The sequence below is a fragment of the Sphingopyxis sp. genome (genome assembly GCF_965279755.1).
In the GTDB taxonomy this organism is placed as follows: domain Bacteria; phylum Pseudomonadota; class Alphaproteobacteria; order Sphingomonadales; family Sphingomonadaceae; genus Sphingopyxis.
Window position 1 is genome coordinate 565546 of the sequence record NZ_OZ257261.1, and the last position, 56572, is coordinate 622117.

The window sequence follows — 56572 nt, forward strand, 5'->3', positions numbered from 1 at the left end:
CAGTCGCATGCTCTACCAACTGAGCTACCCGGGCACGCGCGTCGCAAGACCGGTCGGCCTGCTAGCGAGCGGCGGCTATAGGCAGGGTGTTTCCTCCTGTCCAGAGCCTTTGTTGCGCTAAATTTGCGCGTCAGTCGCCGCCAAATCGGTCGTCGTCGGTGCCGCCGTCGGGCCCTTCGTGCGCCGGCATGCGATAGCCCTCGTCGAACCATTGGTTCAGATCACGGTCGCGGCAGCCGCGGCTGCAGAAGGGGCGGAATTCCTGCACGCGCGGCTTGCCGCAAAGCGGACATTTCGCGTCTTTACTGGGCATGGCCCGGTCCTTTCGCTTGAGCGTCGCGGATAATTTCGACAGGCCTGCCCGTGCGTTTTTGCAGCAAAGCGATCCAGTCGGGATACGCGGCGACATGGTCAGCAACGGCTGGCCGCGTGACGAGTTGCAGCGGCCCCGCGCCAACCGCCCGCTCGGCCTGCCGGAGCAGCAGCGCCGCGTCGGTAGCGACCGGATCGAATCGCACCTGCTCGATCAGCGACGGCCGCTCGCGGCGCCGGATGATCTGGAGGAAGCCGAAGCCGTTGACCGCAGTGCGCTCGAACGGCGGCGGAAGAAGCTCGTCAACCAGCGCGTCGATCGACAGCCGTTCGGCGCGGCCCGGCAGCGAGGGAAAGTCGATTCCGATCGATCCGCCAATGTCGCAGCATCGGATAACGTCGATAGCCGCCGCAGCGCCCGCCTTTGCCAGGTCCAGCGCATCCCCCTCGCCGTCGATATCGATCAGCGTCATTGCGGGCGTTGTGTCGACCCACAGCGCGCCACCGCCGAAAGGCCAATGCCCGGTGCGGACATGGTCGATCAGTTCGGACCAGCCCGCGTCTTCGAGCCGGTCGGGGCCGGTCGGCGCGAGTTCGGCGACGGGCAATCCGCTCGCGGCGACCCGCGCCCGCAAATCGGCACCATCCGCAAGCGGCACATCGGTGATCCGCGCGCGCGCCGGCTTGTCTCGCCCGCGTTCGCGCAGTGCCATGCGGACGATCTCGACAGTCAGCCTTGCGCCGATAGAGGTTCCCGGCGGCACGGATGCGAGCGTCGCCAGCGGCTCGCCCGGCAGATCAAGGCGCACCAACGCATTTTTCCCGGCCTCGACGAGGCGCGCGGTGACGACGGCCTCGACACGCGGCCCTTCACCATCGCGCTCGATCCGCGCCTGTATGATGCGGCCGTCCTCGACGAGCGCCGCGCGGCATTCGCCGATCCCGGCCTCGTAAAGCCATTCAGCCAAGCGGCACCCCGGCGCCGCTCAAAAGCGCGCGCGTCTCGAACAATGGCAGGCCGACGACGTTCGAATGGCTGCCCGACAGGAACCGCACGAAGACTTCGGCCTTGCCCTGGATCGCATAGCCGCCCGCCTTGCCCATTCCCTCGCCGCTCGCGACATACCAGTCGATCTCTGCGGCGCTGAGCGGCTTGAAGGCGACGATCGTGTCGGCGACGCGTACGCGCGGCCTGCCATCGGCGCCCACAACGCAAACGCCCGAATAGACGTGGTGGCGGCGGCCCGACAGAAGCCCGAGCATGCGGCGCAGATCGGCCTCGTCGACGGGCTTTTCGAGAATGCGGCGTCCGACCGCGACGGTCGTATCCCCAGCGAGAACGACCTCGTCCGCCGCCCGTTCGACCGCAAGCGCCTTGCCCTCGGCCAGCCGCGCGACATAGGCGCGCGGCAGCTCGCCTTTCAGCGGCGTTTCGTCGATTTCAGGGGCAGCGACCCGCGACGGCGTCAGGCCGATCCGCGCCAGCAATTCGCGCCGGCGCGGCGATGTCGAAGCGAGAACCAGCACGGGAGATACCGCGCCGGTCACTTGAAGCGATAGGTGATCCGACCCTTGGTCAGGTCATAGGGGGTGAGCTCGACGAGCACTTCGTCGCCCACCAGAACGCGGATGCGGTTCTTGCGCATCTTGCCGGCCGTGTGGCCCAAAATCTCGTGGTCGTTTTCCAGCTTCACGCGGAACATCGCGTTGGGGAGCAGTTCGACCACCTGGCCGCGCATTTCGAGAAGTTCTTCTTTCGCCATCAATCCTCAGGTGTTCAATATATCGGGATGCGCGCCCATAACGCCTATTCTTCCGAATTGAAAGCAATCTGTAACGCGCGGTTCAGGACACGAGTTTGATCTTGCGCGCGATGCGCCAGCCGACGGTTTTCGCCCAGGCATAGCTCGGCCAGCGCGGCGGCATCGCCGGGTCAAGCCCCATGCGGCGAAGCGCGGCGTTCGCGGCGTGCGCTTCGGACTCGCGGTAGCTCCATTCGCTGCGCCAGGTAATCGACAGCGAGATCGAGGGCGCATCGCCGTTCGCGACGAAATGCGGCGCCATGACGGGCATCAACACCGCATCGCCGGGGCCGAGCGGCACTTGCTGCGCGCCTTCGCGGTATGTGTCCTCCCACGGCAGATTGCGGTGCCCGCCGGTGTGATAGCGTTCATGCTCGCGGCGATGCGCGAAACGCTCGTCGCCTGCGGGCCAGACATTCATCACCTTGGTCCCGCGAAGCTGGAGCAGGATATTATGCTCGGGATCGAAGTGGAACGGGGTGATCGACCCCGGCGACGAGATGAAGACGAAGCCCTGCGGCGTCAGCATCGCGCCCGTCTGCGGCTCGACGACCGATTCCAGCTCGCCGAGCAGGCGCATCAGCAGATCGCGATACGCGGGCACACTCTCGATATTCTTGAGCACCGCCCAGCTGCGGTTGGTGTCGATCGTGCGGATGGTCTCGCCGATCGACAGGCCGTTCGAGGGCACATCCTCGGGCTTGATCCCGATCGGCACATCGCCGGGATTATATTCGACCTGGCTTGCGGGCAGATTTTCGCCGAGCGTCGCGAGCGCTTCGAGCGACAGCAGCGGATGATCGGGAAGCCGGTGGTGCAGCAGCCCCGCCTGCGCCGGATAGAGCGCCGCCATCCGCGCGAGCGTCTCGGCCGGAAACACGGGCTGATCGATGCCTTGGTGGGCCGTCATGATGCAGGCTGGTCCTCATGTTTGGCGCGCGCCGGCTGTTTCCAGCGTCGCCAGATCTTTTCCGCCTTGGCCAGCGCCTTGAAGCGCAGCCTGTCCGATCCGCGCGCCAGCGGCACATTGACCCAGACGAGATGGCGCCGTTCGCGCCAGACGCTGTCGATCATCGGATGCCCCGGCGCGGCGCAGCTATCGACCCAGTCGATACGCGGATCGTCCAATATGTCGAGGTTCGCCTGTTGCAGCAGCACCCCGGGCGAGAAGCGGGCATAATCCTCGTCGAACGCGGTCTTGAACGAAAAGCCGCCGGGCGGACAGAGGAAATTGATCAGCATCGCCAGCGGCCTGTCGTTCAGCGAAAGCACCCGCATATCGAGCTTACCGGCCGCGGCCGCACCGGTGACGATGGCGCGAAACCACGCTTCGGTATCGCCATGGCTGGCAAGCGCCGAGCCGGCCTGCCCCTTCCAGCCGCGCGCCTCGAGATCAAGGAAAGCGTCGATCCACCGCTCGACGGCATCGTCCGCCTGCCAGCGGCGGAAGGACACGCGCCCCTCCTCGGCGAGCCGGTTCGCCTGACGGCGCAGTTCCTTGCGCTTCTTGGCGCGCACCGCCTCGTCCCAATAGGCTTCGGGCGAGAGCGCGCTTTCGAGCAGCGCGCGCTCCTCGCGGTGGACGGCCTCGGCCGCGCCACCGCGCAGGCGCGCGACCTCGACCAGCGCGCGGTGCAGCGGCCCATCCTCGGTCAGTCGCGGGACGTGAACCAGCGTATGCGCCCAGTTCGCCGCATCGCACCAGCCGAGCAGGATCGACCAGAAAAGCTGCTCCATCCCGGCCCGTACCAGCGGCGCGCCGTGAAACTGATTGGGATGCGCCCAGCCGGTCACATGGCGCAGCGGCAGGCGGCCATATTTCGCCGCCGCGGCAAGCGGCATCACGCCGATCAGCGGCCCATCGCTGTCGGCCTGCACCATGACCAGCCGCGCCTGCCGTTCGGGATCGAGCAGATGCAGCGCCGATTGCAGGCACCAGCGCTCGGCGAAGGGATTGGGTTCGCTCGCCTCATGCGCCAGCCCGTCCCACGCCGCCGCAAGCTCGTCGGACAGCGCGAGCGGATCGGCGACGCGCACGGTAAGCGGCGCGGCGTCGGCGGCGTTCAGCGGAAAGGCGGGATGGACCGTCATCGGCAGCGAGCCTAGCAGCGAAGCGTTAAGAGGGCGTGGCTTTTCCAGTCGTTGCATCCCGCACGCGGGTGCGAAACACTCAAATCCCGAACAGCTTCGCCAGCGATTTTTCGAGCATGAAGAATTGCCAGATCAGTCGGCCATGATCGCGGCGGCCCGACTGGTGCGCCGCGACGATGCGTTCGATCTCGGCCATGTCGAACCAGCCCGACCGCGCGAGCGTCGACGACGTCGCGAGTGCCTTTGCCTGTTCGACCAGCGGCCCGCGAAACCAGTGCGACACCGGCGTCACAAAGCCCATCTTGGGGCGATAGAGAATATCGTGCGGCAGATAGCGTTCCATCGCCTTCTTGAGGATCGCCTTGCCCGTCCCGCCCTGCACGCGCATCGATGCCGGCAGGCTCGCGGCAAATTCGACGAGGCGATAGTCGAGCAGAGGCTCGCGCGCCTCAAGGCTGACCGCCATGCTCATCCGGTCGGTCTTGGTCAGGATATCGCCGGGCAGCCAGATCTTGAGGTCGGCATATTGCGCGCGGTCGAGCGGCTCGACCGCCGGCGCCTCGGCAATCGCCTTCCAGTAGCGCGCCTCGCCGATATGATCGCCAAGCGCGTGGACGGCCGCGTCGTTGAACAGCCGCGCGCGCTGCGCGGGGCCGGTCACGCCGACCGCCTCAGCATAGCCTTCCGCCCCGCTCTTCGACAGGCTCGCGAGCGTCGCGCGCGCGCGCAGCGGCCGTGGCGCCCAGTCCATCTGCGGCCAGACGCGCGACATCGGGCCGAACAATCCCTTGCGCAGGAAGCCCGGGATCATCCCGCGCAGCCTTTCTTCCTGGTGCTGAAACACGAGCCGGCGATAGCCCGCGAACGCCTCGTCGGCGCCATCGCCCGACAGCGCCACGGTTACGTCTTCGCGCGCGAGTTCGCAGACACGATAGGTCGGCAAAGCGCTCGCGTCGGCGAAAGGCTCGTCGAACATGTCGGCGATCTTGTCGATCAGCGCGAAATCGCCTGCCGCGACCGTGCGGGTGCGGTGATCGGTCGCGAACCGCTCGGCAATCTGCTGGGCGTAAGCGGTTTCGTCTAGCGCCGCCTGGTCGAAGCCGATCGTGCAGGTCTTGACCGCCTTGGCGCTCGCCTCGGCCATCAGGGCAACGACGGCGCTGCTGTCGACCCCGCCCGACAGGAAGGCGCCGAGCGGGACGTCCGAGACCATGCGGTCGGTCACCGCCGCACGCATCAGATGGACGAGATGCTCTGCCGCCTCGCCTTCGCTCGCGCGGACGCGCTTCGAGAAATCGGGCGCCCACCAGCGCGTCGGCGCCGGAACCGGTTTCCCGCGTTCGAGGAGCAGATAATGACCCGCCGGCAGTTTCTCGACGCCGGCGACGATGCAATTATCGTCGGGGACATAGCCGAGCGCGAGGAAATCCTCGACCGCCGTCAGATTGGCTTCCTGCCGCAGCAGCGGGTGACGGAGCAGCCCCTTCAGTTCGGACGCAAAAGCAATCGAGCCATCCGACAGGCGCGCATGGTGGAGCGGCTTCACCCCCAGCCGGTCGCGCGCGAGGAACAGGCATCCACGCATATGGTCGTGGATCGCAAAGGCGAACATGCCATTGAGCCGCGACAGGCATTCGACGCCCCACTGGCGCCAGGCCGCGATGATGACCTCGGTATCACCGCTGGTGCGGAAGCGGTGGCCGCGATCCTCGAGTTCGGTACGCAGCTCGCGGAAATTATAGATTTCGCCATTGTAGGTGATCGTGACGGCTTCGTCGTCACTCGCCATCGGCTGCGGACTGCCCGCGATATCGATGATCGACAGGCGAAGATGGCCGAGGCCGACGCCGGGGGCGATCCAGTCGCCCGATCCGTCGGGGCCGCGATGGCTCATCGGATGCAGCATCGCGCGGACGCGCGAAGGATCGACCGGCTTTGCCGTCTCGATATGATAAATGCCCGCGATCCCACACATATAGAAAGGGCTCTTAACGCGTTTCGAGCGCGCGGTCAGCCATCGCTTGCGCTCCACCCGACGCGGAAACGAAATCGGTGATCGCATCGCGGCCGCCGCGACCCTCTTCAGCCGACACGATCAGCGATAGCGCGCGCGGATCGCCGCCCAGTAATCGCGCCTTCAGACCCGCGAGTTTCGCAGCGCGCGGACTGCCGGTGGCACGGCCATCGACGACATACCAGGTCGCCGCATCGCGCAGCACGGGGCCGGGATGCAGCAGCCGGTCGCTCTTCGCCCCGTCGACGGGATCCAGCGCCGCGCTCCATGCCCATTTGCTGTCGGGATCGACCGCGCCTTGGCCGAAGGCAACCACCTCGCGTCCCTCGGCCTGCCGGACATAACCGCCGATCGCGACGGTAACGCGGCGCCCCTTCGCATCGGCAAAATGGCGCACGAGCCGCTGGTCGGCACCATCGAAGCGCGGCATCCACGCCATCTGCTCCGATGAGGCAGCAGCCCAACCCGCGGGGATCGCAATCGCCATGGTCTGGGGCAGCGACGCCGAGCGGCCACCGATCAACCAGCCCCAGGCGGCGAAGAGCAGCGGCAGCGCAAGCGCCGCAGGAAGCACGGCCTTCGCGGGTCCGGTAGAGCGCGGCGTCCCGTCGAGGCCCGTCACATTGACCGCGACGTCATTCGCGGGCCGGTCGAACCAGCGCCGCGCGACGAGCATCACGAGCAGGATGACGAGGCCGAAGAAGATCCAGCCATAGAAGACATGATCGATCCCGCCCGCGCGCTCGATCCCCCAGATTTCGGCGGCGACCATCGTGCCATAGGCACGCAGCGCGTTGGCGAGCACGGTCGTCGCAAGCGCCGCCGAGACGAAGACGATCCGCCGCGTCCAACTGCGAAAGCAGAGATGCGCCGCGAACACCGAATAGGCGAGCATCGCGATCAGGAAATTGACCCCCGAGCAAGCCTCCGCCACCTCGAAGAAGCCGGCGCGCGTGGTGATGAACACCCCCTCGATCTCGGCAGGAATCCCCGACAAATGGAGCAGGACAATGCTGATCTTCGCGGTCAGCGTCTGGAGCAGCGGCACCAGTTCCTCGCCGAACGGCACGAGCAGCAGCGCATAGCCGAGCGGGAACAGCAGCCCGCGTACCAGCTTTTCCCCAAGCGTCACCGCGACCGCACCCTGCAGCATCAGGACGAGCCCGAGCTGACGGAACAGCCCCACGCCTGCGGCCTCGCCGACAAGCCAGACGAAGGCCGCACCTGCCATCCAGATCAGCGCCGGCCACCACCAGACCGGCATCAGCGGTTTCAGCAGCGTGGTCCGCTGCGACACCAGCCAGCCGATCATCGGCACCATCAGCAGACAGTGGGTGAAGGTCGAGCTGTGCCACCAGATACCGGCCATGTCGGCGGCATCGGCATGGAAGATTGCGAGGATCGCCAGCGAAAGGCCCGCCAGCGCGGAAAGATGCTTCTGCCAGCGGGTCATGCGTCGAGCCCGAGCAGGCCGACGAGCGGCGCGAGGCGCGCGTCCCAGCCGTAGCGTGCGATCATGCGTTCGCGCGCCGCCTTGCCCATTGCGGCGGCGGCATCGCGGTCGTCGAACAGGCGCGCCACCGATGTCGCCATCGCTTCGGCGCTGTCGGCGACGAGCAGATGGTCACCCGGCACCGCATCGATCCCTGTCGCGGCCGCAGCGCTGGCGACCACCGGCCGCGCCATTGCCATCGCTTCGAGCAACTTGTTCTGCACCCCGCGCGCCAGCAGCAGCGGCGCGACCACCGCGTCTGCTGCCGCGAGCCAGGGCCGGACGTCGGGCACTTCGCCGGTGACTGTCACGCCGGGCAAGGCCCCGAGCGCGCGCACCTCCTCGGTCGGCGCGCGGCCGACGATCGCGAAACGCGCAGCGGGATGGCTCTTGCGGATCAGGGGGAAGATATCGGCGACGAACCAGTGCACCGCGTCGATGTTCGGGCGATAGTCCATCTGGCCGGTGAACACCGCGAGCGGGCCTTCGCCCTCACCCGCCGTGTCCAGTTCCAGCGCGGGATCGAAGCGATCGGTGTCGATCCCATTTTCGACCGCGAAGACGATATCGCCGCCAAGGCCGCTCCGCTCGCGAAACAGCGCCGCCTCGGCTTCGCTGACAAACAGGCTGGCATCGACCTTGCGCGCCACATCGGCCTCGAACGCCTCAAGCTTTTTCGCCTCACGCGTATGAACCCAATTCAGCGGCTGGCGCTTGTCCTGTTCGGCATAGGTCGCAAACTTGGCGGAATCGACGTCGACAAAATCCATGATCACCGGACCATCGAACCGCGCGGGCAAATATTGCGCCATCTGGCCCGAGAAGGCGACGATGTGAGTGACTGTGCCGAGCGCGAGCAACGCGTCGATATGCTCTGCCAGCGCGGCATTGCGGAACAGCTGGTTCGAGACCGGACCGCCGCCCAGCACAGCCCGCGCGAGCGCAGACAGCCGCGACACACCGCGAACCTCGATCGCCAGGCTCTTGCAAAGCGGGGCCATTTTGGCGCGCGCCGCCGCGGCATCGGCGGCATTGTCGGCAAGCGCCGCGACATGCACCGGCGCGAGCTTTGCCAGTGCCTCGAACATATGCCAGCTGCGAATGCGGTCACCGCGATCCGGCGGCCATGGTGCGCGGTGCACCAGAAACAATATCTCGGCCATCACCCGAGCCCGCGCGCGATCAGCGGTCCGATGCGGTTCGCCGCCCACAGCGGCAGCTTTTTCCAGAGGTCGACCTGCAGCCGGTATTTGGCGCTGTTCGGATTGGTGTCACGCGGGGTTTCTCCCGGCGCGAGCCAGCGCGCATAGACCAGAGGCTGCGGCTCGAACCCCCAGTTCTTCTTGTACGCGAAAGGCCCCGTCCCGACCTTCGAGCGGCCGAAATCGAAGCGCGTGCAGCCCTTCGTGCGGGCATGGAGCATCAGCGCGAAATACATGCGCTCATTGGCGCGCAACTTGCGCGCATCGGCGGTACCGCCGCCCCAATAGGGCATGACCGTGCCGCGCCAGTAGAGGCTGAGCACGCTCGAAACCGCCTGCCCGCCATCGCGCACGGTCAATATGTCAGCGTCGTCGCCAAAGGCGTCGAGCACCGCATCGAACAGCGCCTTCGGGAAGACCGGCGTGCCGAGATTGCGGACGCTGGTCGCATAGATGCGATAATGGTCGCGCCGTTCGGCGGCATCGCGGCCCGTCGTAACGGTCAGATCGCTGTCGAGCGCCTTTCTTACTTCGGCGCGCTGCTTGCGCGGAACTGCGAGCAGTTCGGCCTCATCGTCGGCAGCAAGGCCGCGTGCGAAGCCGGCATAGACCCCCTCCTCGCGGCGCCAGCCGTCGCCGTCGGGTTGCGGACCGCCGCGCAATTCGACCGACGGGACGCCCAGCGATGCGGCGAGCGCGGCCGCCGCATCGGCAAGCGCCGCTGCCGCAACCTCATCGTTCGCGAGCAGCCCGCCATCGACCGCAAAACCGCTGGCCACGAGCGCCTGCCCGAACAGCAGCGAGCGGATAAGATGCAGCGGCAGCAGACCGGCGATCGCGCCCGACGCATCGCGCGCGGCCAGCACATGGCATGTGTGTCCGGTCGCTTTGGTAATCGCCTCGCACCAGGCACGGCTATGGAACGGGGTCGCGTCGGCATGGCCCGCGACATAGGCATCCCAGACCGCGACATCGTTCAGCGGCGCGACGGAAAGCCCCGGCGTCACCGGATGGACCGGCGCATTCACGCGGCGGCGCGCCATGACACCGCGCGCTGCTGTTGCGCGGGCAACAGCGCGTCGGCGCGCGTCCATTCGAAATCGGCAAGCAATTTCTTCAGCTTTCCGGCCATCGCCGACAGGCCGCTATAGTGGCGGACCTTCGAACGCAGCGGCGCATCGGCGACGCGCGGCTGGCCGGGGTCGATCTCCCACGGATGGAAGTAGAGGATCGCCGGATGCCCCTCTTCATTCATTCGCGCGATCGCCCAGCGCGTGAAGCCATAGGGCAGCAAGCGCATGAAGCCGCCCCCGCCCGCCGCGAGCGTGCGGCCCGCGATGCGCGCGGTCGTGACCGGCCATTCGACAAGCTCGCTGTCGGCGAGCGGACGCCATGCGTGGCGCGGGCTCTGCGGCCAGCCATAATGATCGTGGACGACCGGCGCGACGCTCGACGAATAGGCATAGCCCTGTTCGGCGAGTACCGCATGCGCCCATGGAGTGCGCGTATCGACCGAAAAGCTCGGCGCGCGATAGCCGCGCACGGGGGTGCCGCCCAGATCCTCGAGGATGGCCTGCGTTTTCCTGAGGTCCGCGGCGAATTCGTCGGCGGTCAGGGTGAAGACGCGCTTGTGGTCATAGCCGTGGCTTGCCAGTTCATGGCCGGCATCGACAATGCGTTTGATCAGCGCCGGATAGCGCTCGGCAACCCAGCCCAGCGTGAAAAAAGTGCCCTTGGCGTTCGCATCGGCAAAGAGTTGCAACACCGCATCGCAGTTCGCCTCGACCCGGCATTCGAGCGCGGGCCAGTCGGCGCGGTCGATCGTGCGCTCAAAGGCGCCGACCTGGAACCAGTCCTCGACGTCGACCGACAGGCCGTTCTGCATCTTTCCTCACCTTCATCAGCACATTAGCCGATGATGTTCAGCGCGTCACGCGGCCCATACCTGCGATTTCGCGGGGTTGGGCGAATTTTCGGGATCGCGTTCGACCCACTCGATCAGCAGATCGAGCACGCGGCGAAGCGCGGCATCCTGTTCGACCAGACGCGCCTCGAGGCTGGCGATCTGCTCCTTGAGGGCATCGATCTGTGCTTCGTCGACCGCGGGCTGCGGTGGAACAAGCGCCAGTCGATCCTCGTTCGCAGGTTCGGCAGCGACGGGCTCGGCCGGCGGCGCGGCGAAGGGCGGGCGATCGCCCTGTACCGGCGCGGGCCATTCGGGTGTCGAGACCGCCGCGGCGTGCGCAACCACATCCTCGACCGGCAGCGGCGCAAGGCTCGCTTCGTCGATGCCGCGATCGGATTCTACCTCGGCAATCACATTGCGGACATGCTGCGCCGAAATGCGGTGCAATTCCTCGACCGCGCCGAACAGCAGCAGGCGGCTGACCAGCACGTTGAGCTTGCGCGGCACGCCATCGCTATAGTCGAAGATCAGCTCGAACGCTTCGGGCGCGAAGCTCGGATTACCCGTCCAGCCGACCTTTTTCAGGCGGTGGAGAATATAAGGTTCGACCTCCTCGGGCTCCATCGGATCGAGGTGGTGCGTCGCAATCACGCGCTGGCGCAACTGTTCGAGTGTCGGCGAGTGAAACAGCGTCTGGCGGAACTCGGGCTGGCCGAGCAGGAAAATCTGCAGCAGCGAATGGTCGCCAAGCTGGAAATTCGACAGCATGCGCAGCTCTTCGAGCGCCGAGATCGCGAGATTCTGGCCTTCGTCGACGATCAGCAGCGTCCGGCGCCCGGCGCGCGCCTGTTCGCGCAGATATTGCTCAATCGCGCGCAGAAGCTCGGCCTTGCTCTGCCCTTCCCATTCGATCCCGAACTGTTCGGCGACGAGGCGGAGCAGGTCGTCGCCCTCGACCTGCGTCGACACCAGCTTGACCGCGGTCAGGCGGCTGGGATCGATCGTGTTCATCAGATGGCCGACAAGCGTCGTCTTGCCCGCGCCGACGTCGCCGGTGATGACGATGAAGCCCTCACCCTGCGCCAGGCCATAGCCGAGGTACGACATTGCCTTCCGGTGCGTGCCGCTCTCGAAATAGAAAGCCGGGTCGGGCGTCAGCTGGAACGGACGGCCGGTGAAACCATAATATTGATCGTACATCGAAAATCCCCGATCAGAAGTTGTAACGCAGTCCCACCAAGGCTGAACCGATAAGCTGGCTGTTGAAGCCGTCCTGATCGAAGGCGTTGAGCGATGCTGCCGCCGTCCCCGTCAGGCTGCGCCAGAAGCGCCGCGAGTAAGAAGCCGAAAGTCCCGCCGACTGGACGTCGCCGGCGCCCGGCGAGCCATTGTCGAAATAGTTGAGATATCCGGCAAGGCTGATGTCCGAATCCGCATCGAGCTGGCGCCCGGCGGTCAGGAACAGATAATAGCTCTCGTCGGTGATGCCATTGAGATTGGCGATCGCCGAGCCGCGCGGCACCAGCAGGCGACGCCGATCATAACCGACCCCGACGCCATAGGTCCAGCGCCCGTACTGCGAGGTCATGATCGCCTGAATACCGCGGTTGCGATACTGGAAGGCGTTGGCGTTACCGAGCTGGTTGTTGAGGCAGCCGCCGCTCGCTTCGCCGAACACGCAGGTGTTGACGTCGCCGCTCAGCGGATTGCGCGTCGGGTCGAACTGCGTCGGCAGCGCCGACAGTCCGCTCGACATGCCGCGACCAAGGCTCGACAGCCCGTCATAGACGCCGACCTGGAACAGCGTTGCATGGTCGGGACGATAGGTGAAGCTGCCCGTGTAGATCGTGTCGCCATAGCGGCGCCCGACCTTCGCGGTCAGCGAGGTGCGGCGGCTCGGCTGCCACATCACGCCGGCGTCCCAGATCAGCCCGTCGGTGTCGAACGACAGCTGGCGCGGCTGCGACTTGTCGGTGACATAGCGGCCTGCCGCATCTCGTACCGGAACGCCATTGCCGTCGAGCACCGGATCGCGCTGACCGATCTCGATATCTTCATAGCCGACCCCGCCGAGCAGCGCGAGGGTCGGACCGATCGGCACCGTGACGTCAGCGCGGGCATATTTGCCCTCGAACCGCTGGTCGAGCTGGTTTGTGTCTTCGCGTTCATAGCCGCCCGAAACCTGCCAACCGAAGGGCAGGTCGCCGGGCCGCTGGCCAATGCTGGCCCAGGCGACATGGTTGGTCGAGCTCTCGAAGAGATTCTGCTGCCGCGCGCCCGGCGCGAGCACGGGCGCGGTGTCGACGTCGACCTTGGTATAGCCGAAGCGATACCCCGCGCCGACGTCGAACCCGCCAAGACGCTGCGTCAGCGTCGGCCCCGCGTAAACCGAATAGAGATTGGCGACATTGTTGCTGTTGCCGAGGAACAACCCGCTGTCGGCGCCCTGCCCGTCGGCGCGCGTGCGCGTCGCAAGCGCGCCTGCTTCGAGGTTCAGGCCGCGCGATACTTCCACCCGGCCGCGGGCAAGGCCGCTGACGATGTCGGCATCGTCGGTCCCCGACCAGCCGAAACGATGTTCATAGCGCAGCGTGCCGGCCAGTTCGGCGCGGCGCGTCACGATCGCGGCGTCGACCCCGGCAGCAACGGTTGTGTATGTCAGGACATCACCGCCATTCTTGAGATCGGCGGACAGAACCTGGCCAACCTCCAGATAGGGCGTCACGCTGACCTGACGCTTCTTCTGCTGGCTCTGGCCGCGCTTGGCCTGACGATCGGTGCCGCTTTCCGAAGCGGGCGCGCTGCCCGCAGCGGGCGCATCGCCCGACCCGGAACCGGGATCGCCAGAAAATTGTGCATGAGCGCTCGTCGCCGTTCCGGCGAGCAGCAGCGCAGCAAGCGCCGCCCCACGGCGCAGGCTGAAGTTGGTGCGCATCACGACGCGCCTCCTTGTCCATAATAGGTTCCGAAGCGGCGACCGCCGGGCGAGAATTTCACGCCGTTGAGCAGCAGCTGGATGTGCGGGCAGGCGCCCATGAGCCCGATCGCGTCGCGGAGCGCGCTTTCGAGCGTTTCGTCGGCGCGCACCACCATGATGAGCTGGCCGACATGCCCCGCGAGCACCGCCGCCGGCGAGGCAGCGAGAACGGGGGGCGAATCGAGAATGACGATGCGGCCCGGCGCACCCGCCTCGAGCTGCGCGAGCAGGGTTTCGGTGCGTGCCGAAGCGAGCAGTTCGGTATCGTGCATATGCTGCGTGCCTGCGGGCATCACCTTCAGTCCCGGAATGTCGGTCTGGATCAGGCAATCGCCGAGCGGCAGATGCGGATCGGCGAGCGCGTCCATCAAGCCGGGACCGTTTTCGAGCCCCAGCGCTTCGAGCACGCTCGGCTTGGCAATGTCGGCGTCGATCAGCAGCACGTCATGGTCGGTCTCGACCGCAAGGCTGAGCGCCAGATTGACCGCCGAGAAGGTCTTGCCCTCGCCCGGATTGGCCGATGCGATCAACACGCGGTGTCCGCGCGGCACGACCGGACGGTTCGAGGTGCCCGCAAAATTGCGAATGATCTCGCGCTTCACGATGCGATATTCTTCGGCGATGCCCGAAACGGGCGCACCGGGAACGACCATACCGCGCGCAGCGAGGCGTTCGCGATCGATCGTGCCCTGACGGCTCGGGACGACAGCAGGGGCGGCCTTGGCGATATCCTTGCGCGGCGAGGCCTTGGGCGCTGGTGCGGGTTCGACAGCGGGCGCTGCCTCGACCACGGGTTCGGGCGGCAGCACTTCGGCATGCGGCGTCTCGGCGGCGGGCGCGTCCTTCGCTTTGGCCTTTTTCGGCTTGGCTTCGGGCTCGGGCGGCAGTTTGGAGACGTCGATCGTCGCCGCATTCTTCGCGGGATCGAGGCCGAACATGTCGGCCGCGCGTTCGAGCAGCGAGGGCGGGCGCTTTACGGGGCGTTGGTCGTTCATGTCATCTTCCCCGTTCACGCGACCATGCCGCGCTGGACGAATTCGGCGATCAGCAGCAGCGCATAGAGCCCCACCAAAGCCGCCGCACCGCCGCCAAGCCAGACGAGGCGCTTGCGACGCTCGATATGACGGTCGGGCGTCACGACTTCGGTGATCGAGCCGATCACCGGCAGCCCGCTCGCACGTTCGAGCTTCGATGCGGTGGCATAGCTGGTGCGGACCTGGCTGAGACCGAACGCCGCGCCGATGCCGCCGCCGATCCCGGCGAGCAGGACGAGCGTCAGGAACAGCGGCCGGTTCGGCGCCGCCGGGCTCGTCGGCTTCGACGGGGGATCGAGCAATTCGATCTTGATCGCGTCGGTTTCGGTCTGCACCTCGCCGCGCAGACGCACCTGTTCGCGCTGCGCGAGCAGCTTGTCATACTGCGTCTTCAGCGCGGTATATTCGCCGTTGATCCGGTCATATTCGGCCGCGATGCCGGGGTTCTGGATCTGCTGCGACGTGATCTTCGCGATATCGCCCATCAACTGCGACTTGCGCGCCGACAGCGCGCTGACGGTCGCCTGACGTTCGGCGCGCATCGCGGCGAGCGAGGCATAGGCCGGGTTCTGCACACCGCCACCACCGCCGCCAGTGCCTTCGCGATCGGCGATCGCCTTCAGCGACGCGATCTGGCTCTTGAGCGCAATCACGTCGGGATGTGCGTCGGTCAGACCGCGCGCGCGCATCGACGACAGTTCATTCTGTGCCCCCGCCAGTTGCTGGCGCGCAACGCCGCCGCCGACACCGCCACCACCGCCCGCGACGGTCGCCGGGGTCGAGGAAAGCTGGCCGTTCGCCGCCGCAAGCTGCGCCTGCGCCGAAACAAGCTGCGAATCGATCTGGCTGAGCTCGGCGCGCGCTGCATCGACGCGCTGCGCCGGCGAGCCGCTGCCGCCCGGGATCAGGCCGATATTCTGGGCCTCGAACGCGCCGCGGCGTGCCTCGACTTCACGCAGCGCCTTTTCGCGGTCAGCGATCTGGGCTTCGAGAAACTTCAGACCTTCGCGCGCATTCATCCGGCCGCCGCGCAGCTGATCATCGCGGAACACGGTGATCAGGCTGTCGAGCACGCCCGAGGCAAGCTTGGCATTGTCGGCGTCCGACAGGCTGCCAACCCCGACCGCCGAGGTGATTTCAAAGATATTCTGCTGCTGCGGCACGACCTTGATGTTCTTTTGCAGCATCGCGACCGCGCTGGCTTTCTCGCGCTCGCCGGCGTCGGCGCCGATCAGCCCGGTGGTCAGCGCGACCTTTTCAAGGTTGCGCGCGCTGGTCAGCGTTTCGCGAATCTGGTCGATCTGCTGGCCGCCCGAATAGGAGCCGCCGCCCGCATCGTCGGGCAGTATCTGGTTGGCGTCGACAAGCAGGCGCGCGCGGCTGTCATAGCGGTTCGGGATCGACGCGACCGCCAGCCAGCCGAGGATGCAAATGCCCCAGGCGACCGCGAGCACCAGCCAGCGCCGCGACCAGACGCTGTGCACCGCCACCCGGAATTCGTCATAAAGGCCGTTCATCGTCTGCTTTCAATCCTTGGCAATGGGCATCCGCTCGCGTCCGAAACGCGTCAGAACATGCTTTCGGGGATGATGATGACGTCGCCCGGCTGAAGCCGCACGTTCGCCTTGATATCGCCGCGCTTGATGAGGTCGTTCAGCCGCAGGCCGAATTCCTGCTGCTTGCCCGTGCCCTTGTCGAAACGGACGAGGCGTGCCTTGTTGCCCGCCGCATATTCGCCAAGACCGCCGACGGCGATCATCGCGTCGAGGACGGTCATATTGGCGCGGAACGGGATCGATGCCGGCTTTTCGGTCGCGCCGACGACACGCACCTGCTGCGAGAAGGTGCTGTTGAAGCTGGTGACGATCACGCTGACGATCGGATCATTGATATATTGGCTGAGCTGCAGCTTGATGTCCTGCTGCAGCATCGTCGGCGTCTTGCCGACCGCGGGCATGTCGGTGATCAGCGGCGTCGTGATGCGGCCGTCGGGGCGCACCTGAACCTTGCCGCCAAGCTCGGGATTGCGCCACACGAAGATCTGGAGCTCGTCGAGCGGCCCGATGATATATTCCTCGCCCGGTCCTTCCTGGTTCTGGACAAAGTTCGCGCTCGGCAGCTGCGGCGCAGGGCCGCCGCCGGAACCGACACAGCCCGTCAGCGCGGTCGCGGCAATGCCCGAGATGAGCGCGGCCTTGGCGGTGCGAAGCGAGGGGAAGGACGTCATGTTCAAATCACCTTTCGAGCGGCCCGGTTGTTCGCGCGGTTCCGGAATCACCGCGCAGACAGCCTTTGGGTCAGGGTCAGCCATTGCTCGAAAAGGGTGAACATACCGTTAGTCTTGGGATAAGTTCGCACCGCGCTTGTCGAACCTTGTGCCGATCCGGCACAGAAATTAACCCTGATGGGCCGTCAGACGAGCATTTCCCGGGCCGGGCCCTGCCCGAGGAAGGCTGACGGACTCGCCGTCGCGCCATAGGCGCCCGCCTGAAAAATCGCAACAAGATCACCCACATCGGCACGCGGAAGTGCGACTTGATCGCCCAGCCGGTCGAGTGGGGTGCAAAGGCAGCCGACGACGGTGACGGTCTCCGCAGGCTCGGCGCCGAAGCGGCCGGCGATCGCAATCGGATAGTTGCGGCGGATCACGGTGCCGAAATTGCCGCTGGCGGCGAGCTGGTGGTGGAGGCCGCCGTCAGTGACGAGGAAGGTCTCGCCATGGCTGGTCTTGCGGTCGACGACGCGGCTCAGATAGACCCCGGCCTCGGCCACCAGCCAGCGGCCGAGTTCCATCGCAAAGCGGCTTTCGGCGAGGATCGGATCGCGCGCCGCGAGCGTTTCGCCCAATGCAGCCCCGACCGCCTTGGCATCGACCGCGGTGTCGCCAGGGAAATAGGGCACCCCCATCCCGCCGCCCAGATTGACGAGCGGCGGCGCGCTGCCGATCTCGTTCGCCAGCCGCGCCGCGAGCGCCACGGTCTGCGCCTGCGTTTCGGTAATCGCGGCGGCATCAAGTGCCTGCGATCCTGCAAAAATATGGAAGCCCTGCCAGTCGGCGCCCATCGCGAGCAAGCGGCGGACGAGCTCCGGAACCTCGCTGGCGTCGACCCCGAAGGGCTTGGCGCCGCCGCCCATCTTCATCCCCGATCCCTTGAGATCGAAGTCGGGATTCACCCGAACCGCAAGGCGCGGTGTGATCCCCGTCCGCGCCGCGATCGCGAGCGCGCGCGTCGCCTCGCCGGCGGATTCGAGATTGAGCGTTGCTCCGGCGCGGATTGCGGCTTCGAGCTCGCGGTCACGCTTGCCGGGACCGGCGAAGCTAATATGTTCGGCCGCCATCCCGCTCGCTAGCGCGGCCTTCAATTCGCCGCCCGAGGCGACGTCGAGCCCATCGACCTGCCCCGCCATATGGGCGAGCAGCGGCGCATAGGGGTTCGCCTTCATCGCATAATGAAGCTGGACCTCCGGGGGCATCGCGGCGCGCCATTCGGCGACGCGCGCGGTCAGCATCGCGCTGTCATAGACGAACAGCGGCGTGTCGCCCGCCGCCTCGACCAACGCATCGGCGCGCATGTCGCCGACCAGCAGCATGCGACTGTCGTCGGCGACGAAACCGGGCGGGACCGGACCGTGGGGCTTCATGCCGTCACCTTCCAATCCGCCGCGATCGCCACGCGGTCGAGCTTGCCATTGGGATTGCGCGGCAAGGCATCGCGCCACTCGATCGCCTGCGGCTGCATGAAATTGGGCAGATTCTGTTTGAGATACGCCGCGAGCCCGTCCTCGTCGCGCGCCCCCTTGCCGCGCACGATCAACACGATCGCCGCGCCGAGCCGCGGGTCGGGAACGCCGAAAGCGACCGCTTCGAAAACCAGCCCCGACGCGACCGCAACATCCTCGACCTCGGTCGGACTGACGCGGTTGCCTGCGGTCTTGATCATCGCATCGTCGCGCCCGACGAACGTGAGAAGCCCGTCCTTGTCGCGCCGCACCGTATCGCCCGACCAGACGGCGGTGCCGCCATAGCGCGAGGCGGCGGGTGCGGGTTTGAAACGCTGCGCCGTCCGCTCCGCATCGCGCCAATAGCCTTTGGCGACGAGCGGCCCGGCGTGGACGAGTTCGCCCGGCTCGTCGTCATCGGCGACGCTGCCGTCCGGACGGCAGACGAGAATTTCGGCGTGCGGGATTGCGCGGCCCATCGAGGTCGGATGGGCGGCGACGAGCCCGGGGTCGAGATACGTCGACCGGAAAGCCTCGGTCAGCCCGTACATCGGATAGATGTCGGCTTGCGGAAAGGTCGTCCGCATCGCATCGATCAGCGACGGCGTCAGTGCGCCGCCGCTGTTGGTCAGGCGCCGCAGCAGTGCCGCGGTTTCGGCAGGCCAGTCGCTCTCGACGAGTTGCACCCAGAGCGGGGGTACCCCGGCGAGCGTCGTGATGCCGTGCCGCGCGACCGCCTTCACGACGTCGCGCGCGGTCAGATAGTCAAGCGGCGCAACGGCGGCGCCCGCATGCCAGGTCGAGAGAAGCTGGTTTTGCCCATAATCGAAACTGAGCGGCAGAATGCCGAGCACGCAGTCGGCGGGAGCGAGCTTCAGATAGGAGGCGACACTTTCGGCGCCCAGCCACAGGTTCGCATGGCTGAGCATCACCCCCTTGGGGCGCCCGGTCGAACCGCTGGTGTAAAGGATCGCGGCGAGATCGTCGGGCTCGGCGATCGATAGCGGCAGGCCCTGCCCGCCAGAATCAATGACTTCCTCGGCGACTTTCAGATCCTGAAACACGCATTCGTCCGGCAGGCCGTCGCCGAGCGTGTCCGCGCGCGCCGCATTGGTGACGAGCAGCCTCGCCCCGCTGTCGGTCAGAATATGCCGTACCTGCGGGGCCTTCAGCAACGGATTGACCGGCACATGGATCAGCCCCGCGCGCGCCGCGGCGAGCGGCATCAGACAGGCGAAGCGCGTCTTTGCGCTCCAGCTCGCGACGCGTTCGCCCGGCCCGCCGGCCTGATCGAGCAGCCACGACGCAAGCCGCCCGACCCCGGCATCGAGGTCGGCATAGGTCGTGACCCGGTCGCCGATCAGCAGGGCAGCCGCATCCGCGGCGCCAAACTGGACGAGATGGTCGATCGGACGCGACGGCGGATTTTGTAGAGCGGTCATCGGCTGTTAGGAGAGTGGTGATAGAGCGCCACGCTATGCATGGGAACGGTGAAGATCACGCTAATGATGATGCGGCGAAGGCCGCAGGCTTTGCGTCGCCCTTCGACCGGGCCGAGTGGTTCGACCTGCTGGCGGCGCATGGCTTTGCCGGACGGGGCCGGGTCGATGCGCGGGGAACAGCCCACGAAACGGGCGCCCTCCTCCCGCTTCGTATCGAAACGCCCGACCATCTTGCGGGCCTGACGAACTGGTACAGCTTCGCCATCCGGCCGCTCTACACCGGGCCGAACCATGGCGCCGCGCTCACGGGCCTGTTCCGCAATCTCCGCAAGCAAGCCGCTCGGCTGACGCTCTACCCCGTTCGCGACGAGGAGCAGGAGGCCATTTCCGCCGCGCTCCGATCTGCCGGCTGGTGGGTCAAGGCGGCGCCCGCGGGCGATCGTCACTGGCTCGACCTTGCCGACATGGACCATGATGCCTGGTGGGCGAGCCGCCCCGGCGCGCTGCGCAATACGGTGCAGCGCAAGGCGAAGAAGGGCATTGTCGACATCCAGCTGCTGACCGAATTCGATCCGGGCAGCTGGGCCGCCTATGAACAGATTTATGCCGCGAGCTGGAAGCCCGAGGAAGGCCACCCCGCCCTGCTCCGCGCCCTTGCCGAGAGCGAAAGCGCGCGCGGCACCTTCCGCATGGGAATCGCGCGGATCGAGGGTGTTCCGGTCGCCGCGCAATTTTGGACCGTCGAAGACGGCACCGCCTTCATCCACAAGCTCGCGCATGTCGAGGACAGCCTGAAGGCCTCACCGGGCACGCTGCTATCGGCGGCGCTTTTTCGCCATGTCATCGAGATCGATCGTGTGAGCCGCATCGATTTCGGTACCGGCAACGACGCCTACAAGCTCGACTGGATGAACCGGCACGACCCGCTGTGGCGTATCGAGGCTTTCAATCCGTCGCGCGTCGCGGCATGGGGGCCGGCATTCAAGGCCTTTGCCCATTCCATGCTCAGGAAAGATCCATGACCGATATCGCCCCCAAGGCATCCGGCGTCGATGCCACCCTCCGCGCCCTGCTCGCCGACGTCCTTGGCCTTGGCGAAGAACGCGCGGCCGCGCTGACCGACGACAGCGGCCTGTTCGGAGAATTGCCCGAATTCGACTCGATGGCGGTCGCAACGGTGCTGACCGAGATGGAAGACCGTCTCGGCATCATCATCGACGATGACGAGATCGACGGCGAAATCTTTGAAACCTATGGCAACCTGCTCGCCTTTTCGCAGCGCAAAGTGACCGACTGATCCGGATCGATGCGCCCATGACCGAACATCGACTGCGCATCGACCCCGCGGGCATACCCCGCGCCACCATATTGATCGTCCCGCCGCTGTTCGATGAAGCGAACCGGCTGCGCCGCACGCTGGTTCTAGCGATGCGATCGCTTGCTACGGACGGATTTGCGGCGGTGCTGCCCGACCTGCCCGGCCAGAATGAAAGCCTTGTCGCGCTGGACACGGTCGATCTGGAGCGCTGGCAGAATGCGCTCGCGGAGGTGGCGGCAAGCCTCGACGGCCAGGTCGTCATCGCCTCGATCCGCGGCGGAGCGCTGATCGACCATCGCGCCAAGGCGGCCGCTTGGTGGCGTCTCGCGCCCGTCGGCGGCGCTTCCTTGCTCCGCACGATGATGCGCGCACGGGTGACCGCAGACCGCGAGGCCGGCATCGACGTCTCGCTCGACACGTTGCACGAAGCCGCCAGATTCGCGCCGCTGCTGCTCGCTGGCAATGCGCTCTCGCCGGCGATGGTGGCGCAGCTTGGCAGCGCCGAGGCGCAGCCCGTCGAGCCGCTGCGCAGCGCCGCGCTTGGTGCCGACGGCATCACAGGAACGCCGCTTTGGCTTCGCGCCGAGCCCGGCGAAGACGCCGCGATGGCGCGTGCGGTGGCCGCCGACATTATCGCATGGAGCCAGACATGCGGCATCAGCTGAGCTTTGCCTGCGAGGGCGCGGTGCTCGCCGCGAGCCTCGACGAAGCCGAGGGCACAACCGGCCTGCTGATCGTGTCGGGCGGCCACGAGGTTCGCAGCGGCGCGCATCGGGGCATGGCGATGCTGGCACAACGCGTCGCCGAGGCAGGCCATCCGGTGTTCCGTTTCGACCGGCGCGGGATCGGCGACAGCGATGGCCCCAATGGCAGCTACACGAGCAGCGGCCCCGACATCGCCGCCGCGATCGCCGCCTTCCGCAAGGCGGCACCGCAGGTCACGCGCATCATCGCCTTCGGCAATTGCGACGCGGCGAGCGCGCTGTTGTTGCACCAGCCGCTTGCGCTCGACGCCCTGATCATCGCCAATCCGTGGACCTATGAAGACAGCGAAGAGGAAGCCGGCGAACCCGCGCTGCCGCCCGCTTCGGCGATCCGCGCGCGCTATCTGTCGCGGTTGAAAGATCCAAAGAGCTTGCTGCGCCTGCTGAAGGGCGAGATAAACATCGGGAAAGTGTTTCGCGGCCTGTCGGCACTGAAGCAGACGCCACGTCCGCCCACACCAGACAGCCTCGCCGACCGGCTCGACAGCATCATCGCCGAGCTGGCCTGCCCCGCGACGATCCTGCTCGCGACCGGCGACCGCACCGCGCAAGCCTTTATGGACGCCCTCGCGCCATCGCTCGCCTATATCGAGGCGAATCCATCGACCGTCCGGATTGAAAAGCTCGCCAGCCCGTCGCACAGCTTCGCCGGCGGTGACGCGGACTGGCTCTATCAGCGTATCATTACGGCGCTTACCGCTTAAGCATCCACCATCGCGTGATATTCGGCTTCAGCGAGGAAGCGTTCGGCGTCGAGCGCGGCCATGCAACCCATGCCCGCTGCGGTCACTGCCTGGCGATACACCTTGTCGGTAACGTCGCCCGCGGCGAAAACGCCCGGGATTGAGGTCAGCGACGTGCCGGGCGTCACCTGCAGATAGCCGTCGTCATCGAGCGGCAGCTTGCCCTTGAACAGCTCGGTCGAGGGGCTGTGGCCGATCGCGACGAAGCCGCCGTCGGTCGGCTCGTGGCTCGCCGCGCCCGTGACGGTGTCGATCAGGTCCACGCCGACGAGCCCTGAAACGCCCTCGCCCGCGACGAAACGGTCGACGCGCTTGTTCCAGAGCACCTTGATCTTGGGATTCGCGTGCAGACGGTCCTGCAGGATCTTTTCGGCGCGAAGATGATCGCGGCGGTGGATCAATGTCACATCGTTGCTATGGTTGGTGAGGTAGAGCGCTTCCTCGACCGCGGTGTTGCCGCCGCCGATCACGACGACCTTCTTGCCGCGATAGAAGAAGCCGTCGCACGTGGCGCAGGCCGACACGCCCTTGCCGCCCAGTTCTTGCTCGCCCTCGACGCCCAGCCATTTCGCCTGTGCGCCGGTCGCGATCACCAGAGTTTCGGCCAGATAGATGTCGCCGCCGTCGCCGGTCAGCTTGAACGGCCGCTGCGAGACGTCGACGTCGACGATCGTGTCCCAGATCATGCTCGTACCGACATGCGTCGCCTGCGCGGTCATCTGTTCCATCAGCCACGGGCCCTGAACCACTTCGGCAAAGCCGGGGTAATTTTCGACGTCGGTGGTGATGGTGAGCTGGCCTCCGGGCTGGAGCCCCTGCACGACGATCGGCTTCATCCCCGCGCGCGCCGCGTAAATGGCGGCCGACAGGCCGGCGGGACCGGAGCCGAGGATGAGCATCTTGGTATGGTGCGTGGCGGGCATGAGCGTCTTTCTGATCCTGTGCTGGATCGCACAGATGGGTGTTGCCAACCGCGCTAGCAAGGCTCACCTTCCGCGCCAAGGGGAGTCGGACATATGGCGAGCTGGTGGGAACGGCATGGAGTGCCACGGCTGATCAAATGCGCCTGCTCGCAGGGGCAGATCATGAAGGCACGCAGCAAGGTCGTACCGCACGCCGCGGGCGATGTTCTGGAGCTTGGCTGCGGCGGCGGCATCAACATGGAATTCTATGATCCCGCACGGATCAAGAGCTTCACGGGGCTCGACCCCTCACCCGAACTGCTCGCGATGAGCCGCGCGGCGACCGCCGAACGCGGGATGGAGGCCGATATCCAGGGCGGCGTCGGCGAGGCGATGCCGTTCGAGAGCGGGCGCTTCGACACCGTGGTGACGACTTTCACCCTCTGCTCGGTCGCGGATCAGGCTGCGGTGCTGGGCGAAATCCGCCGTGTGCTGAAGCCCGGCGGGACGGCCTTGTTCCTCGAACATGGCGGCGCGCCCGACGCGGGCGTCGCGAAATGGCAGCGGCGGATCGAGCCGCTGTGGAAGCGTATCGGCGGCAATTGCCACCTCACGCGCCCAATCGGCGAGGCCTATGAGCGCGCCGGCTTTGCGGTGGAGCGGCAGGGCGCGATGTATATGCCCAAGACCCCGCGGCCATTCGGCTGGGTCGAATATGGAGCTGCGCGCGCCACGGCCTGAAGGGAGGATAGCGGGATGGTTCGTATCTGGCTTGTCATACTCTCCGCGATTTTCCTTTTCACGCCGACGGGCGCCGAAGCGCGGAAGGTCGCGCTGATCATCGGCAACAGCGACTATGCGAACACCAGCCGCCTGACCAACCCCGCGAACGACATCAAGCTGGTCGCGGCGGCGGCGCGGCAAGCGGGGTTCGACGATGTCACCGTCGCCGCCGACCTCGCGGTCAACGAGTTCCAGAAGGCGCTGCGCGACTTTCGCGACAAGGCGGAGGGCGCCGAGGTCGCGATGGTCTATTATGCCGGGCACGGGATCGAGGCGCAGGGCAAGAATTGGCTGATCCCGACCGACGCGCAGCTCAAATCCGATCTCGACCTGCCCTATGAGGCTATCAACCTCGACCGGATGATGGAAGCGGTGTCGGGCGCGCAAGTCCGCATGGTGATCCTCGATTCGTGCCGCAACAATCCGTTCGGCCGCACATGGAAGTCGGGAACGCGCGCGGTGGTGAACGGGCTGGCGGGGGTCGAGGCCGACGATGTGCTCGTCATCTATGCCGCGGGTCCGGGGCAGACCGCCGCCGACGGCATCGGGGCTAACTCGCCCTTCGCAACCTCGCTCGCAAAGCGCCTCCCGCAACCCGACCTGCCGGTGCAATTGCTGGGCGGTGCGATCCGTGACGATGTCCTGACGGCGACGGCGGGGCAGCAACGGCCATTCGTCAGCGCCAGCATCACCGGCACGCCCGTTTATCTGGTCCCGCGACCGGGCGCGACCAACCGGCCGGCGATGGAAGAGTTGCTGTGGAAAGGCGCGGTGGCCGACAACAGCATCGACGCGTTCAAATCCTATCTCGCCGAATTTCCGACGGGCCGATACGCGGTGCAAGCCAGCGATAGCGTCGCACGGCTGACCAAAGACCCGAAGGCGGCGCCTTCACCCGTATTGGCCGCCGCCATCGCAAGACCGGCCGGCCCCAGATATATCCTTTCGAACGTCCGCGTCGATTGCGTGAAGCTGACCGGACGGCTGGGGCTCGGCCTGCCCGACCAGCTTTTCCTGCGCTTCAACACCGGTGAGCGCTTCCCCGAAGGCAAGAGCGAGATCTTCTCGATCAAGAAGGGCGAAAGCTGGGTCGTCGACCGAACTTTCTCCTTCGACCAGCCCGTGAGCTTCCAGCTTCGCGAATTCGACGACATCGGCGGCAGCGACCATATCGGCACCGTAGACCTCGGCAGCGAGCCGGGAACTTTCACCAAGACGCTCAATGGAGACGCGAGCGATTATCGGGTGACGTACACGCTGACGGTGGGGTGACGGTTTTCGACCGATTGCGGACGTTCACCGATTAGCTATATTTCCTGAATGAAGCGCGCCGCCCTATTTCTTATCGTTGGGATTGCCGCCCCGCTGCTCGTCTCCTGCTCACCTCCCCCTATTGAGATAGTGATACGCAAAGAGGGCGGCGGGACGCGGGCTGATCTGACTCAAGACTGGGGAGTATTTTTTTCCAATAGGAAGCCGCCCTGCGTGGAATCTGCGGCCCTTTATCGTGACGGAGACGCTTCCGAGAAGGCAGTGTGGGAAGTCAGGGTCGAGAAATCCGTTTGGTGCAGAGATTTGGGAACTGTGGTGGTGGGCCAAACTCCGCGCGGCTTCGACGAAGTGACCGCGCTGCCTCCCGGTTCCGCTGGCGAGTACATACTGGTAATCCGTGGCGAGAAAATCGGAGAAGCCGCGCTTAGTCTGGATTAGAGCTGCAGGTCAGCTTCCCGCCCCGTTCTCGCCGTTCGCCCCGATCTGGATGCAATGACGGGTATCGACCGATTGCGGACGTTCCAAAATGCATTAGACAACGCGTATGCACAAATTCGTCCTGATCGGCGCGCTTCTGTCTTCTTCGTGCAGCCCAACGCCGAGCAAAAATCTCGACTGCCTAAAACTTGCCGCCCCTCAGGCTGTCATCGACCGCTGCTTGGGGGGCGATATTAATGGCACTTATATTGGGGATGAGAAGTGCTATCCATTTTCTGCGGATCGCCAATATGCGGGCATTTTAGTTACGGGCTTTGAATGGTCCATTTTCTATCCTGGTGCACGATCGTACGAAGAAACTCAGACGCTAGAGCCGATGTATTGGCTTGAGGACCGCCCAAGCGCCTTTGCTGCGGAAGAAATCAACAGAGCGAAATGCACGAGTGACTGCGCATACGAGGTGAGCTTTGTAGGTCGAGAATCAACCTGCCGGGCCGGTTTCGGACATCTGGGTCAGTATCCGAAAATGATCATCGCGATCCGCGAAGGGCAGATGAAGCAAATCGATCTACATTAAGACTGGTGTCTGCTTCCCACCCCTAAGCAGACGTCAAAAAAGGCCTTTCCTACAATATCCGGCTATGCCAGCGTCGATCCCGGCTCTTTCCCTCGGTTGATAAAAGCGGTTGTCGCCGGGTTTGCGAGAGCTGCCACGGTCAGAATCTTGATGTGTCCGGCCCGCGGCAAAAGCTGATCGGGCGACCGCACAGGGCTGAACTTTCCTGAACTTTGGAATAAGGAAACGCCCGCTCGCGATCCCAAGCCGGAAAGATGGCTATCTCCGCTATTCCTTCTCCCCAACCTCTCTCAGCCCATGCCCCACACTAACCCGTTCGTCGAAGACGAAGCAGCTGCCGTGCCAGCGGGTGTCGGCCTCGGGCACCTGTTCCAGATAGGCGAGGATGCCGCCTTTCAGATGAACGACGTCCTCGACGCCTTCGCTGCGCAGGAAAGCCGTCGATTTCTCACAGCGGATGCCGCCGGTGCAGAACATCGCGATGCGCTTGCCCGCGAACTCGGCGGCATGATCGCGCCACCAACCGGGAAAGTCGCCGAAGCTTTTGGTGTGTGGGTTGAGCGCGCCGGCGAAGCTGCCATAGCCGACCTCGAAATCGTTGCGCGTGTCGATCACCACCGTATCCGGATCGTCGACGAGCGCATTCCAGTCGGCGGGGTCAATATAAGGCGCCGCGTTGCGTGCGGGGTCGAGCCCCGGCACCTTCATCGTCACAATTTCCTTCTTCAGCCGCACTTTCAACCGCTGGAACGGCATGTCAGCGGCGGTCGAATATTTGACGTCGAGGTCGGCGCAATCGGGAAGCGCGCGGATATGCGCCAAGACTGCGGCGATACCATCCGCCGGGCCCGCGATCGTCCCGTTGACCCCTTCGCGCGCGAGGAGCAGCGTGCCCTTCACGCCCCGCTCCGCGCAAAGGTCGAGCAAGGGCTGTCGCAGCACGACGGGATCGTCGAACGGCGCAAAGCGATAGAGGGCGGCAACGGTGAAGGTCATCGCGGCGCCATGTAGGCGCGATCGGCGCTCAGCGAAAGGGATCGCTCCGCGCGGTCGCATAATGCGCCATTGCCATCGTGGTCCATTGCGCGTTGACGCGGATGCAGGTCGGGAAGACACTGGCGTCGGTCACCAGCACATTGGTTGTCCCGTGCACGCGGCATTCGGGATCGACGACGCCATATTGCGGGTCTTCATTGATGCCGTTGCCCCCATGCGGATGGCTGCTCGACAGGGTGACGTCGTCGGATTCGCGGATCGCATCCTCGAAGAATGCGTCGATATCCATGCCCGGCGTGATCGTCTGTCCGCGGGTGAGCGCCGGATAGCATTCAAGCGCGCCGGCGGCGAAATGCACCTTGGTCAGCGTCGCCATCGCGCGGCGCAGCACCGGCAGATCGTCGTCGACGTCGAGCTTGAACTCGAGCTTCCCGTCCTTCACCCGCCCGCGCCGGTCGGCGGGGAACAGGATGCCCGCCGAATGGACGCGGCCGAAATTCTGCATCCGCTCCGCATGCTCGCCGAACCAGCCGGGCATCAGCGACGCCATCGCCATCGGCGGCTGGAAATGGCTTTCGAGCAGATAGTCGCCGCAGTCGACATAGCTCGCCATCTGATCCTCGTCCCACGCATCGCCGCCGACACCCGGCGGCATCAGCGCGACGACGGGCGAGGCAATATTGAGCGACACCTGATAGCCGGTGCCATCGATGTCGCTGCGCGCGAGCAGTTTCGTCGAGGCGATCGTGCCGCCCGCAACGACCACGCCGACGCGGGCGCGTACGAGCGCCTTCGTCCCGTCGGGCAGGATCAGCTTCACCGCCTCGGCCTCGCGTCGTCCGTCGATCGCGGTCTGCCAGACGATCCTGTCGGCTTTCGTCCCCGGCAGGATGCGCGCGCCTTCGCGGCAGGCGTCGGGCAGATAGGTCTGCGCCATCCCCATCCGCCGGCCATAGGCGCAGCCCGCGTTGCAATAGCCGCAATAGGCGCAGGCGGTCGGCGTGTTCGGCGGCCCGAAATTCTTCGCAAACCAGTCGGCGATCGCGCGGCCGTCCTTCGGATCACCCGTGGTCGGCGCATAGGCGTTCCAGCCGTTGATCAGGTGCGGGCCGTTATGCCGCCCGCTGCGCGGTTCGATCCGGTCGATGCCGAGCCGCAGCTTGATCGCGTCATAGCTCTTGTGGAAGTCGACCTTGTCGACCGGCGCGCCGATGCTGTTCCATTTGGCGAGCACGTCGACCGCGTCAGGGTGCGTGCGGCCGTCTTCGTTGACGCGCAGGCAGATGCCGTTGTTGATCGTTGACGAGCCACCGACGCAGCGCCCCTGAAACACCACGAAATCGCGGTTGGTCGAGGTCTGGAGCGCGCCATGCTTGAACAGGTTCGCGACCATATCGAGTTCATGATGGTTGATCCGCGGCGAGGGATAGAAAGGCCCCGCCTCGACGATCAGCACCTTATACCCGTGATCGTGCGCCATGTGATACGCCGCGACCGCGCCGCCCGCGCCCGATCCGACGACGATCACATCATATTCGTCGTCGAGGCTCGCGGCATTCAGGATGTGCGCCGGATCGATCTCGCGCCCGTCGATGCGCTGGATCGGCATCTCGCCCGCGCCGCGTGCGCGGAATTTGGGGAGCGTGAAACCGATCTGCCGGTGCACCGGGTTCGCGGCGTTCGCGTCCTGATCGCCGGGCTCGAGCCCCGCCTGCCAATGACCATAATAGCAGCCGTAGATAAGGCCGCGCAGCCGCGCCATATCCTGGAACAGGTCGATCTGGCTGTTCTGCAGCCGGTCCGCGATCCGTTCGGCGCGGGTTGCAACACTGACCGCCGCGAACATCGGGCCGAGCACGATCTCGGTTGCCGTCAGCGACAGGCGAATCTCGTCGAGCTTGGTTCCCCCGACCTTGGCAAACAGATCGACGACATGCGCGACGACCTGATCGGGCGTAATCGCCATATCGGCATCGTGAAACAGCGCCTCGGTCAGCGCCTTCAGAAATTTGAGCTGCCCGAAATTAAACGGTGCCGCCATCGCCCTGCCCCTTTGCATTCCCCGCTGCGTAAATGCGGACCTGTAAGCCCGAAAAGCAAGGCGGTATTGTACCGGAGCGGCAGCTAAACGAGTCCGTTGAATATATCGCACCGCCACGCCGCACGATCCGTATCGTCGCGGGACGATGCCAGATAGCGCCCCCATGCGAGCGCTTCATGCGCGACGATGCCGAGTTCCCATACGCAAAAGGTCGGCCGTACGACCCCAGCTGCATCCGGATAGGCGGGATCGAACGGCGCGAAAGCGGCCATGTCGCCATGGCGATACCAGACCGCTTCCCACAGCTCGTTCGCGCCGCGCCACACCGACACCAGCAGGAAATAGAAATCGGCGCCGCAGCGATGGAGAAGCACGAACCCGCAATCGCCGGGTTCGACGGTCGTCCCGGCGTGCGTTGCGAACCACGCCTCGCCCAGCGCCGCGACCTCGTCCGGAACCGGGGCGTCGGCGGCGGTCAGGTGATAATATTTGAACTCTGCCTCGCCCGCCTCGCGCAGCCCGGAAAAGACGGCCTGCTTGGCATAGTGGCGATAATCAGCGCCGACGGATTTCGACATGGAGGACCCCTTTATGTTCCCTCTATGTTCTAGCCGCCCAAGCACCGATTGCCAGCGAATAATGCCGTGGCTAGCAGCCGTATTTCTCCGCCAGCGCGTTGCTGATCCCGCTGACTGCGGAATATTTGAGCCGAACGATTTTCGCGCGCCAGTATGCGAGCACGACATTGCGCACCGCGATCGCCTTGATCCCCTCGGGCAGACAGATCTTGCTATCGATCATGTCGGTATCGCCAAAGAATTTGACCATGTCATGCGCGCCCATGATGAAATAGTCGCAATTGTCGAGATCGGCCGTGTTGCTCGACACGCACAGGTCATAGACCTGCTGGCCGGTCTTGAAGACACCGCTCGACGGCGTGGTGTCCTGCGCCGAAACCGGCGCGATGGCCATCGTGGCAAATGCCGCGAACGAAAGCGTGATTTTCCTGATCATATGATCCCCCAGATGATCGACCCCGGACGCGTCCTATCGCGCCGTAAAGACGAGCGCTAGGACGCAGGCGTCTGTTGCAGCGCCGCCAGCCAGAAAAAGGCAAGATCGGCGTACCGGCCGGCCGACGGGTCCGCCGCCGCCGACCGGAATGCGGCCTCCGCCTCCGCACGTTGGCCGACGAGAAGCCGCGACGATCCGATCCGGACCCCCGCGCTGCCCGACGGCGGCAGCGCCGCTTTCAGCTTTTTCGCAATCGCGCGATCGACCTCAGCGAATATGTCGCGCGTCGGGGAGGTGCCAGCGTCGAGCAGCCCGCGCTTTACCCCTTCGTCCAGCACCGCCTTCGCTTCCACCGGCTCTCCCGACTGGCGGAGCAACTGCGCCATGCGCTGATATTCAGCCGCCTGCTGCAAAACGCCGACATGGCGCATCAGGCGAAGGATATCGATCTCGAGCCCTTCGTCCACCGTGCCAAGCTGGCGATAGACGACCAGCGCGATCCGCCAATTCCCGGCCGTCGGATAGCTCCCGACCAGCGCGCGCGCCGCCGCGATACCGGGTTCGACCAGATTGCCCTGCTGCGCGATGCTCAGCCGTTGGCGATACCATATTTCGGACGGTTGCTGGCCCAATGCCGCGCGCGCTGCAATTGCGCGGTCGAGCAGTTCCATCGCTCCCGGCGTATCGTTCTGCGCCAGCCGGACCTGCGCCAGATTGGCGAGCGAGTCGGGGTCGCCCGGCGTCAGCTCGGCCAATTGCGACCAGAGCCTTCCCGCCATGCCGAAGTCGCCGGCGCGATAGGCAATCTGCCCGCGAACGCCGAGATAGCCGGGCAACCGTTCGGAGCGCGTCATCGGACTCGTAATCAGCACGTCGAGCGCCTTGGCGCGCATCGCATCGTCCCGGCGCTGGTTACCAAGCTCGAGTTCATAGAGGGCCAGCACGTGGCGCGCGTCGCGGGTGCTAGCGACGCGGCGTGCCTCTTCGAGCGCGCGATCCTGACGCGCTGCCTGTCCCCCTCCGCGGACGAGGCCGCCGAGTTCCGACAGCGCCTTCATTTCCTGAGACGAGAGCGAGAGCCGCGCGCCGCCGATTTCCATCACACTGCCCGGCGGCTCCCACGCCGCAGCCGCGAACGGCATGGCGAGCGAAAACAGCGTCGCGGCCGCGATAGAGGTGAACCGGGCAGAATCCATCAGCATTCGGCCTTTCGCCGGCAAAGCACCCACGAACTCTCGTTCGCGGGACGCCCCGGAATAGTCCTGCCCGCCAATGTTCACAACGGCTTATCGGCTATCCCCTGACGATGCCGTTGCCTGCGCCGCAAAGGCACGAAGCGGACAGCGTCACGCCGCCGCCTTCTTTTCCTGCCGGTATTTGTGGAGCAGCGGCTCGGTATAACCCGACGGCTGGGTCACGCCTTCGAAGATCAGCGCGCGCGCCGCCCGATACGCAATCCCGTCGGGCGCCAGCTTCTCGTACAGTGGATCGCCCGCATTCTGCGCATCGACCTTCACCGCCATACGCGCCAGCGCGGCATCGACCTGCGCCTCGCTGCAGACGCCGTGGAGCAGCCAGTTGGCGAGCGCCTGACTGGCGATGCGCAAGGTCGCGCGGTCCTCCATCAGGCCAACATCGTCGATGTCGGGCACCTTCGAACAGCCCACGCCCTGATCGATCCAGCGCACGACATAGCCGAGGATGCCCTGGCAATTATTGTCGAGCTCGCGCGTAATTTCGGCTTCGCTCCAATTGCGCCCCGTCGCGACCGGAATGTTGAGCAGCCGGTCGAGCGACGGCACGGCCTCTCTCGCGATCTCCTTCTGCCGCGCGAAGACGTCGACCTGATGATAGTGCAGCGCGTGAAGCGTCGCGGCGGTCGGCGACGGCACCCAAGCGGTGTTCGCGCCGCTCTTCGGATGGCCAATCTTGGCCTCGAGCATCACGCGCATCAGATCAGGCATCGCCCACATACCCTTGCCGATCTGCGCCTTGCCCGAAAGCCCGCAGGCCAGACCGATGCGGACGTTGCGATCCTCATAGGACGCGATCCAGTCCGACGCCTTCATCTCGCCCTTCGGGATCATCGGGCCCGCGCGCATGCTGGTATGGATTTCATCGCCCGTGCGGTCGAGGAAACCGGTGTTGATGAACACGATGCGGTCCTTCACCGCCTCGATGCACGCGGCGAGGTTCGCGCTGGTACGGCGCTCCTCGTCCATCACGCCGACCTTCATCGTGTGACGCGCGAGGCCAAGCATATCCTCGACGGCGTTGAAGAGGCGATCGGTGAAACCGCACTCCTCCGGCCCATGCTGCTTCGGCTTCACGATATAGATGCTGCCGGCGCGGCTGTTCTTCAGTTTGCCGAGGCCCTTGAGGTCGTGCAGCGAACAAAGGCTGGTGATCACCGCGTCGCACAGCCCTTCGGGCGCTTCGGCACCGTTCGGAAGCCTGATCATCGGCGTCGTCATCAGATGGCCGACGTTGCGGACGAACATCACGCTCCGGCCGTGCAGCGTGAAAGCCTCTCCCGACGGCGAGGTCCATTCGCGGTCACCTTCCATCGCGCGGGTGACGGTCTGCCCGCCCTTCGCAAAGCTTTCGACAAGGTCGCCGCGCATCAGGCCGAGCCAGTTGGTGTAGCCGAGCGCCTTGTCCTCACCATCGACCGCCGCGACGCTGTCCTCGAGATCGATGATCGTTGTCAGCGCGGCTTCGAGTATGACGTCGGCGATACCCGCCGGGTCGGTCCTGCCGATCGCGCTGTCCGGGTCGATCACCAGTTCGATGTGCAGGCCATTATGCTTGAGCAGGATACCGCCCGGCTTGTTGCCTGCCAATTGCGCCGGATCGGCGAGCGTGAGTTGGCCACCCTGCCAGTCGGCCCAGCTGCCCGTAGCGAGCGGCACCGCCTCATCGAGGAACGCCTTTGCACGCGCGATCACCGCCGCACCACGAGCAGCGTCATAGCCGCCCGGCGTCGCTTGCGGCGCGTCGAGGGCGTCGGTGCCGTACAGCGCGTCGTACAGGCTGCCCCAACGCGCGTTGGCGGCGTTGAGCGCAAAGCGGGCGTTCAATGCGGGCACGACGAGCTGCGGCCCCGCCATCGCCGCGATCTCGGCATCGACATTTTCGGTGCCGACCTTGAACGGCGCGGGTTCGGGGACGAGGTAGCCAATCTCGCGGAGGAAGGCCTGATAGGCGGCGGCGTCATGCGCCTGCCCTTCCCGCGCCTGATGCCAGGCATCGATTTTGGCCTGCAGGTCTTCGCGCTTTGCGAGCAGCGCGGCGTTTTCGGGCGCGAATGTGCCGAGCAATGTTGCGAAATCGGCCCAGAATGCCTGCGGTTCGACCCCGGTGCCCGGAAGAGCCTTTTCTTCGATGAAGGCGACGAGGCGCGAATCAACGGAAATGCCGCTGCGGCCCAGGAAGTCAGTCATTAAAGCACCCTTTGGTCAGCGCGATTGCGCCAGTGGATCCGGGGAGGAAAGGGCCGCCGCCCTATGGCGTGAATGACGGGGAATGGCAATGGCCCCGATGGGGTTCAGACCGCTTCTCGCCGTTTGGCGACGCCGGACACCGCGATCGATGGCAGATCAGCGAGCGCAACGCGGACCTGGTTTCGCCCGCCCGCCTTTGCCCGATAGAGCGCGGTGTCTGCGCGATGCAGCAGGTCCGACAGCTGTTCCGGCGGCACCAGTTGCGCGACCCCGAACGAAGCGGTGAACCGGCGATCGACGCCAAGCACCGGCAACTGCGCCGTCGCAAAGGCAGCGCGGACCGCTTCGGCATAGAGCCGTCCGTCGGAGAGCAGCGCCGCGGGCAGGAGGACCGCGAACTCCTCGCCGCCGACTCGCCCGACAATCGCTTCGGGAGGCGCCGCCTCGGTCAGCATCGCAGCAAAATGTGCGATAACGCCGTCGCCTGCGGCATGGCCGAAACTGTCATTGATCTGTTTGAAATGGTCGAGATCGGCGGCGATCAGGACCGCATCGCCCTCTCCCCGTGCGAGCGCGACCTCGGCATGACGTTCGAAACCACGACGGTTGAGGACACCCGACAGCGGGTCGGTTTCGGAGCGGGCGATCATCTCGGCCGTTGTATCGCGCATGATCACCAACAGCATGACGAGCCCGGTCGCCATCAACACCACCACGCTGCCGCTTTGCGAGATCGCGGCGTAGGTCGTCTCCATATAGTCCTGCGGCGTCCGCGCCGTCCCCACCATCATGGCGAACAGCGGCTTGAGCAGATAAATCGTCGCCGAGATCGCCTGCAGCGCGACGAGCAGCAGATCGAGCGGCTGCCGGCGTCGCGAGCGCCAGATCATGATCCCGAACAGCGCCTGCATGGCAAAATAGGGAAGCTGATAGAGCGCCAGCCGGGGCAGCGAGCCATAGGGCATGCTGAAGATCGCGGGCACCAGCAAGACCGTCAAGATCCAGATCGCCGTCATCGCGGTCCAGGGCGGCTCGGCGCGATAATGGCGCGCGACCCCGATCAGCGCGAAGCTGAGCGCCGAAAGGAAAACGAGGAAGAGGGCGATGCTGACCGGCACCGGATCGCTCTGTTGCCGCAGCAGGAATTCCAGCCCGACGTTGACGATTCCCATGCCGCAGCCAAGCGCAAGCCACCAGGCCCCGCGGGCCAGCCGGTTGGTTACGGCTACCACAGCGAAGGCCACGGCAAAAATGCCGGCCACGGACATATTGATGCCAAGCACAAAGGCAGCAGTCATCGACCCACTCGTCATTATTCGACCGGCGTAGCGACGCGGCCACAAAATTTCGGTTAATGCCCCCGCACCCCAAAATGATTCGCGCGTGTCATGACGCGCGCGCGGCGCAGATATCAGTGACTTACGGTATCGTGACGACAAAATGCCGGGCCGGGGGGTGCCAAAGACACTCGCCCATCGCTATAGCCGTGCGATGACGATCCTAACCGCAAGCGAAAGCGCAACGCTCGAACGCGCGGCCGACGCCCCGATGCTCGATCAGGTCGAGCAATGGGCTGCGGTGAACAGCGGCACCGGCAACCTCGCCGGCCTGAAAACCGTGGCGGGCCAACTCGCCGATGCCTTTGCAGCGCTGCCCGGCGCGGTGCGACTTGTTGCGCCCGATCCGATCGAAAGCGTCGATGCCGCCGGCACCGTGAAGACGATCCAGCGCGGCGACCATCTGCATCTTCGCGTCCGCCCCGAAGCGCCTGTGCAGCTGTTGCTCACCGGCCATATGGATACGGTGTTCGCCGCCGATCATCCGTTTCAGACGCTCAAATGGCTCGAGCCCGGCGTGCTCAACGGTCCCGGAACCGCCGACATGAAGGCGGGCATCTCAGTGATTCTCGCCGCGCTCACCGCGCTCGAAACCTCGCCGTTCGCGGGCCGTATCGGCTATGACGTGATGATCAACAGCGACGAGGAAACCGGAAGCCAGGCATCGGCCGGGCTGATCGCAGACCTTGCGCAGGGCAAGACTGCGGCGCTGACCTATGAACCCGCGCTGCCCGACGGCACGCTCGCGGGGGCGCGGCCTGGAAGCGGCAATTTCTCGGTCCTGATCCACGGCCGTTCGGCGCACGCCGGGCGCAACCCCGAGGAGGGCCGCAACGCACTGGTCGCCGCAGCCGATCTGGCTCTGCGGCTCAATGCGTTGAAATCCGCCGATCTCAAGGTCAATCCCGCGAAGATCGATGGCGGCGGGCCGAACAATGTCGTCCCCGACCAGGCCATCCTGCGCGTCAACATGCGACCGATGACGCCCGACGCGATGGCGGCGGCCGAAGCGGCGCTGCGCGATGCAATCGGCGCGATCTCGCGCGACCATGACGTGCATTGCCATCTCTACGGCGGCTTCAATCGCCCGCCGAAGCCCCTCGATGCGGCCGCAACGCGCCTGTTCGAGCTGGTCCGCGACTGCGGCGCCGCGCTCGGCCTGCCGCCGATCAGCTGGAACGCGACGGGCGGCGTCTGCGACGGCAACAATATCGCCGCGTGCGGCGTGCCGGTGGTCGACACGATGGGCCCGCGCGGCGGCGCCATCCATTCGTCGGACGAATTTCTGATCGTCGACAGCCTTGCCGAGCGCGCACAGCTGTCGGCGCTGACCATGATAAAAATAGCGGAACGGGGGACTGTGTGAATTATGTGATCCGGGCGGCCAAGCCGGGCGACCTGCAGAGCATTTACGAGATGGCGAAGCTGACCGGTGGCGGCTTCACCAACCTGCCCCCCGACAGGCAAGCGCTGCGCGCCAAGCTGGAACGTGCCGATGCAGGCTTCAGGTCCGAGAAGGAATATCCGGCGGACGAACTCTATCTGATGGTGCTCGAGGATCTGGACAGCGGCGAAGTCCGCGGCACCTGCCAGATATTCGGGCAAGTCGGCCAGCGCTGGCCCTTCTACTCTTACCGTATCGGAACCGACAGCAAGCATAGCGAGCAGCTCGACCGCACCTTTCACGCCCAGGTGCTGATGCTGAGCAACGACCTCAACGGCGCGAGCGAGGTCGGCGGACTGTTCCTGCACCCCGCGGCGCGCGCCGGCGGGCTCGGGCTGCTGCTTGCGCGATCGCGCTATCTGTTCATCGCCCGTCACCGTGCGCGTTTCGGTGACCGCATCCTTGCCGAGCTGCGCGGCGTGATCGACGAGGCCGGCGGCTCGCCCTTCTGGGACGGGGTCGCGGGCAAATTCTTCGGGATGAATTTCCAGGAAGCCGACCAGTTCAACGCGGTCCACGGCAACCAGTTCATCGCCGATCTGATGCCCAAGCATCCCGTCTATATCGCGATGCTTGGCGACCATGCGCGCAGCGTCATCGGCGTGCCCCACCCGACCGGCCGCGCCGCGATGCGGATGCTGGAGAATGAAGGCTTCGCGTTCGAAAATTACGTCGACATCTTCGACGGCGGCCCGACGATGACCGCGCGCACCGATCAGGTCGCGAGCATTCGCGACGCCAAGCATATCGAGGTGACGGGAATCGCCGAAGGCGGCAGCGACGCGCTGATCGCGACCGGCCGGCTTGCCGACTTCCGTTGCTGTTTCGGTACCGTCGGCGATGGCGGCACCATCGACGCCGACACGGCGCGCATATTGGGCATCGGCGCAGGCGACCAGATCAGCTGGATCGGGCGTTAAGCCATGATCACCGAAATCAATTTCGACGGCCTCATCGGCCCGAGCCATAATTATGCGGGCCTTAGCCGCGGCAACATCGCCTCGGCGAGCAACGCCGGCGACGTGTCGCAGCCACGCGCGGCAGCGTTGCAGGGCATCGAGAAGATGCGCCACAATATCGCGCTCGGGCTCCCCCAAGGCTTTTTCATGCCGCTCGACCGGCCCGATGCGCCTTGGCTCGAAACGCTCGGCACCTCGCTCGAAGCCGCCGAGACGCACTTGCGCGCGCAGGCCTGGTCGGCGTCATCGATGTGGGCAGCGAATGCCGCGACCGTCTCGCCCGCGCCCGACAGCGCCGATGGCAAGTGCCACCTGACCGTCGCCAACCTCGTCACCATGCCGCACCGCAGTCATGAATGGCAGGGCACGCTGGCGCAGCTCCGTCTCGCCTTCGCCGATCCCGCCTTCGTCGTGCACGGGCCCGTGCCCGCGCCCTTCGGCGACGAAGGCGCGGCGAACCATATGCGGCTGTGCGACGGCCATGGTTCGGCGGGGGTCGAAATCTTTGTCTATGGTGTCGGAGGGGGCCGCTTTCCGGCGCGCCAGCATCTCGATGCGTCGAAGGCGATCGCGCGCAAGCACGGGCTCGATCCGGCGCGCACGCTCTTCATCCGCCAGTCGGACACCGCGATCCAGGGCGGCGCCTTTCACAACGACGTCGTCGCGGTGGCGAACGAACGCGTGCTGTTCACCCACGAAACTGCCTTCGAGAACCGCGAAGAGGCGCATGCCCAGATCCGCGCCGCCTTCCCCGAGGTCGAGATCGTCGAGGTGCCCGCAAGCGCGGTGAGCCTGCCCGAGGCAATCAAATCCTATCTGTTCAACGCCCAGCTCGTCAGCCTGCCCGACGGCGGCGGCATGGGGCTGGTCCTGCCGACCGAAGCGCGTGAGATGGCGCCCGTCTGGAACTGGCTGGAGGATCATATCGCCGGCAACGGCCCGATCCGCCGCCTGCTGCCGGTCGATGTCCGCCAGTCGATGGCGAATGGCGGCGGCCCCGCCTGTCTGCGCCTGCGCGTCGTTGCCGATCCGGCGACGGTCGATCCCCGCTTCCTCGCCGACGACGCGAGGCTCGACCGCATTGCGTCGGTCGTTGCCGCGCACTGGCCCGAAGCGATAGCGCCGGGCGACTTGGCCTCGCCCGCGCTTGTTAACGACGTCCGCAAGGCGCGCGCGGCGCTGCTGGCCGAACTCGACCTGACCGGGCTGGCTCGTTGAAGATCCGCGAACTGATCGACACGGCCCGAATCCCGGGCGGCGACGAGCTGCGGCTGTATCGGCGAGGTGATGACTTCATCATCGCGATCGGCGGCAACGAGCTGATGAACAGCCGGATGAGCGGTTCCGAAGAGGCGCTGGCGGTGATGAGCTGCGACCGGCTGCGCGCGCCCGACAGCGCGCATCTGCTGATCGGCGGCTACGGGATGGGCTTTACCCTGCGTGCCGCACTGGCGGCGCTCGGTCCGAAGGCGAGGATCACCGTCGCCGAGCTTGTCCCCGCGATCATCGACTGGGCGCGCGGGCCGATGGTGGAGCTGACATCTGGCTGCCTCGAGGATCCCCGCGTCGATCTGGTGGTCGATGATGTCGCGGAAACGATCGCGGACGGGCGGGCGCGCTATGACGCGATCCTGCTCGACGTCGATAACGGCCCCGACGGGCTGGTGCGCGAAGCCAATGACGGCCTCTATTCGCCAGCCGGACTCGCCGCCGCGCAGGCCGCGCTGCGTCCCGGCGGCGTCCTTGCGATCTGGTCGGCGGCGCCCGACGCGCGCTTCACCCGCCGGCTGGCGGCCGCGGGCTTCCGGGTCGACGAGGTCGCCGTCCGCGCGCGAAGCAATGGCAAGGGCGCCCGGCACGTCATCTGGTTCGCGGTCGCCGGCTGACCTTGCCCGCCGCCGCCAACGGCGTAATATGACGGCGCAAAGGAGGCGCCATGTCAGCCTGTTCGCATGAAGCCGCCATTCAGGAGGTCACGCCGAGCGCCAAGGGTTGCGAGGATTGCCTGCGAACCGGGGGCATCTGGGTTCATCTTCGGCTCTGCCGCAGCTGCGGCCATGTCGGTTGCTGCGACGATTCGCCGTCTCGCCACGCCCGCGCGCATTTTCACGAGACGGGCCATCCGATCATCGAGGGCTATGACCCGCCCGAGGGGTGGGGCTGGTGCTATATCGACGATGTCGTCGTCGACCTGCCCGACCAGACGCCGCAGATCGGACCGATCCCGCGCTTTTTCTGAGCCCGCCCCCTTTTTGAACGGCACTCTTCCCCGATCTGTCGGGTTAATTTACAGTTTACCATAAGCCGCTGGTGTCGAATCCCCGATTTGCGCCACTGGCACATCCCTTGCTTTGGATGACGGTGATGCTGAAGAAAATCGGACGCCTGTTCGTTATCAAGACCCGCTTCGAAGCGTGCCTGATCATCTATGCCCTCGCGGTCGGCGCCATGGCCCGCGGCCACGCCTATCTCGACCAGTTTCCGGGCTTTGGCGGCCATCTGTTGATGGCGGCGTGCAGCGGGTCGGTCTTCCTCGCGGGCGCCAAGATTTTCGACTGCCTGCGCTATGAACAGGCGGCAAAGGCGGCCGCCGAAGCGAAAGCGTAGCGTTCGGCGGACTTCCGTCCGTCATCCGCTTGTGCCAAGGCTGGGGCATGAGCAGGATCAGCGGCAACCCCACCCTCGGCACCGAGCATGTTTACGGGATGCAACTTCGCGTCGCGCGTTGGCGCGCTGGCGCACCCGGAACGCCGCTGCTGTTCCTCAATGGCATTGGCGCCGATATTGCCACCGCGGCACCGCTGCTCGCGCAGATCCATGACCGCGAAGTCTGGACGCTCGACATGCCCGGCGTCGGCGGCTCGCCCGATGCGCTGCTCCCCTATGGCGCGCCGACGATGGCGGCGGTCGTCATGGAGATCGCCGACCGTTTCGGTCACAAGCAGATCGACGTCGCGGGGTTCAGCTGGGGCGGCGCGCTGGCGCAGCAGGTCGCGGTGCAGTTTCCCGGCCGCGTGCGCCGGCTGGTGCTCATGGCGACGACGCCGTCCGTCAGTGCACCGGGGATCGGCTGGGCGGCGCTTCTGGACGACGACATGCTCGCCAGCGGGCTGAAGCTGCCGACTGCGACGCCGCTGGGCCTCGCCTATCAGACGATGGCGATGGCGGGGTGGACGAGCGCCGCGATGCTGCCGCACCTCAAAAATGTCCCCGTGCTGATCCTGATGGGCGAGCGCGACGGGGTCGTGCCCGCATGCCATGGCCAGACGATCGCCGACCTGATCGACGGCGCGGTGCTGGAGGTGGTGCCGGGTTCGCACCTGTTCCCCTTTACCCACGCCGCCGCCATCGCGGCGAGGATCAGTGCGTTTCTGGACGCGCCGGCCGCGGAACAAGCCGCCGCTTGAGGAAATTGGCGATCGCCGCGGCGGTCGCGTCGGGCGCTTCCTCCATTGGCAGATGGCCGATGCCATCGAGAAGCACGACCTCTGACCCGGCGATGCGTTCTTGGAAAGTCTCGGCCGCGGTCGGGTTGATCAGCCGGTCCTGCTTGCCGAAGAGGATCAAAGTGGGCGCCTTGATCTCGCCTACCCGGGCCGCCATTGCGGGTTCGCGGTCGATCCGCGCGCGCAGCACCGTGGCCTCACGATTGCCGGGAAAGCGCAGCAGCTCCCAATAGCGATCGATCATCGCGTCATCGACGATATCCTGCTTCGCAACCGAGCCGCGCAGCGATTCCTCGACCAGCGAGCGCGGCGTGATCTGCGTCGCGAGCCAGCGGCCCAGCGGATATTGCAGGATGCGGAAGCCGATGTTCGACGGCGGTGCTTTCTCCCCCTTGCGGAGCGGCATGCCGGCGGCGTCGAGGAGCAGCAGCGCATCGACGCGTTCGGGCTCCGCCAGCGCATAACGCCAAGCGACCCAACCGCCCATCGAATTGCCGCCGAGCGTGAAATGGTCGAGGCCGAGCTTGGCCGCAACGACATCGACCGCCGCGATCATGCCGTCGGCATCATAGTCCTTGTCGGGGGTGCCGCCGGTCAGCCCATGCCCCGGCAGGTCAAGCGTCACGATGCGATAGGTCGCGCCCAGCCGCTTCGCGAGCGGCTCCCACGTCTGGAGGCTGGAATTCGCGCCATGAAGAAGAATGATCGCGGGGCCGTCGCGGCGCCCCTGATCGCGGTAATGAATTTGCTGCCCTGCGGGCCCGGCGGCAAAGGCCGCGTTCGGACCGCCATATTTGGCGATCATCTCGTCGCGGTCGGTGTCCGATGTGCGCAGCGCAAGGAAGATGGCGACGATAGCGAGCAGCAGCACGAGCGGGATGAGCACCCGCTTGCGCCGGAACAGCGGCCGCGGCGGCGGCGTGGTCTCGAAATCATCCTCGTCGATCGTCTGCATCACGCCCCCCTCAGAGCTGTCAAAGCCTAACCCCTGGGGGCGTGCCGTCAATCTGTCCTATTGGTGGATGGGCCGGCGGAATGTTTCTGGCAGGAACAGCAGCCCCGCTATGACGGTGATCACCGCGACGACGACCGGATACCAGAGACCGTAATAGATGTTACCCGTCGCAGCGACCATAGCGAAAGCCGTTGTCGGCAGGAAGCCGCCGAACCAGCCGTTGCCTATATGGTAGGGCAGCGACATGGCGGTGTAGCGGATGCGGCTGGGAAACAGTTCGACGAGCAGCGCGGCGATCGGGCCGTAGACCATCGTCACGAGCAGAACGAGCCAGAACAGGATCGCGACGACGAGCGGCTTGTTGATCCGCGCGGGGTCCGCCTTGGCGGGGTAGCCTGCGGCTTCGAGAGCGGCTTGCAACTCGGTCAGGCGGTAAGGAATGCCTGCCGCATTCATGCCGGGGCCTACGCCTCCCTGCGGACTAGAGATCGTGATCCTGGCTTCCCCGATCACCACTGCCGCGCGGTCGTTCGCCGCGCCTTGCGAAACATATGGAATGCCAGCCTTGGCCAGATAGGATTTCGCAACATCGCAGGCTGTTTGATCGAACTTGTTCTTGCCCACCGGATCAAACTGGAATGAGCAAGCTGCCGGGTTGGCAATCACCGTCACCGGCGCCCTCGCCTGCGCCTGCGCGAGTGCCGGATTGGCGGCGCTGGTCAGCATCTGGAATGCCGGAAAATAGGTGAGCGCGGCAAGCGCACAGCCGGCCAGAATGATCGGCTTGCGGCCAACCCTGTCGCTAAGCCAGCCAAAGAGGATGAAGAAGGGCGTGCCGAGCGCGAGCGCGACGGCGATCAGGATGTTCGCGGTCGCGCCATCGACCTTCAGCATCTTTTCAAGGAAGAAAAGGGCATAGAATTGCCCGGTGTACCAGACGACCGCCTGCCCCGCGACGGCACCGACCAGCGCCACAATCACCCATTTGAGGTTCACCCAGCGGCCGAACGCTTCGGTCAGCGGCGCCTTCGAGGTCGTCCCCTCCTCCTTCATCTGTTTGAAGACGGGGCTTTCCTCGAGCTGAAGGCGGATCCAGAGCGAGACGCCGAGCAGGATGACCGAAATCAGGAAGGGGATGCGCCAGCCCCAGTCGGCGAACACTTCTTCGCCGAGGAGCGAGCGCGTCGCGATGACGACGAGCAGCGCCGCGAACAGGCCGAGTGTGGCAGTGGTCTGGATGAAGCTGGTGAAGAGGCCGCGCTTCCCCTCAGGCGCGTGCTCGGCAACATAAGTGGCAGCGCCGCCATATTCGCCGCCGAGCGCGAGGCCCTGCACCAGACGGAGCAGGACGAGCAGCACCGGTGCCGCGACGCCGATCGTCGCATAGCTTGGCAGCACGCCGACGAGGAAGGTCGAGGCGCCCATCAGACCCATCGTCACGAGGAAGGTGTTCTTGCGACCGACAAGATCGCCGATGCGCCCGAAGACGAGCGCGCCGAACGGCCTGACCGCAAAGCCTGCAGCAAAGGCCGCTAGCGCGAAGATGAAGCCGGTTGTTTCGTTGACGCCCGAAAAGAATTGCGCCGAGATGATCGTCGCGAGCAGGCCGTAGAGGTAGAAATCATACCATTCGAAAACGGTGCCGAGCGACGAGGCAAGGATGACCTTGCGTTCGCTTTGCCCGCTACCGACTGGCGGTGTTGCTGCGCCCGCGCCGTCCGTCATCCGCTACCCTCTCCCTGTTATGGCGGCGAGGGTAGCGGATGGACGACTAGCGTCAACCGACGCGCTTGACCGCACCCTTGTGTGCGCCGACGCTCTTGTTGCGCGGGCGGAAGCGGCGCTTGCGCTGACCCTCCGCCCCTTCGCCGGCGGGCGCAGCGTCACGGCGCGGGCCGCGATCGCCGCCCGGCTTTTGACCGCCGCGGCCACGCGTCGCTTCGTCGCGCTGGCGCTGGGGATTGCGTCCCTTGCTGCCGGTATCGCGCGGCGGCTGCGCCGGCTTCGGCAGATTGCGTACCAGCTCGTTGAAATTCTCGGGCAGCGGCATCGGCTCGGATTTGGACCGGGTGACGCGCTCGATATCGCGCATGTACGGACGCTCGTCGGGCGCAATGAAGCTGATTGCCTTACCCTCGGCGCCGGCGCGCGCGGTGCGGCCGATGCGGTGGACATATTGCTCGGGAACGTTCGGGATCTCGAAGTTGATCACATGGCTGACGCCCGACACGTCGATGCCGCGCGCGGCAATGTCGGTCGCGACGAGCAGCTTGATCTCGCCCGAGCGGAAGGCCTGCAGCGCGTGGGTGCGCTGCGACTGGCTCTTGTTGCCATGGATCGCCATCGCCTTGATGCCCGCGCCCGCCAGATGACGCACGACGCGGTCGGCGCCATGCTTGGTGCGGGTGAAGATCAGCGCGCGGTCGATGTCCTCGCTCGCGATCACCGAATGGAGCAGCGCCTGCTTTTCCTTCTGCTCGACGAAGGTCGAATATTGGCTGATCTTTTCCACGGTCGTCGCCGCCGGCGTCACCGACACGGTGACCGGATCCTCGAGGAACTGTTCGGCAAGATGCGCGATTTCCTTGGGCATCGTCGCCGAGAAGAACAGGTTCTGGCGGCGCGAGGGCAGCAGCTTGGCGATACGGCGCAGCGAGTGGATGAAACCCATGTCCATCATCTGGTCGGCTTCATCGAGGACGAAGATCTCGACATCGTCGAGGCGCAGCGCGCGCTGGTCGATCAGGTCGAGCAGGCGGCCGGGCGTGGCGACGAGGATTTCGACGCCCTGCGCGAGGTCGCGGATCTGCTTGTTGATCGGCACGCCGCCGAAAACGGTCGATACGCGCAGCTTGGTGAAGCGGCCATAGTCGCGGCAGCTCTGCGCGATCTGCGCCGCGAGTTCGCGCGTCGGCGCGAGTATGAGCATGCGGCAGCTGCGCGGGTTGGTCTTGTGCGGATAGGTGATCAGGTGATGGATCGAGGGCAGCGAAAAGCCCGCGGTCTTGCCGGTGCCCGTCTGCGCGATACCGCACAGGTCGCGGCCCTTCATCAGCGGCGGAATCGCCTGCGTCTGGATCGGGGTCGGGGTGGTGTAATCCTTGGCGGCGAGCGCACGGCTGATGTCGGCGTGCAGGCCAAAGTCGTTGAAAGTCGTCATAATATACTCACATAGAGCGACGCGCAGGCGCATCCGTTCGCATCGAACGGACGGCGCACGGCCGCGGGTTCGAAACGACCCGCGTGAAAGGGTGCCTCTGGGGACAAAGCGCTGGTCCGGCTCGTCCCGCGCCTGTTTCGGGCGGGAAAATCACGCTGCCGGTGGTTGCGGCGGATCGGTCCGCCATGCTGCGCTGCACAAGATATGGCACAGCCGGCGCAATTTTGCAAGGTGGTTACGAATGTAAGTGTCGCACGCCTTGTCGCCGCGCCTTTCTTTCGTCATCAAATGCGAAAGAGGGAGAGCAATATGGCCGAGAAGATCATCGTTATCGACGAAGGCACGACGTCGACCCGCACGATGCTTTTCGCTGCCGACGGCACGCCGCTTGGCAGCGCACAGCGCGAGTTCCGGCAACATTATCCCGGCCCCGGTCTGGTCGAGCATGACGCGGCCGAAATCTGGGACGCCACCCTCGCCTGCACGCGCGAGATGATCGAGCAGGCCGGCGGCGCAAGCGCCGTCGCCGCGATCGGTATCACCAACCAGCGCGAGACCGTCGTATTCTGGGACCGCAGGACCGGCGAACCCCTCGCCCCCGCAATCGTCTGGCAAGACCGGCGCTCGGCGGCCGACTGCGCGGCGCTCAAGGAGGCCGGGCACGAGCCGATGGCGCAGGCGAAGAGCGGCCTGCTCCTCGATCCCTATTTCTCGGGCACCAAGATCGGCTGGGCGCTGAAACATTGGCCGCAGCTGAAGGAAGTCGGGGACCGGCTTGCCGTGGGCACGGTCGAATCCTATCTGATCTATCGCCTGACCGGCGGCGTTCACGTGACCGATGCCAGCAATGCGTCGCGCACGCTGCTGATGGATATCAACGGCGACGGCGGCTGGGATGCGGAGCTTTGCGACTTGCTCGGAGTACCGATGGGCCTGCTCCCCGAAATCACCGGCTGCACCACGACCGTCGGTATGACCGACCCGGCGCTGTTCGGCGGCGCGATCCCGATCTCGGGCATGGCCGGCGACCAGCAGGCCGCGACCATCGGCCAGGCGTGCCTTTTGCCCGGACAGACCAAGGCGACTTTCGGCACCGGCGCCTTCATTCTGTCGGCGAGCGGAACGACGCGTCCGGTATCGACCAACCGCCTGCTCGCCACCGTGCTGGTGCAGGAAGGCGATACGCGCTCCTACGCGCTCGAAGGGTCGGTCTTCGTCGCAGGCAGCCTGATCAAATGGCTGCGCGATGGGCTGGGTCTGCTGGCGAGCGCCAGCGAGAGCGAAGGCCTTGCGCGCTCAGTGCTCGACAATGGCGGGGTCTATCTGGTCCCGGCCCTCGCCGGACTCGGCGCGCCGCACTGGCGGCCCGATGCGCTCGCCGCGCTGTCGGGCCTCAGCTTTGCCAGCAGCAAGGCGCACGTCGCGCGCGCCGCGCTGGAGGCACAGGCCTATCAGGCGCATGACCTGAAATCGGCGTTCGCCGCCGATGGCGTCGACTGGGCCGAGGTTCGTATCGACGGCGGCATGGCCGCGAACGACTGGATGGCGCAGGATCTGGCCGACATGCTCGACATATCGGTCGAGCGGCCCGCCTTTGTCGAAAGCACGGCGCTGGGCGCCGCGATGCTCGCAGCGACCGGCGCCGGGATTTACACCGATCTGGCGAGTGCGGCGAAGACCATGCGTGGCACCGCGACGCGGTTCACGCCGGCACTCGACGCCCAGAAACGCAAAACGCGCCTTGCCGGCTGGCAAAGCGCGCTTGCAAAAGTCCTCGGCTGAGGAAGCGAATTAGCGCTTGAGGGTGAGACCACCGAAGCGCTTGTTGAACTTCGCAACCTGACCGCCCGCGTCGAGCAGACGACCCGTGCCGCCGGTCCATGCCGGGTGCGCCGTCGGGTCGATTTCGAGCGTCATCACGTCGCCCTCTTTGCCCCAGGTCGAGCGCGTCTGATATTCGGTGCCATCGGTCATCTTGACCGTGATCATGTGATAGTCGGGGTGAACGTCTTTTTTCATCTCTTGGCTCCTGTGCCGCCGGTTCCGACCGGCAGGCTTGAGTCGATGCTTTCCCCGTCACGGGGCCCGCGAAGCGGCTGCCCCTAACGGCGAAAGCCTGATTTTGCAAGTCTTGCTTAGTCGCTGGGCGGGTCGGCGATCATCGCGGTAAACTGGCACTCGGTAGCCAGCTGGCCGTCGAGCATTGCACGCCCTTCGAACTTGCAGATATTCCGCTTCGCCTGAAGGATCGAGACGTGCAGGTCGAGCAGGTGGCCGGGTTCCACGGGTTTGCGGAACTTCACGCCGTCGATGCCCATGAAATAGACGAGCTTTCCGGATCCGGCGAGGCCCAGCGATTCGATCGCCAGAACGCCGCCAGCCTGTGCCAGCGCCTCGACGATGAGGACGCCGGGCATGATCGGCCGGCCGGGAAAATGCCCTTGAAAGAAGGGCTCGTTCATCGTCACCGCCTTGACCGCATGGATCGAGGTGTCTTTCACCATCGATACCACACGGTCGACGAGCAGCATCGGATAGCGATGCGGCAGCAGGCTGAGGACCCGGCGGATATCCGCCGAGCCCAAAGCTTCGCCTGTCGTTTCTCCGTCGCTCACAGCACTTAGCGCGTGGGCGCCGGGGTGCCGGCGGGTGCCGTGGCCGGAGCCGCACCGGGCTGTGCCGCGCGCGCCGCGTCCATCAGCTGCTGATTGCGCTGCTGGACGAGCTGGCCGGGCTTGTAACCCGCCGGCGGCGTGATCGTGACCGACGGCAGGATCTTGTTGAGTTCGACGACGACGGCGTCGGTGAGGTCGACGTTGTTCTCGCGCGCCAGCACCGCGTCGGGCTGAAGCAGCAGATCAACCTTCTTGGCGGTCATCGCGGCCTTGATCGCATCGTTCATGCGAACGCTGATCTGATCCTCGACATAGGCAAGCGCGAGTTCAACCGGCGCGCCGATCTGCTCGAGTTCGGCCGACGCCGCCTGACGCTTGTCCTGCACGGCCTTAGCCGCTGCCTGCAGCGTGGTCTGGTTCTGCGGATTCTTCTTCGCCTCTTCGTTATATTTGGCGATGAGGACGTTCATTTCGGCCTGCAGCGTCTGACCACGGGTTTCCTGCTGATCGAGCTGGGCCTTGTAGGTCGTCTGAATCTGCTGCGAGGCGACCGTGAAGGCGTTCGACCGGGCGGCGGCCACACGAACGTCGGCGATGGCGACGGCCTTCGCCTGCGCAGCCGCAGGAGCGGCGAGCATTGGCGAGACCGACAGCGCTGCGATTGCGAGCGCCGAAGCGGTGAGAATTTTCTTCATCAGAATTGGGTTCCTACGTTGAATGAGAAGCGTTTTGTATCGTCACCCTCTTCTTTGCGGAGGGCATAAGCGAAATCGATCCGGAAGGGGCCGAAGGGAGAGTTCCAGTTGACACCCGCGCCGATCGCGACACGCGGCATCCAGCTGTCGCCATAGAAGCGCTCTTCGAACGGGGCGAGCGACGAATAGCCGTTGGCGATGTCGCAGGTCGAATATAGCGTCGTGCTGCCCGGGGTCAGCGTCGCAAACTTGACGTCGCCGGTGGTCGCGTTGCGGCACTTGTACTTGGTCAGATTGTCCGACGGATCTTTGAAATCGGCGAGCGTGGTCAGCGTCGGACGCTTCACGCTCCACACCGAGCCAACGTCGAGGAAGATCGACGGGCGCAGGCCCATTTCCTTGGCACCGGTACCGAGCGGAATATCCATCTCGATACGGCCCTGATAATATGCGCGCCCGCCCAGTGCATCGTCGATCAGGTTGTTCCGGTTCGAAAGATCGGCATTCAACACCGGAGCTGCCGGATTATCGAGATTGACGTCGGTGAAGCGGATGACGCGCGGACCAATACCGCGAATGTCGAAACCGCGCATCTGCGGCTCGCCGAGCTGGAAGCGGTCGACGAGGCGGACCTTGTCGCTCGTCGGGGTCGGGCGTCCGCCGAAGGGGTAGATATAGCCGCCCTCACCCGAGACGTTCAGGATGAACCGGTTTCCGAGATTGAAGTGCTTGCTGCCCTGAACGCGGGTACGCGCATATTTCACACTGCCACCAAGGCCCGCAAAATCCTGGCTGAGCGAGAGCGACTGGCCGCGCGTCGGGCGCAGGCGGTTATCGCGATCGTCATAAGCCAGCGTATAGCCGAGCAGCGAGGTCGTGCGTTTGCCGATCGCGTCGCAGAGATAACGGCCCGCGACGAGCGGATCGCACTGGCCGCCGAAGTAATACAGCCCCTTGTCGAGCGAAACATCGTCGAAATTCAGCGTGTAACGGCCGAAGAACGACATAAACTCGGTGAGCGGCACGCCGATATTGATCTGGGCACCCGTCGTCGTCTGCTGGAAGGTCGTCTGACGGTCGTTATTGATGAAGTTGAACGAATTAAGGTCGCGGCGATAAACGCTGCCCCCGATCGAGATGTTGCGGTCGAACAGATAGGGCTCGGTAAAGCCGAGCTCGATCGACTTCGAATAGCTCGAATAGTTGACCGACGCCTGAAGCTGCTGACCAAGGCCGCGAAAGTTGCGTTGGCGGATCGAGCCCTGGAGCAGGAAATTCTCGATCGACGAGAAGCCGGCCGACAGCGACAGTTCGCCCGTCGGCTTTTCCTCGACATTGGTTTCGAGAATGATGCGATCGGGGGTCGAGCCTTCCTTGCGATCGATCTCCAGATTTTCCTGGAAATAACCAAGGCTGTTGAGGCGGTTTTCGGTGCGCTTGACAGCAAAGCTGTTGAAGGCATCGCCTTCGTTCAGACGGAACTCGCGGCGCACGACCTTGTCATGGGTCAGCGTGTTGCCGTTGACGTCGATGCGCTCCACGTAGGTACGCGGGCTTTCGCCGACATCGAAAGTGATATCCATCGTGCGCGTATCGGGATTGCGATGGAATTCGGGGTTGATGTCGGCAAAGGCATAGCCGAACAGGCCCGCGGTCTCGCTGAGGCTTTCGACCGTGTCCTCGACCTGCTTGGCATTATACCAGTCGCCGGTCTTCATCGGCAGCAGCTTCTGCAGCATCTCCGGCTTGAAGTCGCGCAGTTCACTCTTCACGTCGACGTTGCCGAACTTGTAGCGTTCGCCTTCCTCAACGACATAGGTGATGATGAAGTCCTGCTTGTTGCTGGTCAGCTCGGCGACCGCCGAAATGACGCGGAAGTCGGCATAGCCGTTCTGCAGGTAGAAAAGACGGAGCTTCTGCTGGTCGTAAGCGAGGCGATCAGGGTCGTAGCTGGTGTTCGACGACAGGATCGTCATCAGGCTCGACTGCTTGGTCGCCATCTCGTCCTTGAGATCGCCATCGCTGAACTTTTCGTTGCCGATGATGTTGATCTGGCGGACCTTCGACTTCGGCCCTTCGTTGATTTCGAACACCACGTCGACGCGGTTCTGGTCGAGCGACACCATCTTCGGCTCGACAGTCGCGGCGAAGCGGCCCTGACGCTTGTACAGTTCGATGATGCGCGCGACGTCGGCGCGGACCTTCGAGCGGGTAAATATCTGGCGCGGCGCGAGCTTGATCTCGGGCCGGATCTTGTCTTCCTTCAGGCGTTTGTTGCCTTCCAGGATGACGCGGTTGATCACCGGGTTTTCGGTGACCTGGATCGTCAGCGCGCCATTGTCGTCGCTGATCTGGTAATCCTTGAACAGCTCGGTGGCGGCAAGATCCTTCAATGCCTGATCAAGCATTGCACGATTATAGTTCTGGCCCACGCGCAGACGCAGATACGACAGGATCGTCTGCGCCTCGAGGCGCTGGTTTCCGACGACCGTGATCGACTTCACCGTCGTCGCAGTCGGGGTCGCCTCGCCGGCGGGCGCCGGAACGTTCGCCGCGGGCGCCGCAGTCGGCTGGACTTCCTGAGCCTGGAGCGCCGCTGCCGGCCAGGCGAGCATGGTTCCAGCCATAAGAAGCGCCGATAGCTGGGTCCGCGCCCGGATTTTTTGTGAAGCCACGCTGTTCATCCCGCAAAAATAACTCAAAAGCGACAGACCCGCCCGCTTACGGGTCCGCGCGCACTCCTGCCCCAGTCCGCCTAACCAATCAAGCGCGCGATCCGGTCCCAGACCCCGATTGAGCCCAAATCGTTGAAAGTCACGACCAGCATCAGCGTCACGAGCGCCATAAAGCCGACTCGAAACGCCCATTCCTGCGCCGCAGCAGGCGCCGGACGCCGCCGAACCGCCTCATAGGCGTAGAAAGCCAGATGTCCTCCATCGAGCATCGGCAATGGCAACAAATTTATGAACCCCAGATTGATGGAGACGAACGCGATGAAGAAGATCAGCGCTTCCGGCCCGAGGCTGGCCATTTCACCCGATTGCTTGGCGATCCGAACCGGTCCGCCCATGTCCTTCACCGATCGCTGACCGGTCACGAACTGGCCGAGGATATTGCCCGTCATCCGCACCAGCGCCCACGTCTGGCTCGTCGCAGCCTGCACCGCGTCGATCGGGCCGACGGTCGTGTAGACGGGATTGGCCGGCAGGATGCCGATGATCGCGCGTTCGGACTTGTTTCCGAACGGGTCCGTTTCGGTGATGATCTGCGGACGCAGCGTCAGATCGAAACGATCCTGACCGCGCTGGATATCTAGACGCGCCGGCTTGCCGAGGTCGTAACTGACCGCCATCCGGATATCCTCGAAATTTTCCATGGTCTGGCCGTTGATCGCGACGATGCGATCACCGACTTGCAGCTTGGCCGCCGCCCCGGCGCTTTTCGGGGCGATGCTGCCAATGACCGGTGGGGTCTGGGGCACGCCATAGGCCATGCCGAACGCTGCAAATATCAGGATCGCGAAAAGGAAATTGGTGAGCGGTCCCGCCAGCACGATGAGCGCGCGCTTCCAGACCGGTTGGGCGGGAAAGGTGTGCGAACGCTGGTCTTCGGGCAGTTGCTGCCATTCTGCGTCAGGCTGGCTCACTGCGTCGCGGTCGCCCGCGAACTGGACATAGCCGCCCAGCGGCAGCCAGCCGATCTTCCATTCGGTCCCGCGCTTATCGGTCCAGCCGACGATCCTGCGCCCGAAACCGATCGAAAACGCGTCCGCCTTCACCCCGCACCAGCGCCCGACGATATAATGGCCATATTCGTGCACGAAGACGAGGGGGCCGAGAACCAGCAGGAAGCCGACAAGATAGAGCCAGAGCGGCACATTATGCATGTTCGTATTGGTCCACAAATTGCTGGGCAGCCGCGCGCGATGCGGCATCCACGCTGAATATGTCCTGAAGCGAAGCCGGTACTGCCGGCGCCCCGGCATCGATCACGCGGCGCACCGTATCGACGATCGCCGGAAACGCGATGCGCCCGGCGAGAAATGCCGCCACAGCCACCTCATTAGCCGCGTTGAGCTGAGCCGGGCGCGCACCGCCCTCTGCAATTGCGGCGCGGCACAGCGCGGTAGCGGGAAAGCGCACTTCGTCAGGCGCTTCGAAATCGAGCCGCGCGATGCTTGCGAGGTCGAGCGGCGCACACGGCGTCGCCATCCGCTCCGGCCAGGCGAGCGCACTGCTGATCGGAATCCGCATATCGGGCGAACCGAGCTGGGCGAGGGTCGAGCAGTCGATATATTCGACGAGGCTGTGAATCACCGATTGCGGGTGGACGAGGATTTCGATGCGGTCGAGCCCGACAGGGAACAGATGGTGCGCCTCGATCAGTTCGAGGCCCTTGTTCATCATCGTCGCCGAATCGACGCTGATCTTGGCGCCCATCGACCAGTTCGGGTGCGCGACCGCCTGCGCGGGGGTGACGCGCGCCATGTCAGCGGCGCTCATCGTGCGGAACGGCCCGCCGCTGGCGGTCAGGATGATCCGGCGGACCTGCTCGATCCTGCCGCCCGCGAGGCACTGGAAGATCGCATTATGCTCGCTGTCGATCGGCAGGATCGTCGCGCCCGATTTCTTCGCGGCGGCGGTCATCAACTCGCCCGACGAGACGAGCGCCTCCTTGTTGGCGAGCGCGACGTTGGTGCCCGCCTCAAGCGCCGCCATCGTCGGGGCGAGCCCGGCGATGCCGACGATCGCCGCCAAGACAAGGTCGGTCGGGCGCCGCGCCGCCTCGACAAGCGCGGCGGCACCCGCCGCGGTCTCGATTCCGGTTCCGGCGAGCGCATTCTTCAGCGCGTCGTGGCAGCTTTCATCGGCGACGACGGCGATATCGGGACGGAATTCCTTAGCGAGCTTTGCGAGTTCGACAACGTCGCAATTGGCGGTCAGCACGGAGACCCGCCAGGTATCACCGTCGCGCCGGACAAGATCGAGGGTCGATTGCCCGACCGATCCCGTGGCGCCGAACAGCGAGAGGCGCCGCATGTCAGCCGGCCGCCCGCACGGCGAGCTGCCCGGCAAAGGCCAGTCCACCGAGGATGAGCGCCACAGGCAGCAATCCGTCGACGCGATCGAAAAGTCCGCCATGGCCGGGGATAAGCTTGCCCGAATCCTTGACCCCCGCGCTGCGCTTCATCCAGCTTTGACCGAGGTCGCCGAGCTGCGCGATCAGCCCCATGATCAGGCCGATCCACAACGGCACGCCGAGAATCCCGCCGCGGTCAGCGATCGTCGAACCCACGACGAGCGCCGCGATCATGCCGCCGATCAGACCCGACCAAGTCTTTGACGGGCTGATTTTCGGCGCAAGGCGCGCTCCGCCAAAGGCCCGGCCGGCGAAATAGGCGCCGATGTCGGTCGCCCAGACCATGCCGAACACCCATAGCGCGGCCGTCATGCCGAGCGCGTCGCGGATGAACCAGAGACCAGTCATCGCGCCGAGGATCGCGACCGGACCCAGCACGGTGAGCGCCGCCTTGGCGCCGCCGCCCAGCCCCATCGCGCGCACGAGCGCGAGCCATTCAACGATGACGAGCGCGCCGCCCACGAGCAGAAGCAAGCCGAAGGCGATCCCGCCGAACCACAGCGCGGTCCCCGCGATCGCGAACATCACGATCGCCGATCCCACGCGCGTCCAGAGGTCAGACTTGCCCGCTGCCATAGTTCAAAGCCCCCCGTAGCGGCGTTCACGCCGTGCAAAATGATCGAGTGCCGCTTGAAGGTCGGCGGGCCCGAAGTCGGGCCATAATGTGTCGGTGAAATAGAGTTCGGCGTAGGCCGACTGCCAGAGCAGGAAGTTCGACAGCCGCACCTCGCCAGAGGTGCGAATCAGCAGATCAAGCGGCGGCAGGTCGGCGGTATCGAGGTTGGCCTCGATCGTCTCCGCCGTGATCGCACCGCCCGCCGCAGCGGCGTTGGCCGCGCGCACCAGTTCGTCCTGCGCGCCATAGTTGAGCGCGACCGCCAGCGTCGTGCGCTTGTTCCCGGCGGTGCGGTCGAGCGCCCCCTGGATCAGCTCGACGACATCGGGCGCCAGCGCGCGCCAGTCGCCGATGATCTGGAGCCGGACGTCGTTCGCCGCAAATTCTTCGAGATCGCTGAGGATGAAGCGCTTCATCAGCCCCATCAGGTCGCTGACCTCTTCCTCGGGCCGTTTCCAGTTTTCCGAAGAAAAGGCATAGAGAGTCATTGCCTCCAGTCCCATTTTCGCTGCCTCGCGCACGATCGTGCGTACCGCATCGACCCCTGCCTTATGACCCGCGACGCGCGGCAGAAAGCGCTTCTTGGCCCAGCGGCCGTTGCCATCCATGATGATGGCAACGTGGCGGGCGCCGTGGGGGGCGGCTGGCGTCGTCATGTCAGATACCGGGTCCGGGCGACCATTGGGTCCACTAGCCCAGAATTTCCTTTTCCTTGGCGGTCGCAGCGGCGTCGATTTCGGCGATCGTGCTGTCGGTCAGCTTCTGCACCTCGGTCTCGTGGCGCTTGCGATCGTCCTCGCTGATTTCCTTTTTATTCTCGTCGGCCTTCAGATTGTCCATGCCGTCACGGCGGACGTTGCGAGCCGCGACGCGCGCCTTTTCGGCATATTGACCGGCAAGCTTCGACAGCTCCTTGCGGCGCTCCTGCGTCATTTCGGGGATCGGCAGGCGAAGCGTCTGACCGTCGACGATCGGGTTGAGACCAAGGCCCGCCGATCGGATCGCCTTGTCGACCGGACCGACGTTCGACTTGTCCCACACCTGCACCGACAGCATGCGCGGTTCGGGGGCGCTGACCGAGGCGACCTGGTTGAGCGGCATATGGCTGCCATAGACCTCGACCGTTACCGGATCGAGCAGCGCGGTGTGCGCGCGGCCCGTGCGCAGGCCCGACAGGTCGCTCTTCAGCGATTCGACGGCGCCGTGCATGCGGCGCTCGAGGTCGGCCTTGTCATATTTCGCCATCTGTCTTTCCTCTCTTGATCTTTTCAGGCGTGGGCGCGGACGATCGTAGCAACGCCCTCACCCGTCAACACGCGCGCCAGATTGCCGGCTTCGCGGATATTGAACACAACGATCGGGATATTGTTGTCACGGCAAAGCGCGACCGCACTCGCGTCCATCACTTTCAGATTGTCGGCAAGCACACGGTCGTAGCTGAGGCTGTCATAGCGCACCGCGCTCGCGTCCTTCTTGGGATCGGCATTGTAAACGCCATCGACGCTAGTGCCCTTCAGAAGCGCGTCGCACTTCATCTCGGCGGCGCGCAGCGCGGCGCCGCTGTCGGTGGTGAAATAGGGCGCGCCGACACCGGCAGCAAAGATCACGACGCGGCCCTTTTCGAGATGGCGTTCGGCGCGGCGGCGGATCACCGGCTCGCACACCTTGTCCATCTCGATCGCCGACTGGACGCGCGTTTCGACGCCGAGCTGTTCGAGCGCATTCTGCATCGCCAGGGCGTTCATCACGGTCGCGAGCATACCCATATAATCGGCCTGCGCGCGGTCCATGCCCTTGGCAGCGCCCGCCATCCCGCGAAAGATATTGCCACCGCCGATGACGAGGCAGATTTCGAGCCCGCTGTCCTTCGCGCCCTTGACCTCGGCCGCCATGCTCGCGACCGTTTCAGGGTCGATACCGAAG

Annotated in this window: 54 protein-coding genes and 1 tRNA gene (2 of these 55 running past the window's edge); 15 read left to right on the forward strand and 40 right to left on the reverse strand. The window is 65.3% G+C overall.

Translation table 11 applies throughout. The features are described from left to right. The 19 genes from ACQY80_RS02675 to ACQY80_RS02765 all read right to left on the reverse strand — a co-directional run. Positions 1–34, reverse strand: a tRNA-Phe gene (locus ACQY80_RS02675) (it extends 42 nt beyond the left edge of the window). A 96-nt stretch (positions 35–130) separates the two neighbouring features. Beyond that, positions 131–313: a DNA gyrase inhibitor YacG gene (locus tag ACQY80_RS02680; protein ID WP_428683385.1), complete on the reverse strand. Its 183-nt coding sequence runs from the start codon at positions 311–313 to the stop codon at positions 131–133. After that, positions 303–1280: a ribonuclease gene (locus tag ACQY80_RS02685; protein WP_428683387.1), complete on the reverse strand. Its 978-nt coding sequence runs from the start codon at positions 1278–1280 to the stop codon at positions 303–305. Before ACQY80_RS02685 ends, ACQY80_RS02680 begins: the two co-directional genes overlap by 11 nt. Then, complete coding sequence (locus ACQY80_RS02690) at positions 1273–1839, reverse strand: Maf family protein (RefSeq protein ID WP_428683389.1); 567 nt, start codon at positions 1837–1839, stop codon at positions 1273–1275. Before ACQY80_RS02690 ends, ACQY80_RS02685 begins: the two co-directional genes overlap by 8 nt. Positions 1840–1856: 17 nt before the next feature. Then, on the reverse strand, positions 1857–2075 hold the full coding sequence (infA, locus tag ACQY80_RS02695; protein WP_010162480.1) for a translation initiation factor IF-1: 219 nt from the start codon (positions 2073–2075) through the stop codon (positions 1857–1859). A gap of 82 nt (positions 2076–2157) precedes the next feature. Further along, positions 2158–3024, reverse strand: coding sequence for a cupin-like domain-containing protein (locus ACQY80_RS02700; protein ID WP_428683393.1), 867 nt, complete (start codon positions 3022–3024; stop codon positions 2158–2160). Further along, positions 3021–4205 carry a GNAT family N-acetyltransferase gene (locus tag ACQY80_RS02705; RefSeq protein ID WP_428683395.1) on the reverse strand — a complete coding sequence of 395 codons (1185 nt, stop codon included), beginning with the start codon at positions 4203–4205 and terminating at the stop codon, positions 3021–3023. The genes ACQY80_RS02700 and ACQY80_RS02705 overlap by 4 nt, the downstream gene beginning before the upstream one ends. A gap of 79 nt (positions 4206–4284) precedes the next feature. Continuing rightward, positions 4285–6180 (reverse strand): XrtA/PEP-CTERM system amidotransferase, encoded by a 1896-nt coding sequence (locus ACQY80_RS02710; RefSeq protein WP_428683397.1) that lies wholly within the window; start codon positions 6178–6180, stop codon positions 4285–4287. A 13-nt stretch (positions 6181–6193) separates the two neighbouring features. Next, on the reverse strand, positions 6194–7672 hold the full coding sequence (gene xrtA, locus ACQY80_RS02715) for an exosortase A (protein ID WP_428683399.1): 1479 nt from the start codon (positions 7670–7672) through the stop codon (positions 6194–6196). Continuing rightward, positions 7669–8874, reverse strand: a complete 1206-nt coding sequence (locus ACQY80_RS02720) for a TIGR03087 family PEP-CTERM/XrtA system glycosyltransferase (RefSeq protein WP_428683401.1) — start codon at positions 8872–8874, stop codon at positions 7669–7671. The genes xrtA and ACQY80_RS02720 overlap by 4 nt, the downstream gene beginning before the upstream one ends. Further along, the gene (locus ACQY80_RS02725) at positions 8874–9956 is read right to left on the reverse strand and encodes a FemAB family XrtA/PEP-CTERM system-associated protein (protein ID WP_428683403.1); all 1083 of its coding nucleotides are present in this window, start codon (positions 9954–9956) and stop codon (positions 8874–8876) included. The genes ACQY80_RS02720 and ACQY80_RS02725 overlap by 1 nt, the downstream gene beginning before the upstream one ends. After that, complete coding sequence (locus tag ACQY80_RS02730; RefSeq protein ID WP_428683405.1) at positions 9938–10798, reverse strand: XrtA system polysaccharide deacetylase; 861 nt, start codon at positions 10796–10798, stop codon at positions 9938–9940. Before ACQY80_RS02730 ends, ACQY80_RS02725 begins: the two co-directional genes overlap by 19 nt. Before the next feature lie 45 nt (positions 10799–10843). Further along, complete coding sequence (locus ACQY80_RS02735; protein WP_428683407.1) at positions 10844–12019, reverse strand: XrtA/PEP-CTERM system-associated ATPase; 1176 nt, start codon at positions 12017–12019, stop codon at positions 10844–10846. Positions 12020–12032: 13 nt separating this feature from the next. Next, entirely contained in the window at positions 12033–13754 is a 1722-nt protein-coding gene (locus ACQY80_RS02740) for a hypothetical protein (protein ID WP_428685724.1), read from the reverse strand. Next, a complete protein-coding gene (locus ACQY80_RS02745; RefSeq protein WP_428683409.1) occupies positions 13754–14791 on the reverse strand; it encodes an AAA family ATPase in 1038 nt (345 codons plus the stop codon). The genes ACQY80_RS02740 and ACQY80_RS02745 overlap by 1 nt, the downstream gene beginning before the upstream one ends. Positions 14792–14805: 14 nt before the next feature. Then, the gene (locus ACQY80_RS02750; protein WP_428683411.1) at positions 14806–16347 is read right to left on the reverse strand and encodes an XrtA system polysaccharide chain length determinant; all 1542 of its coding nucleotides are present in this window, start codon (positions 16345–16347) and stop codon (positions 14806–14808) included. Between the two features lie 50 nt (positions 16348–16397). Further along, positions 16398–17057, reverse strand: a complete 660-nt coding sequence (locus ACQY80_RS02755) for an XrtA/PEP-CTERM system exopolysaccharide export protein (protein WP_428683413.1) — start codon at positions 17055–17057, stop codon at positions 16398–16400. Positions 17058–17242: 185 nt separating this feature from the next. Then, entirely contained in the window at positions 17243–18472 is a 1230-nt protein-coding gene (locus ACQY80_RS02760) for a pyridoxal-dependent decarboxylase, exosortase A system-associated (RefSeq protein ID WP_428683415.1), read from the reverse strand. Beyond that, the gene (locus ACQY80_RS02765) at positions 18469–19992 is read right to left on the reverse strand and encodes an acyl-CoA ligase (AMP-forming), exosortase A system-associated (protein WP_428683417.1); all 1524 of its coding nucleotides are present in this window, start codon (positions 19990–19992) and stop codon (positions 18469–18471) included. Before ACQY80_RS02765 ends, ACQY80_RS02760 begins: the two co-directional genes overlap by 4 nt. Positions 19993–20027: 35 nt before the next feature. On the opposite strand from ACQY80_RS02765, the gene ACQY80_RS02770 reads away from it, so the two are divergent. Genes ACQY80_RS02770 through ACQY80_RS02785 form a run of 4 tightly spaced genes read left to right on the forward strand, consistent with a single transcriptional unit; the run spans position 20028 to position 22778 of the window. Beyond that, a complete protein-coding gene (locus ACQY80_RS02770) occupies positions 20028–21014 on the forward strand; it encodes a GNAT family N-acetyltransferase (RefSeq protein ID WP_428683419.1) in 987 nt (328 codons plus the stop codon). Next, entirely contained in the window at positions 21011–21289 is a 279-nt protein-coding gene (locus ACQY80_RS02775; RefSeq protein ID WP_428683421.1) for a phosphopantetheine-binding protein, read from the forward strand. Before ACQY80_RS02770 ends, ACQY80_RS02775 begins: the two co-directional genes overlap by 4 nt. A gap of 17 nt (positions 21290–21306) precedes the next feature. After that, the gene (locus tag ACQY80_RS02780) at positions 21307–21975 is read left to right on the forward strand and encodes a hypothetical protein (RefSeq protein ID WP_428683423.1); all 669 of its coding nucleotides are present in this window, start codon (positions 21307–21309) and stop codon (positions 21973–21975) included. Continuing rightward, on the forward strand, positions 21960–22778 hold the full coding sequence (locus ACQY80_RS02785) for a hydrolase 1, exosortase A system-associated (protein ID WP_428683425.1): 819 nt from the start codon (positions 21960–21962) through the stop codon (positions 22776–22778). Before ACQY80_RS02780 ends, ACQY80_RS02785 begins: the two co-directional genes overlap by 16 nt. Here ACQY80_RS02785 and trxB read toward each other — a convergent pair. Then, entirely contained in the window at positions 22775–23740 is a 966-nt protein-coding gene (gene trxB / locus ACQY80_RS02790; protein ID WP_428683427.1) for a thioredoxin-disulfide reductase, read from the reverse strand. The two genes, ACQY80_RS02785 and trxB, sit on opposite strands and share 4 nt — an antisense overlap. Before the next feature lie 93 nt (positions 23741–23833). Between trxB and ACQY80_RS02795 the strand changes: the two genes are divergently transcribed. The 3 genes from ACQY80_RS02795 to ACQY80_RS02805 all read left to right on the forward strand — a co-directional run bounded on the left by ACQY80_RS02795 (position 23834) and on the right by ACQY80_RS02805 (position 26789). After that, positions 23834–24460, forward strand: coding sequence for a class I SAM-dependent methyltransferase (locus tag ACQY80_RS02795; RefSeq protein ID WP_428683429.1), 627 nt, complete (start codon positions 23834–23836; stop codon positions 24458–24460). A 15-nt stretch (positions 24461–24475) separates the two neighbouring features. After that, the gene (locus ACQY80_RS02800; RefSeq protein ID WP_428683431.1) at positions 24476–25774 is read left to right on the forward strand and encodes a caspase family protein; all 1299 of its coding nucleotides are present in this window, start codon (positions 24476–24478) and stop codon (positions 25772–25774) included. A gap of 544 nt (positions 25775–26318) precedes the next feature. Next, on the forward strand, positions 26319–26789 hold the full coding sequence (locus ACQY80_RS02805; RefSeq protein ID WP_428683433.1) for a hypothetical protein: 471 nt from the start codon (positions 26319–26321) through the stop codon (positions 26787–26789). Between the two features lie 267 nt (positions 26790–27056). On the opposite strand, the gene ACQY80_RS02810 is transcribed toward ACQY80_RS02805, so the two are convergent. From ACQY80_RS02810 to ACQY80_RS02840, 7 genes are all read right to left on the reverse strand, one after another. Next, complete coding sequence (locus tag ACQY80_RS02810) at positions 27057–27785, reverse strand: rhodanese-related sulfurtransferase (RefSeq protein ID WP_428683435.1); 729 nt, start codon at positions 27783–27785, stop codon at positions 27057–27059. A 28-nt stretch (positions 27786–27813) separates the two neighbouring features. Further along, positions 27814–29826 (reverse strand): GMC family oxidoreductase N-terminal domain-containing protein, encoded by a 2013-nt coding sequence (locus ACQY80_RS02815; RefSeq protein ID WP_428683437.1) that lies wholly within the window; start codon positions 29824–29826, stop codon positions 27814–27816. A gap of 83 nt (positions 29827–29909) precedes the next feature. Further along, positions 29910–30404 (reverse strand): hypothetical protein, encoded by a 495-nt coding sequence (locus tag ACQY80_RS02820; protein ID WP_428683439.1) that lies wholly within the window; start codon positions 30402–30404, stop codon positions 29910–29912. A gap of 70 nt (positions 30405–30474) precedes the next feature. After that, complete coding sequence (locus ACQY80_RS02825; protein ID WP_428683441.1) at positions 30475–30840, reverse strand: Rap1a/Tai family immunity protein; 366 nt, start codon at positions 30838–30840, stop codon at positions 30475–30477. 56 nt (positions 30841–30896) lie between these two features. Next, positions 30897–32036 (reverse strand): tetratricopeptide repeat protein, encoded by a 1140-nt coding sequence (locus ACQY80_RS02830; RefSeq protein WP_428683443.1) that lies wholly within the window; start codon positions 32034–32036, stop codon positions 30897–30899. 150 nt (positions 32037–32186) lie between these two features. Beyond that, positions 32187–34283, reverse strand: coding sequence for a malate synthase G (locus ACQY80_RS02835; protein ID WP_428683445.1), 2097 nt, complete (start codon positions 34281–34283; stop codon positions 32187–32189). 104 nt (positions 34284–34387) lie between these two features. Then, complete coding sequence (locus ACQY80_RS02840; RefSeq protein WP_428683447.1) at positions 34388–35581, reverse strand: GGDEF domain-containing protein; 1194 nt, start codon at positions 35579–35581, stop codon at positions 34388–34390. 193 nt (positions 35582–35774) lie between these two features. On the opposite strand from ACQY80_RS02840, the gene ACQY80_RS02845 reads away from it, so the two are divergent. The 7 genes from ACQY80_RS02845 to ACQY80_RS02875 all read left to right on the forward strand — a co-directional run bounded on the left by ACQY80_RS02845 (position 35775) and on the right by ACQY80_RS02875 (position 41430). Continuing rightward, the gene (locus ACQY80_RS02845; protein WP_428683449.1) at positions 35775–36986 is read left to right on the forward strand and encodes a hydrolase; all 1212 of its coding nucleotides are present in this window, start codon (positions 35775–35777) and stop codon (positions 36984–36986) included. Beyond that, complete coding sequence (locus ACQY80_RS02850; protein ID WP_428683451.1) at positions 36983–37984, forward strand: arginine N-succinyltransferase; 1002 nt, start codon at positions 36983–36985, stop codon at positions 37982–37984. The genes ACQY80_RS02845 and ACQY80_RS02850 overlap by 4 nt, the downstream gene beginning before the upstream one ends. 3 nt (positions 37985–37987) lie before the next feature. Next, positions 37988–39241 carry an N-succinylarginine dihydrolase gene (locus ACQY80_RS02855; protein WP_428683453.1) on the forward strand — a complete coding sequence of 418 codons (1254 nt, stop codon included), beginning with the start codon at positions 37988–37990 and terminating at the stop codon, positions 39239–39241. Continuing rightward, positions 39238–39909, forward strand: coding sequence for a spermidine synthase (locus tag ACQY80_RS02860; RefSeq protein WP_428683455.1), 672 nt, complete (start codon positions 39238–39240; stop codon positions 39907–39909). Before ACQY80_RS02855 ends, ACQY80_RS02860 begins: the two co-directional genes overlap by 4 nt. A 50-nt stretch (positions 39910–39959) precedes the next feature. Beyond that, on the forward strand, positions 39960–40262 hold the full coding sequence (locus ACQY80_RS02865) for a UBP-type zinc finger domain-containing protein (RefSeq protein ID WP_428683457.1): 303 nt from the start codon (positions 39960–39962) through the stop codon (positions 40260–40262). A 125-nt stretch (positions 40263–40387) separates the two neighbouring features. Further along, the gene (locus ACQY80_RS02870) at positions 40388–40630 is read left to right on the forward strand and encodes a hypothetical protein (protein WP_428683459.1); all 243 of its coding nucleotides are present in this window, start codon (positions 40388–40390) and stop codon (positions 40628–40630) included. A 47-nt stretch (positions 40631–40677) separates the two neighbouring features. After that, complete coding sequence (locus ACQY80_RS02875) at positions 40678–41430, forward strand: alpha/beta fold hydrolase (protein WP_428683461.1); 753 nt, start codon at positions 40678–40680, stop codon at positions 41428–41430. On the opposite strand, the gene ACQY80_RS02880 is transcribed toward ACQY80_RS02875, so the two are convergent. The 3 genes from ACQY80_RS02880 to ACQY80_RS02890 are packed head-to-tail and all read right to left on the reverse strand — an operon-like array spanning position 41384 to position 45584. Next, positions 41384–42424: an alpha/beta fold hydrolase gene (locus ACQY80_RS02880; RefSeq protein WP_428683463.1), complete on the reverse strand. Its 1041-nt coding sequence runs from the start codon at positions 42422–42424 to the stop codon at positions 41384–41386. The two genes, ACQY80_RS02875 and ACQY80_RS02880, sit on opposite strands and share 47 nt — an antisense overlap. Positions 42425–42481: 57 nt before the next feature. Beyond that, positions 42482–44149: an MFS transporter gene (locus ACQY80_RS02885; protein ID WP_428683465.1), complete on the reverse strand. Its 1668-nt coding sequence runs from the start codon at positions 44147–44149 to the stop codon at positions 42482–42484. Positions 44150–44201: 52 nt separating this feature from the next. Beyond that, positions 44202–45584: a DEAD/DEAH box helicase gene (locus tag ACQY80_RS02890; protein WP_428683467.1), complete on the reverse strand. Its 1383-nt coding sequence runs from the start codon at positions 45582–45584 to the stop codon at positions 44202–44204. 309 nt (positions 45585–45893) lie between these two features. Between ACQY80_RS02890 and ACQY80_RS02895 the strand changes: the two genes are divergently transcribed. Next, a complete protein-coding gene (locus ACQY80_RS02895; RefSeq protein WP_428683469.1) occupies positions 45894–47366 on the forward strand; it encodes a glycerol kinase in 1473 nt (490 codons plus the stop codon). Positions 47367–47375: 9 nt separating this feature from the next. Here ACQY80_RS02895 and rpmE read toward each other — a convergent pair whose 3' ends face one another. From rpmE to pyrH, 10 genes are all read right to left on the reverse strand, one after another. Continuing rightward, the gene (gene rpmE / locus ACQY80_RS02900) at positions 47376–47603 is read right to left on the reverse strand and encodes a 50S ribosomal protein L31 (RefSeq protein WP_037555096.1); all 228 of its coding nucleotides are present in this window, start codon (positions 47601–47603) and stop codon (positions 47376–47378) included. 116 nt (positions 47604–47719) lie between these two features. Next, a complete protein-coding gene (gene fabZ / locus ACQY80_RS02905; protein WP_428683471.1) occupies positions 47720–48199 on the reverse strand; it encodes a 3-hydroxyacyl-ACP dehydratase FabZ in 480 nt (159 codons plus the stop codon). 5 nt (positions 48200–48204) lie between these two features. Next, entirely contained in the window at positions 48205–48894 is a 690-nt protein-coding gene (locus ACQY80_RS02910) for an OmpH family outer membrane protein (RefSeq protein WP_428683473.1), read from the reverse strand. Then, a complete protein-coding gene (bamA, locus tag ACQY80_RS02915) occupies positions 48894–51578 on the reverse strand; it encodes an outer membrane protein assembly factor BamA (RefSeq protein WP_428683475.1) in 2685 nt (894 codons plus the stop codon). Before bamA ends, ACQY80_RS02910 begins: the two co-directional genes overlap by 1 nt. Before the next feature lie 71 nt (positions 51579–51649). Further along, the gene (rseP, locus tag ACQY80_RS02920; protein WP_428683477.1) at positions 51650–52780 is read right to left on the reverse strand and encodes an RIP metalloprotease RseP; all 1131 of its coding nucleotides are present in this window, start codon (positions 52778–52780) and stop codon (positions 51650–51652) included. After that, complete coding sequence (locus ACQY80_RS02925; RefSeq protein ID WP_428683479.1) at positions 52773–53933, reverse strand: 1-deoxy-D-xylulose-5-phosphate reductoisomerase; 1161 nt, start codon at positions 53931–53933, stop codon at positions 52773–52775. The genes rseP and ACQY80_RS02925 overlap by 8 nt, the downstream gene beginning before the upstream one ends. Before the next feature lies 1 nt (position 53934). Further along, complete coding sequence (locus ACQY80_RS02930; RefSeq protein WP_428683481.1) at positions 53935–54609, reverse strand: phosphatidate cytidylyltransferase; 675 nt, start codon at positions 54607–54609, stop codon at positions 53935–53937. Positions 54610–54612: 3 nt separating this feature from the next. Then, a complete protein-coding gene (uppS, locus tag ACQY80_RS02935; protein ID WP_428683483.1) occupies positions 54613–55305 on the reverse strand; it encodes a polyprenyl diphosphate synthase in 693 nt (230 codons plus the stop codon). A gap of 34 nt (positions 55306–55339) precedes the next feature. Next, entirely contained in the window at positions 55340–55894 is a 555-nt protein-coding gene (frr, locus tag ACQY80_RS02940) for a ribosome recycling factor (RefSeq protein ID WP_428683485.1), read from the reverse strand. A gap of 23 nt (positions 55895–55917) precedes the next feature. Continuing rightward, on the reverse strand, positions 55918–56572 hold the 3' portion of the coding sequence (gene pyrH / locus ACQY80_RS02945) for a UMP kinase (protein WP_428683487.1). The gene runs 68 nt beyond the window's last position; the window shows 655 of its 723 coding nt (coding positions 69–723); its start codon lies beyond the right edge, outside the window — the gene reads right to left on this strand; its stop codon occupies positions 55918–55920.

Bases quoted from the DNA above. Each gene is read 5' to 3' on its own strand.
- ACQY80_RS02680 (WP_428683385.1), bottom strand. From the start codon at position 313: ATGCCCAGTAAAGACGCGAAATGTCCGCTTTGCGGCAAGCCGCGCGTG.
- infA (WP_010162480.1), bottom strand. From the start codon at position 2,075: ATGGCGAAAGAAGAACTTCTCGAAATGCGCGGCCAGGTGGTCGAACTG.
- ACQY80_RS02700 (WP_428683393.1), bottom strand. From the start codon at position 3,024: ATGACGGCCCACCAAGGCATCGATCAGCCCGTGTTTCCGGCCGAGACG.
- ACQY80_RS02705 (WP_428683395.1), bottom strand. From the start codon at position 4,205: ATGACGGTCCATCCCGCCTTTCCGCTGAACGCCGCCGACGCCGCGCCG.
- ACQY80_RS02710 (WP_428683397.1), bottom strand. From the start codon at position 6,180: ATGTGTGGGATCGCGGGCATTTATCATATCGAGACGGCAAAGCCGGTC.
- xrtA (WP_428683399.1), bottom strand. From the start codon at position 7,672: ATGACCCGCTGGCAGAAGCATCTTTCCGCGCTGGCGGGCCTTTCGCTG.
- ACQY80_RS02720 (WP_428683401.1), bottom strand. From the start codon at position 8,874: ATGGCCGAGATATTGTTTCTGGTGCACCGCGCACCATGGCCGCCGGAT.
- ACQY80_RS02725 (WP_428683403.1), bottom strand. From the start codon at position 9,956: ATGGCGCGCCGCCGCGTGAATGCGCCGGTCCATCCGGTGACGCCGGGG.
- ACQY80_RS02730 (WP_428683405.1), bottom strand. From the start codon at position 10,798: ATGCAGAACGGCCTGTCGGTCGACGTCGAGGACTGGTTCCAGGTCGGC.
- ACQY80_RS02735 (WP_428683407.1), bottom strand. From the start codon at position 12,019: ATGTACGATCAATATTATGGTTTCACCGGCCGTCCGTTCCAGCTGACG.
- ACQY80_RS02740 (WP_428685724.1), bottom strand. From the start codon at position 13,754: ATGCGCACCAACTTCAGCCTGCGCCGTGGGGCGGCGCTTGCTGCGCTG.
- ACQY80_RS02745 (WP_428683409.1), bottom strand. From the start codon at position 14,791: ATGAACGACCAACGCCCCGTAAAGCGCCCGCCCTCGCTGCTCGAACGC.
- ACQY80_RS02750 (WP_428683411.1), bottom strand. From the start codon at position 16,347: ATGAACGGCCTTTATGACGAATTCCGGGTGGCGGTGCACAGCGTCTGG.
- ACQY80_RS02755 (WP_428683413.1), bottom strand. From the start codon at position 17,057: ATGACGTCCTTCCCCTCGCTTCGCACCGCCAAGGCCGCGCTCATCTCG.
- ACQY80_RS02760 (WP_428683415.1), bottom strand. From the start codon at position 18,472: ATGAAGCCCCACGGTCCGGTCCCGCCCGGTTTCGTCGCCGACGACAGT.
- ACQY80_RS02765 (WP_428683417.1), bottom strand. From the start codon at position 19,992: ATGACCGCTCTACAAAATCCGCCGTCGCGTCCGATCGACCATCTCGTC.
- ACQY80_RS02770 (WP_428683419.1), top strand. From the start codon at position 20,028: ATGCATGGGAACGGTGAAGATCACGCTAATGATGATGCGGCGAAGGCC.
- ACQY80_RS02775 (WP_428683421.1), top strand. From the start codon at position 21,011: ATGACCGATATCGCCCCCAAGGCATCCGGCGTCGATGCCACCCTCCGC.
- ACQY80_RS02780 (WP_428683423.1), top strand. From the start codon at position 21,307: ATGACCGAACATCGACTGCGCATCGACCCCGCGGGCATACCCCGCGCC.
- ACQY80_RS02785 (WP_428683425.1), top strand. From the start codon at position 21,960: ATGCGGCATCAGCTGAGCTTTGCCTGCGAGGGCGCGGTGCTCGCCGCG.
- trxB (WP_428683427.1), bottom strand. From the start codon at position 23,740: ATGCCCGCCACGCACCATACCAAGATGCTCATCCTCGGCTCCGGTCCC.
- ACQY80_RS02795 (WP_428683429.1), top strand. From the start codon at position 23,834: ATGGCGAGCTGGTGGGAACGGCATGGAGTGCCACGGCTGATCAAATGC.
- ACQY80_RS02800 (WP_428683431.1), top strand. From the start codon at position 24,476: ATGGTTCGTATCTGGCTTGTCATACTCTCCGCGATTTTCCTTTTCACG.
- ACQY80_RS02805 (WP_428683433.1), top strand. From the start codon at position 26,319: ATGCACAAATTCGTCCTGATCGGCGCGCTTCTGTCTTCTTCGTGCAGC.
- ACQY80_RS02810 (WP_428683435.1), bottom strand. From the start codon at position 27,785: ATGACCTTCACCGTTGCCGCCCTCTATCGCTTTGCGCCGTTCGACGAT.
- ACQY80_RS02815 (WP_428683437.1), bottom strand. From the start codon at position 29,826: ATGGCGGCACCGTTTAATTTCGGGCAGCTCAAATTTCTGAAGGCGCTG.
- ACQY80_RS02820 (WP_428683439.1), bottom strand. From the start codon at position 30,404: ATGTCGAAATCCGTCGGCGCTGATTATCGCCACTATGCCAAGCAGGCC.
- ACQY80_RS02825 (WP_428683441.1), bottom strand. From the start codon at position 30,840: ATGATCAGGAAAATCACGCTTTCGTTCGCGGCATTTGCCACGATGGCC.
- ACQY80_RS02830 (WP_428683443.1), bottom strand. From the start codon at position 32,036: ATGGATTCTGCCCGGTTCACCTCTATCGCGGCCGCGACGCTGTTTTCG.
- ACQY80_RS02835 (WP_428683445.1), bottom strand. From the start codon at position 34,283: ATGACTGACTTCCTGGGCCGCAGCGGCATTTCCGTTGATTCGCGCCTC.
- ACQY80_RS02840 (WP_428683447.1), bottom strand. From the start codon at position 35,581: ATGACTGCTGCCTTTGTGCTTGGCATCAATATGTCCGTGGCCGGCATT.
- ACQY80_RS02845 (WP_428683449.1), top strand. From the start codon at position 35,775: ATGACGATCCTAACCGCAAGCGAAAGCGCAACGCTCGAACGCGCGGCC.
- ACQY80_RS02855 (WP_428683453.1), top strand. From the start codon at position 37,988: ATGATCACCGAAATCAATTTCGACGGCCTCATCGGCCCGAGCCATAAT.
- ACQY80_RS02865 (WP_428683457.1), top strand. From the start codon at position 39,960: ATGTCAGCCTGTTCGCATGAAGCCGCCATTCAGGAGGTCACGCCGAGC.
- ACQY80_RS02870 (WP_428683459.1), top strand. From the start codon at position 40,388: ATGCTGAAGAAAATCGGACGCCTGTTCGTTATCAAGACCCGCTTCGAA.
- ACQY80_RS02875 (WP_428683461.1), top strand. From the start codon at position 40,678: ATGAGCAGGATCAGCGGCAACCCCACCCTCGGCACCGAGCATGTTTAC.
- ACQY80_RS02880 (WP_428683463.1), bottom strand. From the start codon at position 42,424: ATGCAGACGATCGACGAGGATGATTTCGAGACCACGCCGCCGCCGCGG.
- ACQY80_RS02885 (WP_428683465.1), bottom strand. From the start codon at position 44,149: ATGACGGACGGCGCGGGCGCAGCAACACCGCCAGTCGGTAGCGGGCAA.
- ACQY80_RS02890 (WP_428683467.1), bottom strand. From the start codon at position 45,584: ATGACGACTTTCAACGACTTTGGCCTGCACGCCGACATCAGCCGTGCG.
- ACQY80_RS02895 (WP_428683469.1), top strand. From the start codon at position 45,894: ATGGCCGAGAAGATCATCGTTATCGACGAAGGCACGACGTCGACCCGC.
- rpmE (WP_037555096.1), bottom strand. From the start codon at position 47,603: ATGAAAAAAGACGTTCACCCCGACTATCACATGATCACGGTCAAGATG.
- ACQY80_RS02910 (WP_428683473.1), bottom strand. From the start codon at position 48,894: ATGAAGAAAATTCTCACCGCTTCGGCGCTCGCAATCGCAGCGCTGTCG.
- bamA (WP_428683475.1), bottom strand. From the start codon at position 51,578: ATGAACAGCGTGGCTTCACAAAAAATCCGGGCGCGGACCCAGCTATCG.
- rseP (WP_428683477.1), bottom strand. From the start codon at position 52,780: ATGCATAATGTGCCGCTCTGGCTCTATCTTGTCGGCTTCCTGCTGGTT.
- ACQY80_RS02925 (WP_428683479.1), bottom strand. From the start codon at position 53,933: ATGCGGCGCCTCTCGCTGTTCGGCGCCACGGGATCGGTCGGGCAATCG.
- ACQY80_RS02930 (WP_428683481.1), bottom strand. From the start codon at position 54,609: ATGGCAGCGGGCAAGTCTGACCTCTGGACGCGCGTGGGATCGGCGATC.
- uppS (WP_428683483.1), bottom strand. From the start codon at position 55,305: ATGACGACGCCAGCCGCCCCCCACGGCGCCCGCCACGTTGCCATCATC.
- frr (WP_428683485.1), bottom strand. From the start codon at position 55,894: ATGGCGAAATATGACAAGGCCGACCTCGAGCGCCGCATGCACGGCGCC.